The sequence below is a fragment of the Cognatazoarcus halotolerans genome, from assembly GCF_009800965.1.
Taxonomy (GTDB): Bacteria; Pseudomonadota; Gammaproteobacteria; order Burkholderiales; family Rhodocyclaceae; genus Cognatazoarcus; species Cognatazoarcus halotolerans.
This window is the reverse complement of record NZ_WUAF01000013.1, coordinates 57,672-115,342: the sequence shown is the minus strand read 5'-3', so window position 1 is coordinate 115,342 and position 57,671 is coordinate 57,672. Positions and strand designations below refer to the sequence as shown.

General features: G+C 62.3%; 50 protein-coding genes and 1 tRNA gene (2 of these 51 cut by a window edge). 37 read left to right on the top strand and 14 right to left on the bottom strand.

The annotated features are described in order from the left end of the window. The 5 genes from GQB03_RS16575 to GQB03_RS16555 form a co-directional block, all read left to right on the top strand. A protein-coding gene (locus GQB03_RS16575; RefSeq protein ID WP_159691815.1) for a 16S rRNA (uracil(1498)-N(3))-methyltransferase crosses the window boundary here: on the top strand, positions 1-93 show its end. Its footprint begins 636 nt before the window's first position; 93 of the gene's 729 nt are visible here — the last part of the coding sequence; its start codon lies beyond the left edge, outside the window; its stop codon occupies positions 91-93. Between the two features lie 80 nt (positions 94-173). Next, positions 174-1,658 carry a polyphosphate:AMP phosphotransferase gene (gene pap / locus GQB03_RS16570; protein ID WP_159691773.1) on the top strand — a complete coding sequence of 495 codons (1,485 nt, stop codon included), beginning with the start codon at positions 174-176 and terminating at the stop codon, positions 1,656-1,658. 59 nt (positions 1,659-1,717) lie between these two features. Further along, positions 1,718-3,067, top strand: a complete 1,350-nt coding sequence (gene argA / locus GQB03_RS16565; protein WP_159691771.1) for an amino-acid N-acetyltransferase — start codon at positions 1,718-1,720, stop codon at positions 3,065-3,067. Between the two features lie 11 nt (positions 3,068-3,078). Further along, entirely contained in the window at positions 3,079-4,620 is a 1,542-nt protein-coding gene (locus GQB03_RS16560; RefSeq protein WP_159691769.1) for a sensor domain-containing diguanylate cyclase, read from the top strand. 102 nt (positions 4,621-4,722) lie between these two features. Continuing rightward, positions 4,723-4,995: an oxidative damage protection protein gene (locus tag GQB03_RS16555; RefSeq protein WP_159691767.1), complete on the top strand. Its 273-nt coding sequence runs from the start codon at positions 4,723-4,725 to the stop codon at positions 4,993-4,995. Between the two features lie 79 nt (positions 4,996-5,074). On the opposite strand, the gene phoU is transcribed toward GQB03_RS16555, so the two are convergent. Further along, positions 5,075-5,773, bottom strand: coding sequence for a phosphate signaling complex protein PhoU (gene phoU, locus GQB03_RS16550; protein WP_159691765.1), 699 nt, complete (start codon positions 5,771-5,773; stop codon positions 5,075-5,077). A 70-nt stretch (positions 5,774-5,843) separates the two neighbouring features. Next, positions 5,844-6,512 carry a ribose-5-phosphate isomerase RpiA gene (rpiA, locus tag GQB03_RS16545; RefSeq protein WP_159691813.1) on the bottom strand — a complete coding sequence of 223 codons (669 nt, stop codon included), beginning with the start codon at positions 6,510-6,512 and terminating at the stop codon, positions 5,844-5,846. Positions 6,513-6,596: 84 nt separating this feature from the next. Between rpiA and GQB03_RS16540 the strand changes: the two genes are divergently transcribed. Together GQB03_RS16540 and GQB03_RS16535 are read left to right on the top strand one after the other, a co-directional pair. Continuing rightward, positions 6,597-7,076 carry a YidB family protein gene (locus GQB03_RS16540; RefSeq protein WP_235027102.1) on the top strand — a complete coding sequence of 160 codons (480 nt, stop codon included), beginning with the start codon at positions 6,597-6,599 and terminating at the stop codon, positions 7,074-7,076. Positions 7,077-7,221: 145 nt separating this feature from the next. Then, positions 7,222-7,644 (top strand): acyl-CoA thioesterase, encoded by a 423-nt coding sequence (locus GQB03_RS16535; RefSeq protein WP_159691763.1) that lies wholly within the window; start codon positions 7,222-7,224, stop codon positions 7,642-7,644. A 90-nt stretch (positions 7,645-7,734) separates the two neighbouring features. On the opposite strand, the gene lpdA is transcribed toward GQB03_RS16535, so the two are convergent. The 4 genes from lpdA to GQB03_RS16515 all read right to left on the bottom strand — a co-directional run bounded on the left by lpdA (position 7,735) and on the right by GQB03_RS16515 (position 15,680). Further along, positions 7,735-9,819, bottom strand: a complete 2,085-nt coding sequence (gene lpdA / locus GQB03_RS16530; RefSeq protein WP_159691761.1) for a dihydrolipoyl dehydrogenase — start codon at positions 9,817-9,819, stop codon at positions 7,735-7,737. A gap of 12 nt (positions 9,820-9,831) precedes the next feature. Continuing rightward, positions 9,832-11,475, bottom strand: coding sequence for a dihydrolipoyllysine-residue acetyltransferase (gene aceF, locus GQB03_RS16525; protein ID WP_159691759.1), 1,644 nt, complete (start codon positions 11,473-11,475; stop codon positions 9,832-9,834). Positions 11,476-11,495: 20 nt separating this feature from the next. Further along, positions 11,496-14,177: a pyruvate dehydrogenase (acetyl-transferring), homodimeric type gene (gene aceE / locus GQB03_RS16520; protein WP_235027101.1), complete on the bottom strand. Its 2,682-nt coding sequence runs from the start codon at positions 14,175-14,177 to the stop codon at positions 11,496-11,498. A gap of 444 nt (positions 14,178-14,621) precedes the next feature. Next, a complete protein-coding gene (locus GQB03_RS16515) occupies positions 14,622-15,680 on the bottom strand; it encodes an ABC transporter substrate-binding protein (protein WP_327516901.1) in 1,059 nt (352 codons plus the stop codon). A gap of 331 nt (positions 15,681-16,011) precedes the next feature. Between GQB03_RS16515 and GQB03_RS16510 the strand changes: the two genes are divergently transcribed. The 23 genes from GQB03_RS16510 (at position 16,012) to GQB03_RS16400 (ending at position 45,172) form a co-directional block, all read left to right on the top strand. Then, positions 16,012-18,729 carry a PAS domain-containing sensor histidine kinase gene (locus tag GQB03_RS16510; RefSeq protein WP_159691755.1) on the top strand — a complete coding sequence of 906 codons (2,718 nt, stop codon included), beginning with the start codon at positions 16,012-16,014 and terminating at the stop codon, positions 18,727-18,729. Further along, positions 18,704-19,339 carry a response regulator transcription factor gene (locus GQB03_RS16505; protein ID WP_159691753.1) on the top strand — a complete coding sequence of 212 codons (636 nt, stop codon included), beginning with the start codon at positions 18,704-18,706 and terminating at the stop codon, positions 19,337-19,339. Before GQB03_RS16510 ends, GQB03_RS16505 begins: the two co-directional genes overlap by 26 nt. Positions 19,340-19,409: 70 nt before the next feature. After that, complete coding sequence (locus tag GQB03_RS16500) at positions 19,410-21,155, top strand: potassium/proton antiporter (protein WP_159691751.1); 1,746 nt, start codon at positions 19,410-19,412, stop codon at positions 21,153-21,155. 109 nt (positions 21,156-21,264) lie between these two features. Beyond that, positions 21,265-22,140, top strand: coding sequence for a bifunctional methylenetetrahydrofolate dehydrogenase/methenyltetrahydrofolate cyclohydrolase FolD (gene folD / locus GQB03_RS16495; protein WP_159691749.1), 876 nt, complete (start codon positions 21,265-21,267; stop codon positions 22,138-22,140). A 67-nt stretch (positions 22,141-22,207) separates the two neighbouring features. Next, the gene (purE, locus tag GQB03_RS16490) at positions 22,208-22,729 is read left to right on the top strand and encodes a 5-(carboxyamino)imidazole ribonucleotide mutase (RefSeq protein ID WP_159691747.1); all 522 of its coding nucleotides are present in this window, start codon (positions 22,208-22,210) and stop codon (positions 22,727-22,729) included. Between the two features lie 121 nt (positions 22,730-22,850). After that, positions 22,851-24,026 carry a 5-(carboxyamino)imidazole ribonucleotide synthase gene (locus GQB03_RS16485; RefSeq protein WP_159691745.1) on the top strand — a complete coding sequence of 392 codons (1,176 nt, stop codon included), beginning with the start codon at positions 22,851-22,853 and terminating at the stop codon, positions 24,024-24,026. 4 nt (positions 24,027-24,030) lie between these two features. Then, positions 24,031-25,014: an L-threonylcarbamoyladenylate synthase gene (locus tag GQB03_RS16480; protein ID WP_159691743.1), complete on the top strand. Its 984-nt coding sequence runs from the start codon at positions 24,031-24,033 to the stop codon at positions 25,012-25,014. A 73-nt stretch (positions 25,015-25,087) separates the two neighbouring features. Beyond that, positions 25,088-25,163: transfer RNA gene (locus GQB03_RS16475), tRNA-Ala, on the top strand. A gap of 175 nt (positions 25,164-25,338) precedes the next feature. After that, the gene (locus GQB03_RS16470; RefSeq protein WP_159691741.1) at positions 25,339-26,574 is read left to right on the top strand and encodes a tyrosine-type recombinase/integrase; all 1,236 of its coding nucleotides are present in this window, start codon (positions 25,339-25,341) and stop codon (positions 26,572-26,574) included. A gap of 130 nt (positions 26,575-26,704) precedes the next feature. Further along, positions 26,705-27,475 (top strand): hypothetical protein, encoded by a 771-nt coding sequence (locus GQB03_RS16465; protein WP_159691739.1) that lies wholly within the window; start codon positions 26,705-26,707, stop codon positions 27,473-27,475. A 232-nt stretch (positions 27,476-27,707) separates the two neighbouring features. Beyond that, positions 27,708-27,920 carry a helix-turn-helix transcriptional regulator gene (locus tag GQB03_RS16460; protein ID WP_159691737.1) on the top strand — a complete coding sequence of 71 codons (213 nt, stop codon included), beginning with the start codon at positions 27,708-27,710 and terminating at the stop codon, positions 27,918-27,920. A gap of 10 nt (positions 27,921-27,930) precedes the next feature. After that, a complete protein-coding gene (locus GQB03_RS16455; RefSeq protein WP_159691735.1) occupies positions 27,931-28,356 on the top strand; it encodes a DNA primase in 426 nt (141 codons plus the stop codon). Further along, on the top strand, positions 28,349-29,650 hold the full coding sequence (locus GQB03_RS16450; RefSeq protein WP_159691733.1) for an AAA family ATPase: 1,302 nt from the start codon (positions 28,349-28,351) through the stop codon (positions 29,648-29,650). Before GQB03_RS16455 ends, GQB03_RS16450 begins: the two co-directional genes overlap by 8 nt. Beyond that, complete coding sequence (locus GQB03_RS16445) at positions 29,641-29,937, top strand: hypothetical protein (protein WP_159691731.1); 297 nt, start codon at positions 29,641-29,643, stop codon at positions 29,935-29,937. Before GQB03_RS16450 ends, GQB03_RS16445 begins: the two co-directional genes overlap by 10 nt. 19 nt (positions 29,938-29,956) lie before the next feature. Then, the gene (locus tag GQB03_RS16440) at positions 29,957-30,727 is read left to right on the top strand and encodes a hypothetical protein (RefSeq protein ID WP_159691729.1); all 771 of its coding nucleotides are present in this window, start codon (positions 29,957-29,959) and stop codon (positions 30,725-30,727) included. 180 nt (positions 30,728-30,907) lie between these two features. Continuing rightward, a complete protein-coding gene (locus tag GQB03_RS16435; RefSeq protein WP_159691727.1) occupies positions 30,908-34,441 on the top strand; it encodes a helicase-related protein in 3,534 nt (1,177 codons plus the stop codon). Next, the gene (locus GQB03_RS16430) at positions 34,432-35,862 is read left to right on the top strand and encodes an AAA family ATPase (RefSeq protein ID WP_159691725.1); all 1,431 of its coding nucleotides are present in this window, start codon (positions 34,432-34,434) and stop codon (positions 35,860-35,862) included. Before GQB03_RS16435 ends, GQB03_RS16430 begins: the two co-directional genes overlap by 10 nt. Before the next feature lie 2 nt (positions 35,863-35,864). After that, complete coding sequence (locus GQB03_RS16425) at positions 35,865-36,455, top strand: retron system putative HNH endonuclease (protein WP_159691723.1); 591 nt, start codon at positions 35,865-35,867, stop codon at positions 36,453-36,455. Positions 36,456-36,466: 11 nt separating this feature from the next. Then, a complete protein-coding gene (locus tag GQB03_RS16420; protein WP_159691721.1) occupies positions 36,467-39,364 on the top strand; it encodes a DUF1156 domain-containing protein in 2,898 nt (965 codons plus the stop codon). Between the two features lie 11 nt (positions 39,365-39,375). Then, complete coding sequence (locus GQB03_RS16415; RefSeq protein ID WP_159691719.1) at positions 39,376-40,416, top strand: AAA family ATPase; 1,041 nt, start codon at positions 39,376-39,378, stop codon at positions 40,414-40,416. Beyond that, a complete protein-coding gene (locus tag GQB03_RS16410) occupies positions 40,413-40,925 on the top strand; it encodes a hypothetical protein (protein WP_159691717.1) in 513 nt (170 codons plus the stop codon). The genes GQB03_RS16415 and GQB03_RS16410 overlap by 4 nt, the downstream gene beginning before the upstream one ends. Positions 40,926-41,086: 161 nt before the next feature. After that, complete coding sequence (locus GQB03_RS16405; RefSeq protein ID WP_159691715.1) at positions 41,087-43,918, top strand: ATP-binding protein; 2,832 nt, start codon at positions 41,087-41,089, stop codon at positions 43,916-43,918. Between the two features lie 150 nt (positions 43,919-44,068). After that, the gene (locus GQB03_RS16400; RefSeq protein ID WP_159691713.1) at positions 44,069-45,172 is read left to right on the top strand and encodes a hypothetical protein; all 1,104 of its coding nucleotides are present in this window, start codon (positions 44,069-44,071) and stop codon (positions 45,170-45,172) included. A 250-nt stretch (positions 45,173-45,422) separates the two neighbouring features. Here GQB03_RS16400 and GQB03_RS16395 read toward each other — a convergent pair whose 3' ends face one another. Beyond that, positions 45,423-46,370, bottom strand: a complete 948-nt coding sequence (locus tag GQB03_RS16395) for a LysR family transcriptional regulator (RefSeq protein WP_159691711.1) — start codon at positions 46,368-46,370, stop codon at positions 45,423-45,425. A 113-nt stretch (positions 46,371-46,483) separates the two neighbouring features. On the opposite strand from GQB03_RS16395, the gene GQB03_RS16390 reads away from it, so the two are divergent. The 5 genes from GQB03_RS16390 to GQB03_RS16370 all read left to right on the top strand — a co-directional run bounded on the left by GQB03_RS16390 (position 46,484) and on the right by GQB03_RS16370 (position 52,020). Then, positions 46,484-47,455 carry an aldo/keto reductase gene (locus GQB03_RS16390; RefSeq protein WP_159691709.1) on the top strand — a complete coding sequence of 324 codons (972 nt, stop codon included), beginning with the start codon at positions 46,484-46,486 and terminating at the stop codon, positions 47,453-47,455. Between the two features lie 4 nt (positions 47,456-47,459). After that, the gene (locus GQB03_RS16385; protein ID WP_159691807.1) at positions 47,460-48,356 is read left to right on the top strand and encodes a DMT family transporter; all 897 of its coding nucleotides are present in this window, start codon (positions 47,460-47,462) and stop codon (positions 48,354-48,356) included. Positions 48,357-48,393: 37 nt separating this feature from the next. Next, positions 48,394-49,632, top strand: coding sequence for a benzoate/H(+) symporter BenE family transporter (locus GQB03_RS16380; protein ID WP_159691707.1), 1,239 nt, complete (start codon positions 48,394-48,396; stop codon positions 49,630-49,632). 32 nt (positions 49,633-49,664) lie between these two features. After that, a complete protein-coding gene (locus tag GQB03_RS16375) occupies positions 49,665-50,600 on the top strand; it encodes an AEC family transporter (RefSeq protein WP_159691705.1) in 936 nt (311 codons plus the stop codon). Between the two features lie 211 nt (positions 50,601-50,811). Continuing rightward, positions 50,812-52,020, top strand: coding sequence for a hypothetical protein (locus tag GQB03_RS16370; RefSeq protein ID WP_159691703.1), 1,209 nt, complete (start codon positions 50,812-50,814; stop codon positions 52,018-52,020). A gap of 5 nt (positions 52,021-52,025) precedes the next feature. On the opposite strand, the gene GQB03_RS16365 is transcribed toward GQB03_RS16370, so the two are convergent. The 3 genes from GQB03_RS16365 to fdxA form a co-directional block, all read right to left on the bottom strand. Further along, positions 52,026-53,225 carry an NnrS family protein gene (locus GQB03_RS16365; protein ID WP_159691701.1) on the bottom strand — a complete coding sequence of 400 codons (1,200 nt, stop codon included), beginning with the start codon at positions 53,223-53,225 and terminating at the stop codon, positions 52,026-52,028. A 3-nt stretch (positions 53,226-53,228) separates the two neighbouring features. Beyond that, on the bottom strand, positions 53,229-53,468 hold the full coding sequence (locus GQB03_RS16360; RefSeq protein ID WP_159691699.1) for a hypothetical protein: 240 nt from the start codon (positions 53,466-53,468) through the stop codon (positions 53,229-53,231). Positions 53,469-53,546: 78 nt separating this feature from the next. Next, on the bottom strand, positions 53,547-53,870 hold the full coding sequence (gene fdxA, locus GQB03_RS16355) for a ferredoxin FdxA (RefSeq protein WP_159691697.1): 324 nt from the start codon (positions 53,868-53,870) through the stop codon (positions 53,547-53,549). A 220-nt stretch (positions 53,871-54,090) separates the two neighbouring features. Here fdxA and GQB03_RS16350 point away from each other — a divergent pair, with 220 nt between their 5' ends. Together GQB03_RS16350 and GQB03_RS16345 are read left to right on the top strand one after the other, a co-directional pair. After that, positions 54,091-54,540 (top strand): Rrf2 family transcriptional regulator, encoded by a 450-nt coding sequence (locus GQB03_RS16350; RefSeq protein WP_159691696.1) that lies wholly within the window; start codon positions 54,091-54,093, stop codon positions 54,538-54,540. 258 nt (positions 54,541-54,798) lie between these two features. Beyond that, complete coding sequence (locus GQB03_RS16345; protein WP_159691694.1) at positions 54,799-55,143, top strand: P-II family nitrogen regulator; 345 nt, start codon at positions 54,799-54,801, stop codon at positions 55,141-55,143. Between the two features lie 62 nt (positions 55,144-55,205). Here the strand turns inward: GQB03_RS16345 and GQB03_RS16340 are convergent, their stop codons facing one another. The 4 genes in view from GQB03_RS16340 to GQB03_RS16325 are tightly spaced (at most 53 nt apart) and all read right to left on the bottom strand, a layout consistent with a single transcriptional unit that may run on beyond the window. Continuing rightward, complete coding sequence (locus GQB03_RS16340) at positions 55,206-56,339, bottom strand: sodium ion-translocating decarboxylase subunit beta (RefSeq protein ID WP_159691692.1); 1,134 nt, start codon at positions 56,337-56,339, stop codon at positions 55,206-55,208. A 53-nt stretch (positions 56,340-56,392) separates the two neighbouring features. Then, positions 56,393-56,788, bottom strand: coding sequence for a biotin/lipoyl-containing protein (locus tag GQB03_RS16335; protein ID WP_159691690.1), 396 nt, complete (start codon positions 56,786-56,788; stop codon positions 56,393-56,395). Continuing rightward, positions 56,785-57,210 carry an OadG family transporter subunit gene (locus tag GQB03_RS16330; protein WP_159691688.1) on the bottom strand — a complete coding sequence of 142 codons (426 nt, stop codon included), beginning with the start codon at positions 57,208-57,210 and terminating at the stop codon, positions 56,785-56,787. Before GQB03_RS16330 ends, GQB03_RS16335 begins: the two co-directional genes overlap by 4 nt. Positions 57,211-57,229: 19 nt before the next feature. Further along, positions 57,230-57,671 carry the final stretch of an acyl-CoA carboxylase subunit beta gene (locus GQB03_RS16325; RefSeq protein ID WP_159691686.1) on the bottom strand. The gene runs 1,112 nt beyond the window's last position, so 442 of the gene's 1,554 nt are visible here — the last part of the coding sequence; the start codon falls outside the window, past its right edge; it ends in the stop codon at positions 57,230-57,232.

Genomic DNA, 57,671 nt, shown 5'->3' with positions numbered 1-57,671 from the left:
CGACCGGTGACGCTCGGGCCACGTATTCTTCGCACCGAAACGGCTGGGCTTGCGGCGCTGGCTGCCGCCCAGGCCGTATGGGGGGATTTCTAGGCAACCGTCACGGGTAGTGATGCAGAACAAGGAGTTGCACATGTGCCATCGCGTCGTGTCCTGGAACAAAGGACTCCCAAATGTTTGAGTCTGCCGAGCTGGGGCACGTCACCACCAAGGCAGAGTATGAGGTTCTGGTTCCTCAACTGCGGACGGCCTTGCTCGACGCCCAGTTCGATCTGCAGCAACTCAAGGAATTTGCCGTTGTATTGCTGGTGAATGGGGTCGATGGGGCGGGCAAGGGCGAGACCGTGAATCTGCTCAATGAGTGGATGGACCCTCGGCACATCGTCTCCCATGCGTTCGAGGCACCTACCGAGGAGGAGCGTGAGCGACCGTTCATGTGGCGCTTCTGGAGAGCGCTGCCTCCGAAGGGGAAGATCGGGATTCTGTTCGGGAACTGGTATACCGAGCCGCTTCGGAACCGCGTTTTCAAGAGGACAAAAAAGGCGGAGCTGGATCAACGGCTGGATGAAATCAATCGGTTCGAGACAATGCTCGTGCGAGAGGGCGTACTGCTGATCAAACTCTGGTTCCACCTGACGCGAGAGGCGCAGAAGCAGCGTCTGAAGTCGTTGGAGAAAAACCCTGAAACGCGGTGGCGGGTGACTGAGCGTGACTGGTTGTTCTTCGAGAACTACGACCGATTTCATAGTGTTGCGGAGCGCATGTTGCGTCACACCAGTACGGGTCACGCTCCCTGGATCATCGTGGATGGCGGCGATCAGCGATACCGTAGCCTGCTGGCCGCACGGACGCTCCTGGAGGCGATGCAGCGGCGGCTCAAGGCGGCCGAACAGAAGTGGCTCCCGCGTGCCACCGCAGCGCCGTTGCCGCCGGCAATCGACACCCGCAATCTGTTGAACAGCCTCCAACTGGACCGTCCTCTCGGCAAGGCCGACTACCAGGCGGCCCTGGCAGGTCTGCAGGGCCGCCTGGCGTTGTTGACGCGCTTGCCCGAGTTCGCGAGTCGCTCGGTTGTGCTGGTGTTTGAGGGTGTCGATGCCGCTGGCAAGGGAGGGGCGATCCGCAGGCTCACGGCTGCGCTGGATGCGCGGCAGTACCGTGTTGTGCCGGTTGCGGCGCCCAGTGAGGAGGAGTCGGCACAGCCATATCTTTGGCGATTCTGGCGCCAACTGCCGCGGCAGGGAAAACTGGTCATCTTTGACCGCTCCTGGTATGGGCGGGTGCTGGTCGAGCGGGTCGAGGGTTACTGTAGCGAGGCGGATTGGATGCGCGCCTTCGGTGAAATCAATGACTTTGAAGATCAATTGATCGAAGCGGGGGCAATAGTCCTGAAATTTTGGCTTTCCATCAGCAAGGAAGAGCAGTTGCGTCGGTTCAGGGAGCGCGAAGCCGAACCCCATAAACGCTACAAGATCACTCCCGAAGACTGGCGCAACCGCGAGCGTTGGGACGACTATGAACGAGCCGTGTGCGACATGATCGACCGCTCAAGTACCGAAAATGCACCCTGGACACTGGTCGAGGCAAACAACAAGTATTACGCCCGCATCAAGGTGCTGGAAACCGTGTGCGATCGAATCGAAGCCGCCCTGAAGTGATCCCGGCTAGAATCAACCTCAATCTGCGCTTTTCCGCGGCAACGACATATGGGTAATGCATGAGTCACTCTTCATCCGGAGTTCCCACGCTTGGCGACATCGACACCCAACCCTTCGTCGCCTGGGTTCGTGCTGCGGCGCCGTACATCCACGCCTTCCGCGGGAAAACCTTCGTGGTCGGTTTCGGTGGCGAGGTGGTTGCAGGTGAAATGGCTCAGAAGCTTGCCTACGATTGCAATCTGTTGGCTGCATTGGGGATTCGTCTTGTGCTGGTACACGGCGCCCGTCCCCAGATTGACGCCGAGATGCAGCGACGAGGACTTGTGTCGCGGTTTCACAATGGCTTGCGGGTCACCGATGTGGCGGCGCTCGAATGCGTGAAATCGGCCATGGCGGTGACACGGCTCGAAATCGAGGCTCTTCTTTCGCAAGGTTTGCCCAACACGCCGATGGCCGGTAGCTACATGCGCGTGACCGGGGGCAATTTCATTACCGCGAGACCGGTCGGTGTCGTCGATGGTGTCGACCTGCAATTTACCGGTGCGGTGCGCAAGATCATCGCTGACGAGATTGCCGCGGATCTGGATCAACAGAATGTCGTACTGATTTCGCCTCTCGGGGTCTCTCCTGCGGGAGAGATCTTCAACCTGCCGCTGGAGGAGGTTGCGGAGGCCGTTGCGATCGCCCTGAAGGCCGAGAAGCTGCTTTATCTCTGTGATGCCCCGGGTCTGCTCGACGACGACGGTCGCTTGATAGATTCCATCACGGCGGACGAGGCGGAGCAGATGTTGCGAGAAGGGCGAGGGCTGACCGAAGACCTCGATCTTTACCTCCCCTGCGCGATTCGTGCGGTACGCCGGGGTGTCGCACGGGTGCATCTCATCGATCGCGACAAGGATGGTGGTCTGTTGCTCGAGTTCTTTACCCATCAGGGCGTCGGTACGCTGGTGTCGCGCGACCCCTTGTTCCGGCTTCGCGAGGCCACCCACGAGGATGTGGCGGCGCTGGTATCGCTCATCAGCCCGCTGGAGGCGGACGGTACCCTGGTTCGTCGTGGCAGGGAGCTGCTGGAGCGGGAGATCGAGCGCTTTACGCTGGTCGAGCACGACGGCGTGCTGGTCGGCTGTGCCGCGCTGTATCCCTTTAGCGAGGAGAAGGCGGCAGAGCTCGCCTGTCTGGCTGTGCAGCCCGAGTTCCGGCGCTCGGGACTGGGCGAATTGTTGCTCAAGCGCATCGAGAAACGCGCCCGAGCGGCGGAGCTGGAGCGCCTGTTCGTGCTCACGACGCGCACTGCCCACTGGTTTCGGGAGCGGGATTTTGAAGAAACCGGACCAGATCAGTTGCCTGCGCTCAAGCGTGAGCTCTACAACCTTCAGCGCCGCTCCAAGGTATTGGTGAAAAGCCTGTGAGTTGATCGATCGTGTCAGTTCCGTTCAAGTCGCCTTCGACCCGGCCGAGCGGGTCTGCGCTGAAGATCCTGGCTGCTGCCGTGGCCGGTGGCGTGCTCATGTGGGGACTGGATCGGGGGGGGATCTTCTGGCTGCCGGGCGTGAGCGCCGGTGCGGGACTGGTATGGCTTCTTGCCCGCTCTTTCAAGACCGGTACGGCGGTGGAAGATTCGTTTGGCGGGGTGTCGATGCGGCAGATCGCCGAAAGTAGTTTCGGGATCGAGGCGCTGCTCGATGCAAGAGGAAAGCTCTGCTGGATCAGCCCCTCGGTCGAGCGGATCACGGGCTACAGCGCGTCAGAGTGTCTGGCTGCAGTGGATCCGATCGAGCTGTTGGTCCACGATTCTGATCGTGAGTTCGGTAAGGCCGAACGCATCAAGGCGCTTACCGGAGCAAACGGCTGCCTCGAGATTCGTTTAGGGCATCGGGAGCGCGGTGTCGTCTGGGTCGCGTGCAACTGGCACGCAATTCGTGACGACGAGGGCAGCCTGTTGGCGGTCAGGCTTTCGGCCGACGATATTCAGTCGCGCCGGGAAACCGAGCTCAAGCAACTCGAAGCTCTCGCCGACGCGCGGCGTGCAAGGGCACTCAGTGAGCATTACCTGGTTCGCTCGAAGGACGAGAGGCAGCGTCTTGCCGCGCTGCTGAACACCATTCGCCTGGGAATCGTCCTTTTCGACACAGACCGTCGGGTCCAGTACTTCAACCAGAGCTTTCTCTCGATGTGGGGATTTCCTGACGCCGAGAATCTGTTCGGTATCCGCGATACGGCACTGTTCGATCGTTGCGAGGCTTTGCTCGCGGATGTTCCGGCCTACCGGCAACACGTGTCGGAACTGTTGGCCGGGCCAGTGGAAGATACGCACTTTGAATTCGTGCTCAAGGATGGCCGGGTCATCACCGAGAGTTCTGCGCTGATCATGAGGGAGGGCCGTGACGAAGAGATCGGGCGCGTCTGGATCATGGAGGACGTCACCGAGGTCCGGACGAGTGCAAACCTGCTGATGAGTTTGGCCGAGCGGGATTCGCTTACGGGGCTGTATAACCGGCGTCGCTTCGACGAGGATATCGCGCGGGCGCTTGACGAAGCGGCACGGCGCAAACGGCAGGTAGGTCTGCTCGTTTTTGACCTCGACGGTTTCAAGCCGATCAACGATACCTACGGGCACCAGGCGGGTGATCATGTCCTCGTGACGCTGTCTGAGCGGGTTGGGCGCGTTGTTCGTCGTCACGAGATGTTCTTCCGTTTCGGTGGAGACGAGTTTGCAATACTGGTTCCCGACAGCGAACCCCCCTCGCTGGAAGAGCTCGCCCGCAGGGTGGTCGCGGTTGTCGCCGAGACCCGGTTCGAACTGGGAGGGCAGTCGATTGCGGTAACAGTGAGCGTTGGGCTCGCATGCTACCCACAGGATGCGGACCATGTGGCCGGACTCATGGCCGCCGCCGACGAGGCGATGTACCGTGCAAAGGGTGCCGGGCGAAATCGCTGGCTCGGTCAGGAACGTGCGGAATAACCAGGCCCGCTGTGCGGCAGCCCCACCTCGGCGCCGGTCCCATGTGGCCTTTTCGGCTAGAATCGGTGCGTTTGGATGACTTGGAAGAGAAAAGGAGTGGCAATGTCCCGCATGGTGAATTGCATCAAACTCGGCCGCGAGGCAGAGGGTCTCGATTTCCCACCGGTGCCGGGCGATCTCGGCAAGCGGATCTACGAAAATGTCTCCAAGGAGGCATGGCAGCAGTGGATCAAGCATCAGACGATGCTCATCAACGAAAACCGGCTCAACCTCATGGATATCCGTGCGCGCAAGTATCTTGCGGAGCAGATGGAAAAACACTTCTTTGAAGGTGGTGGAGACCAGATTGGAGGCTATGTGCCGCCGTCCGCCTGAAGCGATGCTGGCCAGGCGGGCTTGAAATGAAAGAGGGGGCGTTGAATCAACGCCCCCTCTTTCATTTCAAGCCGCCGCTTCAGCGGGCGACTTCGCGTTCGATCTCCTCAAGCCCGATATGCCGTACGTCGCGTCCCTTCACCATATACACGACGTATTCCGACATGTTCTTGGCGTGATCCCCGATTCGCTCAATGGCTTTTGCAATGAACAGAACCTCGAGGCCGCGGGAAATGGTGCGAGGATCTTCCATCATGAACGTGATCAGCTGGCGCATGATGCTCTTGAACTCGGTATCCACTTCCTTGTCCTGACGGACCACCTGAGCGGCGGCTGCAAGGTCGAGCCGCGCAAAGGCATCGAGAGATTTGCGAAGCATTTCCACGGCGAGGTTCGCAGCGTGGCGCATCTCGATGCGCGGTACGAACTGCGATTCGGCGCTATGCAGCGATTTTGCCATTTTGGCGATTTTCTTCGCCTCGTCGCCGATTCGTTCGAGATCGGTGATTGTCTTGATCACCGTCATGATCATGCGCAGGTCGACCGCGGCCGGTTGGCGTTTCGCAATGATCTGGGAGCAGGTTTCGTCCAGATCGACTTCAATCTGGTTGATCCGCTGATCATTGTCGATCACCTGATCGATCAGTACCAGATCGCCGCTCACGAGCCCCTCGACCGCCTTGACGATCTGCAGCTCGACCATGCCGCCCATCTGCAGCACACGCGTGCGGATGTTCTCAAGTTCCGCGTCAAATTGCTTCGAGGTATGTTCGTTCATCGCCGTCTCAGTAAACTTTGGGGCCAAGTTGGCCAAATCGGCAGCCTAGCACCGCCACGTGACGATTTTGTTACTGTGTTGCGCGGCTGTGACGCTCGACACCTCTCGTGGTGGCCAGGAGCAGGATATCAGCGCCACGGCGAGCGAACAGACCGTTTGTCACGACGCCGACGATCTGATTGAGACTGGTTTCGAGGCCAACCGGGTCGGTGATGGACAGCCCATGAACATCCAGGATCATATTGCCGTTGTCGGTTACGAAGCCCGTGCGGAGCACCGGTTTGCCGCCCAGTCGTGTGAGCTCCCGCGCAACCTGGGCCCGTGCCATCGGGATGACCTCGATCGGCAATGGAAAGCGTCCCATGGTCTTCACCAGTTTGCTCTCGTCACAGATGCAGATGAATCGTCCCGCCACTGCGGCGACGATCTTCTCCCGCGTCAGCGCGCCGCCTCCGCCCTTGATCATCGCGAGTGATGAATCGATCTCGTCTGCGCCGTCCACATAGACCGGCATTGCATTTACGTCATTGAGATCGAAGAGTCGGATGCCATGCCGGGCAAGCCGTTCGGCACTTGCCTCGGAGCTGGCTACCGCGCCGGCAATTCTGTCTTTCATCCGGGCCAGGCCATCGATGAAATGGTTGGCGGTCGAGCCCGTCCCAACGCCGACGATACTGCCTTCCTCTACATAGTCGAGAGCAGCTTGCGCTGCAGCCTGCTTGAGTTCGTCCTGTGTCATTTCGTTCGCCCATTCAATGGCCGGCATTCTATCTGAAGCGGCCGGTATGCAAATTAGCGTGACCATTTGCCCCGCAGGCTTGCGGTGCAGCGTCATGGCACCAATAATCGAAACTCTTCAATGAATCAACAGGGCTTCGAAATGGGACTTCTCGATGGATTGGCCGGGCAGGTGCTCGGGAGCATGTTGGGCGGCGGTCAGCAGCAGGCGGGGGGTAATCAGCTGATCGAAATCGTCCTCAATCTGATCAAGAACCAGCCGGGTGGGCTCGGCGGCCTGCTGCAGCAGTTTCAGAATGCGGGCCTGGGCGGTGCTGCGGCATCCTGGGTTGGTTCGGGTCCGAACGAGCCGGTCAGCGGGCAGGATATGAGCTCGGCACTGGGCGACGATTTCATCGGAAACATTTCGAACCAGCTGGGCGTCCAGAAGGAAGAGGCTGCGGGCAGTCTTGCGGCCATTCTGCCGCAACTGATCGATCAGCTCACACCGCAGGGTAACGTGCCTGATAGGGACGCCATGTCGGGCAGTCTGATCGATCTGGCCGGAAAACTGCTGCGCGGCTGAGTCCGTGCGATCGACAGGTGGGGCATAAGCCCCGGGGGTTCCCCCGGGGCTTTTCGTTTGAAGTGCATGCTTCAAGTCGCGCTGTGTTTAAATTGTTGCATCTGCACATAAGCGGACCCCTTCATTTCCGAGATTTACTTCCGTCATGGCCCGTATTCACGTCACCCTTCCCGAAAATCTGCCTTTCTCGACCGACATTGCCCTGTACCTCAGCCACATGAATTATGGCAATCACCTCGACAATGCCATGTTGCTGACCGTGGTATCCGAGGCTCGGGTGCGCTACCTCAAGTCCATGGGGTATTCCGAACTCGATGTCGAAGGAAAGGGAATCATCGTCACCGATGCTGCCGTGCAGTACAAATCCGAGGGGCACTACGGCGAAACGATGCGGGTTCAGATGGGTGTCGCCGAGCCTGGAAAATACGGCTGTGACTTCTACTGGCGTATGGCCGAGGCGGGCAGCGGGCGTGAGGTGGCCCGTGGCAAGACCGGGATCGTGTTCTTCGATTATTCGATCCGCAAGGTGGCTCAGATGCCCGACGGGTTCAGGTCCCGATTCGAATAGCACCGATGGGTGTCCCCATCGCCGCATCATGCTCCTGAGGAAAAACGGCGGCCCGCAGGCCGCCGTTCGTTCTGCGCCCCAGCGAAGCGCTTACTTCTTGCGCATCGGCGGCAGGTCGGTACAGCTGCCGTGGGCCACTTCGGCGGCCATGCCGACGGTCTCGCCGAGGGTCGGGTGTGGGTGAATGGTCTTGCCGATATCCACTGCGTCCGCGCCCATCTCGATGGCCAGGCACACCTCACCGATCATGTCACCGGCTGAGGGGCCGACGATGGTACCGCCGATCACCCGGTGCGTCTCGGCATCGAAGATCAGCTTGGTGAAGCCGTAGTCGGCGCCGTTGGCGATCGCCCGACCCGAGGCTGCCCACGGGAACTTGGCGGTCTCGACCTTCTTGCCTTCGGCCTTGGCCTGGGCTTCGGTGTAGCCCACCCAGGCGACTTCAGGATGGGTATAGGCCACGCCCGGGATCACCGTCGCGTCGAAGGCCGACTTCTGGCCTGCCGCCACCTCCGCCGCCACGTGCGCCTCATGCACCGCCTTGTGGGCGAGCATCGGCTGACCGACGATGTCGCCGATCGCGAAGATGTGCGGCACGTTGGTGCGCATCTGTGCATCGACCGGGATGAAGCCGCGCTCGCCGACGATCACGCCGGCCTTGTCGGCACCGATCTTGTTGCCGTTCGGGGCACGCCCGGCCGACTGCAGGATCATGTCGTAGCGCTGCGGCCCTTGCGGTGCCTTGTCGCCCTCGAAGGTGACGTAGAGCCCGTCCTCCTTCGCCTCGACCGCCACTGTTTTGGTCCTGAGCATGATGTTGTCGAAGCGCGACGCGTTCTGCTTCTCCCACACCTTGACCGCGTCGCGGTCCGGACCCTGCATCAGGCCGTCCATCATCTCGACCACGTCGATGCGTGCGCCCAGCGACGAATACACCGTGGCCATTTCCAGACCGATGATGCCACCGCCGATGACCAGCATTTTTTGCGGTACGAAGCGCAGCTCGAGCGCCCCGGTCGAATCGACGATGCGCGGATCCTTGGGGATGAAGGGCAGGTGCACCGCGGCCGAGCCGGCGGCGATGATGCACTGCTTGAAGCGGATCACCTTCTTGTCGCCGGTCTTGTCCTGGCCGTCGCCAGTGGTGCCCTCGACCTCGATGTGATTCGGGTCGAGGAAGTGGCCGTAGCCGCGCACGATCTCGACCTTGCGGGCCTTGGCCATACCGGACAGACCGCCGGTGAGCTTGCCGATCACGCCATCCTTGTGCTTGCGCAGCGCATCCACATCGACCGCCGGCTTGGCGAAGCTCACGCCGGTGGCGCCCATGTGCTCGGCCTCGTCCATCACCTGGGCCACGTGCAGCAAGGCCTTGGAGGGGATGCAGCCGACGTTCAGGCAGACGCCGCCGAGGGTGGGGTAACGCTCGACGATGACGGTCTTGAGGCCGAGGTCGGCGGCGCGGAATGCGGCCGAGTAGCCGCCCGGGCCGGCGCCGAGCACCAGCATGTCGCACTCGATGTCGGCCGAGCCGCCATGGCTTGCCGCGGTGGGCGCCGCGACTGCAGGCGCGCTCGGGGCAGCGGCCGCCGGAGCGGCAGCGGCTGCGGCGCCGGCTGCCTCGACCTTGAGCAGCACCGACCCTTCGGCCACCTTGTCGCCGATCGAGACCAGCACTTCCTTGACTACGCCTGCAGCCGATGAAGGCACGTCCATGGTGGCCTTGTCGGACTCGAGCGTGCAGATCGCGTCGTCGACCTTGATGGTGTCACCCGCTTTCACGAACAGCTCGATCACCGGCACCGAATCGAAGTCCCCGATGTCGGGGACCTTGACTTCGACTACGCCGCCACCGCCAGCAGCCGCGGGCGCCGCAGCCGGCGCTGGGGCCGGAGCGGGTGCCGCCGCGCTCGGGGCTGACGCTGCTGCCGCGGCCCCGGCTGTCTCGACGACGATCAGCACGCTGCCTTCCGCAACCTTGTCGCCCAGCGCAACCTTGATTTCCTTGACCACGCCGGCTGCGGAAGACGGCACGTCCATGGTGGCCTTGTCCGACTCCAGCGTACAGATCGCGTCATCGACGGCGATGGTGTCTCCGACCTTGACGAACAGCTCGATCACCGGCACCGAATCGAAATCCCCGATGTCCGGGACTTTGACTTCAACTTGACTCATGTCGCGGCCTCCTTAGAGCATGACCCGACGGAAGTCGGCCAGCAGTTGAGCGAGGTAGACGTTGAAGCGGGTCGCGAGTGCACCGTCGATCACGCGGTGGTCGGCGGTCAGCGACATCGGCAGGGTCAGGCGCGGCACGAACTGCTTGCCGTCCCATACCGGCTTCATCGCCGACTTGTTGACCCCGAGGATCGCCACTTCAGGCGCATTGACGATTGGCGCGAAGTAGGTGCCACCGATACCGCCGAGCGAGCTGATGGTGAAGCAGGCACCGGACATGTCGGCCGGCTTGAGCTTGCCATCACGGGCCAGCTTGGCCAGCGAACCGGTCTCGGCCGCGATGTCGAACACGCTCTTCTTGTCCGCGTCCTTCACCACCGGGACGACGAGGCCGTTGGGCGTGTCGGCGGCGAAGGCGATGTTGAAGTATTTCTTGTAGACCAGATTGTCGCCGTCCAGCGAGGTGTTGAACTCGGGGAATTCCTGCAGGGCCCGCACCGAAGCCTTGATGATGAAGGCGAGCATGGTGAGCTTCTTGCCGGACTTCTCGTTCTCCTTGTTCATGAGAACGCGGAAGGCCTCGAGGTCGGTGATGTCGGCGTCTTCGTGATAGGTCACCGCCGGAATCATTGCCCAGTTGCGCGAAAGGTTCTGGCCGGAGATCTTCTTGATGCGCGACAAAGGCTTGGATTCGATTTCGCCGAACTTGGAGAAATCGACTTTCGGCCACGGCAGCAGATCCAGCCCGCCACCGAGACTGCCGACCGCCGCGGCGGCAGGGGTCTTGCCCGGAACGACGCCGGACTGCATTGCACCCTTGACGAAGGCGGTGACGTCTTCCTTGAGAATGCGGTTTTTCGGACCGCTGGCCTTGACCTGCGCGAGATCCACTCCGAGTTCTCGGCCATAGGCACGGACCGAAGGGCTGGCGTGAACCTTGCCACCCAGCGTCACTGCCGACGGAGCCGCTGCTGCTGCAGGGGTAGGCGCCGGTGCCGCCTTGGCAGGGGCCGCGGCCGCCGTGGCGGGGGGCGCTGCAGCCGGAGCAGGGGCCGCAGCCGGTGCGGGGGCTGGCGCGGCGGCGCCGGCTGCCTCGACCTTAAGCAGCACCGACCCTTCGGCCACCTTGTCGCCGATCGAAACCAGCACTTCCTTGACTACGCCGGCAGCCGATGAAGGCACGTCCATGGTGGCCTTGTCGGATTCGAGCGTGCAGATCGCGTCATCGACCTTGATGGTGTCGCCGACCTTGACGAACAGCTCGATCACCGGGACTTCGTCGAAGTCGCCGATGTCCGGCACTTTCACTTCGACCGTACCGCCCGCTGCAGCAGGCGCCGCGGCCGGAGCCTGGGCTGCCGGAGCCGCGGGAGCTGGCGCTGCTGCTGCCGGTGCAGGCGCGGCTGCCGCGGCACCCGCTGCCTCGACCTTGATCAGCAGGCTGCCTTCGGCGACCTTGTCGCCGAGCGAGACCAGCACTTCCTTGACCACGCCGGCGGCCGATGAAGGCACGTCCATGGTGGCCTTGTCGGACTCGAGCGTGCAGATCGCGTCATCGACCTTGATGGTGTCGCCGACCTTGACGAACAGCTCGATCACCGGGACTTCGTCGAAATCGCCGATGTCCGGTACCTTAACTTCAATGAGTTGGCTCATTTTTGCAGTCTCCTCGGCGCTCAGACGGACATCGGGTTGGGCTTGCTCGGGTCAAGGTTGTACTTGACCAGCGCCGCGGCAACCTTGTCGCGCTCGATTGTTCCCTCGTCGGCCAGCGCCTTGAGGGCGGCCAGCGTGACCCAGTGGCGATCCACCTCGAAGAAATGGCGCAGCTTTTCGCGGGTGTCGGAGCGGCCGAAACCGTCGGTTCCGAGCGTGACGTAGCTGTTCTTCACGAAGGGGCGGATCTGCTCGGCGAAGAGCTTGACGTAGTCCGTGGCAGCGATGACCGGACCTTGCGCGTCCGCCAGCTTCTGTTCGACATGGGATTTCTTCGGCGCTTCGAGCGGATGCATCATGTTCCAGCGCGCTGCGTCCTGACCGTCGCGGGCCAGTTCGTTGAAGCTCGGGCAGCCCCACAGGTCGGCCTCGACACCCCAGTCGTTCTTGAGCAGTTCGGCCGCGGCGATGACCTCGTTGAAGATCGTGCCCGAGCCGAGCAGCTGGACGCGCGGACCTTTTCCGGCTGCGCCTTTCCTGAAGGCGTACATTCCCTTGATGATGTCGGCTTCGGCACCGGCAGGCATCTCCGGGTGCTCGTAGTTCTCGTTCATCACGGTGATGTAGTAGTACACGTCTTCCTGGTCGGCAAACATGCGGCGCATGCCGTCCTGGACCACCACTGCGACTTCGTACTGGAAGGTCGGGTCGTAGCTGATGCAGTTGGGAATCATGTTGGCGAGGATCAGGCTGTGACCGTCCTCGTGCTGCAGGCCTTCGCCGTTGAGCGTGGTGCGGCCGGCGGTACCGCCGATGAGGAAGCCGCGGGTACGCTGATCGGCAGCCGCCCAGCAAAGGTCCATGGTGCGCTGCAGGCCGAACATCGAATAGAAGATGTAGAAGGGCACCATCTGCACGCCGTGCACCGAATAGGCGGTGCCGGCGGCGATCCAGTCGGCCATTGCGCCGGCTTCATTGATGCCTTCCTGCAGCACCTGGCCGGTCTGGCTTTCCTTGTAGAACATGAGCTGGTCATGATCTTCGGGCACGTACTTCTGGCCTTCCTGGTTCCAGATGCCGTACTGGCGGAACATGCCCTCCATGCCGAAGGTGCGGGACTCGTCCGGCACGATCGGGACGATGTTCTTGCCGATCTGCTTGTCCTTGAGCAGGGTGTTCATGACCCGCACCATGGCCATCGTGGTGGACAGCTCGCGGCCTTCGCCGGATGCCTTCAGCAGTGCGGCAAAGGTGTCGAGGGCGGGCACGGCCAGGGGCTCGGCGGTGCGACGACGGCTCGGCAGGAAGCCACCGAGGGCCATGCGACGCTCGCGCATGTATTTGTATTCCGCGGAGTCTTCCGGGAACTTGAGGTAGGGCAGCTCGGCGAGCTGGTCGTCGGGTACCGGCAGACCGAAGCGGTCGCGGAAGCGGCGGATCGAGTCGAGATCGAGCTTCTTCTGCTGGTGCGAGATGTTCATCGCCTCGCCGGACTGGCCCATGCCGAATCCCTTGATGGTCTTGGCGAGGATCAGGGTCGGCTGGCCCTTGTGATTCACCGCGGCGTTGTAGGCGGAGAAGATCTTGAAGATATCGTGGCCGCCGCGGTTGAGGTTCCATACCTGGTCGTCGGTCCAGTCCGCAACCAGCGCCTTCAGTTCGGGCGTGTTGAAGAAATGCTCGCGAACATAGGCGCCGTCCTTGGCCTTGAAGGTCTGGTACTCGCCGTCGCACAGTTCCATCATGCGCGTCTTGAGGATGCCTTTCTTGTCACGCTCGAACAGCGTGTCCCACTGGGTGCCCCAGATCAGCTTGATGACGTTCCAGCCCGCGCCGCGGAATTCCGCTTCGAGTTCCTGGATGATCTTGCCGTTGCCGCGCACCGGGCCGTCGAGGCGCTGCAGGTTGCAGTTGATGACGAAAATCAGGTTGTCCAGCTTCTCGCGACCGGCCATGCCGATTGCGCCGAGCGATTCGACCTCGTCGGTCTCGCCGTCGCCGAGGAAGGCCCATACCTTGCGCTGCTCGGCCTTCTTGGCGTCGATCAAGCCGCGGCTGGCCAGGTATTTCATGAAGCGCGCCGAATAGATCGCGCACAGGGGCCCCAGGCCCATCGAGACGGTCGGGAACTGCCAGAAATCCGGCATCAGCCACGGGTGCGGGTAGGACGAAATACCCTTGCCGTCGGTTTCCAGACGGAAGTTGTTCATCTGCTCGTCGGTCAGCCGGCCGAGCATGTAGGCGCGGGAATAGACGCCTGGGACGGAGTGGCCCTGGAAGTAGATGAGATCGCCGCCGGTTTCGTGATCGATGCTTTTCCAGAAATGCGAAAAGCCTACGTCATAGAGGGCAGCGGAAGAGGCAAAGGAGGCAATGTGGCCGCCGACGTTGGTGTGCTTGTTGACCTTTACCACCATCGCCATGGCGTTCCAGCGAATGTAGGAATGGAGCTTGATCTCCATGTCCGCATCGCCCGGATAGTCCGGCTGCTGGTGCGCAGGGATGGTGTTGATGTATTGCGTGGTGGCCGAATAGGGGATGTTGATCCCTTCTTCACGCCCTTCCTCGATCAGCTTTTCGATCAGGAAGTGGGCGCGTTCGGGGCCCTCGTTGGCGATGACCCCCTCGAGGGCTTCGGTCCATTCCTTTGTCTCCTGCGCGTCCGTGTCGGCCTGCAGGAGCATGTTCTGAGGTGTTGCCATGCTCTCTCTCCTTGTTGTGATGCGGCGCTTGCTGTGCGGCCCGGGTCGGGCCGTTTTCTCGAATCAGGACTTCGTGTGAGTCAATGATAGACGGCGCAGCGGCGTTTTACAATACAAAAATACATTTCATAATACGAAATGTGCGTTTTCGCTCCTCGTTCAGGCGCATCGCGTGAGGGATCGGCTTGCAGGAATTCATGGCCCGAAGCTGAGCGGACGCGGGTGATTCGTTATGCATCGGATACGGCAGCACGCGCCTGGCAGGGACGAGGTCCGGCATGTCGCGGCGAAGCGCGTTGCCATGGGTGGAGGTGGCGCCGCAAGCGAGTACGGTTCGTGGCCACGCCCGGTGATGCCGGATCAGGGGGAAAAAAGACGGCCGGGGGAAAGGGAGGGATTGAGGGAGAGTGCCCCCGGCCGTTCATGGAAAGCAGGGCCGGCGGTTCACTTTCCGGCCACGCGGCGACGGTCTTCGTCGTATGCGAAAACGACCCGGCCATTGTGAACAATGCCGATGAAGGGCGTCTGCGTGCTTTTGATCGTTTCATGATCGCTGCGCGTGAAGGGTCTCACGTAGTTCATCACTACGCCTTCAACCGGGTTCTGGAGGCTTTCTAGCGCCTCTCGTATCTGATGCCCTTCCGTGTTGCCCGCCTGTCGGATGGCTGCAGCAAGCAACAGGGCGGAATCATACCCCTGCGCAGCGGCCGGCGGTACCGAAATTCTTTCCTTGCCGGTGGCAATTTGATAATCACGAATGAATTTGCTGAAAAGTGGAGAGACGGGCTCGGCTATGAAGCTCTGAGGCATCCGGGCGCCTTCCGCATTGGGGCCTGCGTTGTCGATGAAGTTCGACATCGCGAGGGTCCAGCTGCCGATCATCGGTACGCGCCAACGCAGCTTTGACATGCCGTTCGCGAGATGCGCCAGTTCGGGGCCGATGCCATAGGTGAGTATCACTTCGGCCCCTGCCTTTTGAGCGCGACGCAACTGCGGCATCATGTCGACATCACGGATGTTGAAGCGCTCGACCGCCACCGGTTTCATGCCGCGGCGCAGCAGTGCGCGCTCGAGATCCTCGCGACCGAGCTGGCCGTAGTTGGTCGAGTCGTGGAGGATCGCAATTTTCCGGAAACGGCTGCGCTCGACCGCTTCCTCGACGATCATCTCTGCCTGGATGGTGTCGTTGACCGAAACGCGGAAGACGTAATTGTCGGGATACTGCGGCGGCTGGAACTGCTTGGTGACAATCGAGCCCGTGGCCACCGATGTGATGACCGGAATGCGGGCCTGCTGGTAGAAGCGTTGGCTGGCGAGGGCCACGCCCGTGTTTACGATGCCCAGTCCGGCAACGATTCTTTCCTTGTTGATGAGGTCCTGAACGACCTGCGCCCCGCGTTCGTTCAGCCCTTCGTCATCGCGTTCGATCAACTGGACCGGGCGTCCGAGGAGGCCCCCCGATGCGTTGATCTCGGAAATCGCCAAGCGAATACCGTCGCGCATCGAGATCCCCATCGGCGCGGAACCACCCGTAAATGGGCCAGAGACACCGATGAGAATTGGCTCGATGGCGGCACAAAGGCTCGCCAGGCCGGACAGCAAAAATGCGGCAAGAATGCGCCTCACCCGTCCCCCCTTCTGTTTTTTCCTTAACGTTACTCACGCAGGATGCGCACTCGATATTGGAGAAAACCCGCACGGGCTGTGCCGGGATCGCGAATCGGAGCGGAAGGCGCCCGTGCGTTCCTGTTAGGGTAAGACCCGATGTCTGCGTTGGTGCGGGGCGACAACAATGGCTGTCCAGAGGCACCTCATCTCGGATACTGCCGCCCGCATGTCCCGCTCCGTCGTTCGCGAACTTCGCGAAGCCCGATCACCGAACTGGTACTGGAACATCCCTTATGTGGCGGTGGTGATCTTTGCCGTGGCGATGCTGGTGCTCGTGTGGGTGCTGCAGGTCCGCGAGAACGAAGTCGAACGCAACGCACTCGCCCGCGACGTGCAGTGGGCGGAACAGACGATGCGTCTGCACATGACAGCGACCGAGGAGTTCCTGATCAAGACGGCGCGCGACCTCGCGGCGGGAAATCTCGATGCCGACGCCTTCCAGGTCTCGGCCAATCAGCACATCGCCAACAACGCGGAACTGGTCAATATTGCCTGGGTCGGACCCGACGAAACGGTCCGCTGGACCGCGCCTTTCGACACGACAGACTGGCTGGTGGGCGATACCTTGAGCGCGTTGCAGACCACGCCGTTCTACCGCGCCAGGGAACTCGGCCGGCCGAGCTATGGTGCGGCCCAGATCAATCAGCGCGACATGGCGGTTCTCGAACTGTACGTGCCGGTCTTTCGCGGCGGGACGTTCATGGGGGCGATCGCAGGTGTGTATTCGATCGAACGGATGACCCGGTCGCTGATTCCCAACTGGTTCGGCGAGAAATACCGCATCAGCTTCTCGGGGCTGGATGGCCGGGAACTGTCGGCCAACTCGGGTGTGCACCGGCTCGACCAGTCACTGAGCTACTCGGTCGATCTCGATCCGCCCGGTAATGGACTGACCATGCGGGCCACTGCGTTCCGCACCGGTTCGGACGTGCCGCGCGCCCTGCCGATGGCCCTGATCGTGGGATTGTCCCTGCTGGTTCTCTGGAGCCTTTGGCTGCTCCGTGCACATATCCAGCGGAGGGTGCGTGTTGAGAAAGAGCGGGATCGTTTGTTCAACCTGTCCCTCGACATGCTCTGCATTCTGGGTCTGGATGGCAGCTTTCGCCGCTGCAATCCCGCATTCGAGCACATTCTCGGATTTCCGCCCGAGCAATTGCCCGGACGGGCGCTGCTCGATTTCGTACACAGTGGAGACATCATCACCACGGTCGAACAGCTTCGCAAGCTTTCGGAAGGCGAGCCGGTCAGTTTCGAGAGTCGCAGCCGGTGTGCGGACGGACGCTTCAAGTGGCTCACCTGGAGCATCAACCCGGTGCGAGAGGAAAAGCTCCTCTATGCGGTGGCGCACGACATTACCGGCCGCAAGGCAGCCGAGGACGCGCTGCTGACCGAGTACGCCTTTCGCAAATCGATGGAAGAGTCGCTCGTCACGGGCATGCGCGCGATTGATCTGACGGGGCGGATCACCTATGTCAACCCGGCCTTTTCCCGCATGGTCGGTTGGAGTCAGGAGGAACTGGTCGGCTCGGTACCGCCTTTCGCCTATTGGCCGGCGGAAGAAATGGAAACGTGCCATCGCAATCTCCAGCTGACGCTTGCGGGCAAGGCGCCGGCCTCCGGTTTCGAAATGCGGATTCGCCGCAAGAGCGGAGAGCGCATCGATATCCGGCTGTTCATCTCTCCGTTGATCGACAGTCTCGGCAAGCAGCTCGGCTGGATGGCCGCGATGAGCGACATCACCGAACCGAAACGGGTGCGTGCTGCGCTCGAGGCCTCACAGGAGCGTTTCGAGGCGGTACTCGATGGCCTCGACGCAGCCGTGTTCGTGGCCGACGCGCACACCGACGAGATCCTCTACGCCAACCACGCGTTCATGGTCATGCACGGCTTTGATGCGGTCGGCAGAACGGTCCGCGCGGTGTCGGTGGCGCAACCGGAGCGCGGTGATTACCTGGTCGATCCACGCAACCTGGGCCCGGCCGATCTGCCCCGGGAACTCTTCGACGGCGAGCTCCGTCATCCGCTCTCGGGGCGCTGGTACCACGTCCGCGAGCGCGCCACCCGCTGGGTCGACGGGCGTGCAGTGCGCATGGCGATCGCGACCGACATCACGGACCGCAAGCACATGGAGGACGCCGAGCGTCAACAGGAAGAGCGGCTCCAGCGCACGGCGCGACTCATCACCATGGGCGAGATGGCCTCGACGCTGGCGCATGAGCTCAACCAACCCTTGGGGGCGATCTCCAATTACGCGAGTGGCTGTGTCAAGCGACTGCAGGCCGGCGAATGGAAACAGCAGGAGTTGCTTGCCGCGATGCAGAAGGCCAGCTATCAGGCCGAGCGCGCAGGCAAGATCATCCGGCGCATCCGCGACTTCGTTCGCAAGAGTGAGCCGCGCAGGGCTGCAGTGCCGCTCGAGGACATCATCGAAGATGCGATCGGTTTTGCGGAGATCGATGCGCGGCGGGTCGGTGTCAGGGTGGTGGCCGAAATCGAACCCGGCATGCCGCGGGTTTTCGCGGATCGGATCATGATCGAGCAGGTGGTACTCAACCTCGTGCGCAATGGAATCGATGCGACCAGCGAGGGCGGCGACAATGCGGTCCCGTTGGTGGTCCGGGCCCGTGCCGGCCATGGGCGCATGGCCGAAGTGGCAGTGATCGATCGCGGCGGCGGCATCAGTGATCTGGACCGCGAGCGCTTGTTCACGCCATTTTTCACGACGAAGGCGGACGGTATGGGCATGGGGCTCAACATCTGCCGTTCGATCATCGAGTTTCACGAAGGTCGTCTGTGGGAGGAGCCGAACCCGGAGGGTGGTACCATCTTCAGCTTCACCCTGCCGATGGAGACCCAGCGTGAACAACTCGTCCAGCACGTCTGAACAACGCATCTACATTGTCGATGACGATGAGGCGCTGCGCGATTCGCTGGCCTGGCTGCTCGATTCCGCAGGCTACCTGACCCAGAGCTACGATTCGGCCGAAGCGTTTCTTGCGGATTACAACGACCAGCTTACCGGTTGTGCGCTGCTTGACGTGCGCATGCCCGGCATGAGCGGTCTTGAACTCTTCGACCGCCTCTGCGATCTGCACGCAACGCTGCCGGTGATCTTCATTACCGGACACGGTGACGTGCCGATGGCCGTGGCGGCGCTCAAGCGCGGTGCTGCCGATTTCATCGAAAAGCCGTTCAACGATGAAGACATGCTGACGCTGATTCGTCAGTGTCTGGCGGTCGAGAAGGAAGGGCGTGACCGGCGCCGTCAGGATGCCGAGGTGGCTCGACGGCTGGATCTGCTCACCCAGCGCGAGCACGAGGTGCTCGAACTCATCATCGCGGGCAAACTCAACAAGCAGATTGCCGATACGCTCGGTATCAGCATCAAGACCGTAGAGGTTCACCGCGCCCGCGTGATGGAGAAGATGGGGGTGAATTCGCTGGCGGAGCTCGTGCAGAATGTGGTCGGGCTCGAGCCCCAGGCGCCTCGCTGAAGTCATTGCAGGGGTGCCCGGTGCCCCGTGGTGCAGCACGCTGTTCATGACGAAATGGTAGATTCCGCGAATGAGCGCATTGAACGGACTCTTTCTCCTCGTCGGCTTGCTGCTGTTCGTCAGCGTGCTGGCCAGTACCGTGTCGGCGCGGCTCGGCCTGCCCCTGCTGTTGCTCTTCCTCGTGGTCGGGATGCTCGCTGGCGAGGACGGGCCGGGCGGTATCCGTTTCGATGACTTTGCGGCGGCGACCCTCATCGGTCACCTGGCGCTCGCGGTCATCCTGCTTGACGGTGGTCTGCGTACCCGTGTGGCCAGCTTTCGCGTTGCATTGTGGCCCGCCGCCGTACTGGCGAGTTGGGGGGTGGTGGCCACGGCGCTGGTGCTCGGAGTCTTCGCCACCTGGTTGATGGACATCGACTGGCGGCTGGGCATGCTGCTCGCCGCCATCGTCGGCTCAACGGATGCGGCGGCGGTCTTTGCTCTGTTGCGCAACAGCGGTGTGCGCCTCAACGAACGGGTCAAGGCGACGCTCGAGATCGAGTCCGGCGCCAACGACCCGATGGCGATCCTGTTGGTGACCATACTCGTGGAAATGCTCCTCACCCCCGAAAAGGCCGGGGTCGGTCGTTTCCTGCTCATGCTTGTCGCCCAGTTGGGTATCGGTGCGCTGTTGGGTTGGGCGGGGGGCTGGGTGCTGCGCCGCCTGCTGACGCGAATGCGGCTCGCGGAGGGGCTGTACGCACTACTGATCGTGTCCGGCGGCTTGATGATCTTTGCCACCGCCAACCTGCTGGGCGGCAGTGGATTCCTGGCAGTCTATCTGGCCGGGCTCATGGTCGGTAACCGTCGCTGCCATGCCACCGAGCATGTGCTGCGGGTCATGGACGGTCTGGCCTGGCTGGCCCAGGCCGGCATGTTCCTCGTGCTCGGTCTGCTCGTGACGCCTTCACATCTCGTCGAAACCCTGCCGCTGGCGCTCGTCATGGCGGTATTCCTGATGCTCGTCGCCCGACCGCTGGCGGTGTGGAGTGGCTTGCTGCCGTTCCGCTACCAAGCGCGGGAAGTCGCCTACATTTCGTGGGTCGGTCTGCGCGGTGCCGTGCCCATCGTGCTCGCCATCGTTCCGGTAACCATGGGTATCCCCGATTCGCGCCTGCTCTTCGACGTCGCCTTTGCAGTGGTCCTGGTGTCGCTGTTGATACAGGGTGCGACCGTGCCAGTGGCCGCGCGCTGGCTGGGCGTTGAGGTGCCCCCGTCGGACGAGCCGGTGGACCGGCGGGAGGTCTGGGTCGGAGACCGGGCGTCGCTTGACCTTCTCGAGTACCGGGTGGCTCACGGAGCACACGCGGAGGGGCGCCATCCTGACGATGTGGCGGCCGATGTGGGAGGAATCGATGTGCGTTGCGTGTCGCTGGTACGAGGTGGGCGGGTTCACCCGCTGGGGCTCGATACCCGCATGGCTGAAGGCGATTCCGTCTGGTTCGTCGCCAGCGATGCACATGCGGAGCGGCTGGCGCGTCTCTTCAGTGCCGGGGCAGGCCATGAGCTCTCGGCCCACTCCGGCTTCTTCGGCGAGTTCGTGGTCGACCCGGCCTGCCCGGCAAGTGCATTGGTGGCGAACTACGGCGTCGTGCTCGGGGAGGATGAGGCGGCTTTGCCCCTGCGCGCGCTGATCGGTGCTCGCCTTGGCCGCGCCCTGGTGGTTGGTGATCGCGTTACGCTCGGCGGCATCGTGCTCACGGTCCGTGAGATCGACGAGCGCGGCGTGGTTTCCCAGATTGGTCTCAAATGCCCGGTGGCGCGGCCGGCGCGCTGAGCGATCCTGGGGAACCGCCTCTTCGCCGCACGCAAAGCACTACGCGGGACTGCGAAATCGCGCTGTGCTCTGGTAAAATCGCGGGTTTTTCAGCACAGGGACTCGCTCCATGTCGGCCCGCATTCTTGATGGAAATGCACTGTCGGTACAAGTGCGCAGCCAGTTGGCCGACGCCGCGGCTGCGCTCTCCGCGCGCGGTGTCCAGCCCTGCCTGGCGGTCATTCTCGTTGGCGGCGATCCCGCCTCGGCGGTCTATGTGCGGAACAAGGTGGCTGCCTGCGAGAAGGCGGGCATCAAGTCACTCAAGTTCGAATATCCCCAGGACGTCGATCCGGCCCGTGTGTTCGAGCGTATTGCCGCGCTCAACGCGGATTCTTCGGTGCACGGAATTCTCGTCCAGTTGCCGCTGCCGCCGCAGTTCGATGAAAAGGCCGTGCTCGAGGCGATCAGCGTGGCGAAGGATGTCGATGGCTTTCATGCCGAGAACGTGGGGCGCCTGTCGCAAGGGCAGGAGGCGTTCTTTCCCTGCACACCCCATGGTGTCATGAAGATGCTGGAGGCTGCCGAAGTGCCGGTAAAGGGGGCCGATGCGGTGGTGATCGGTCGTTCCAACATCGTCGGCAAGCCGATGGCGGTGCTGCTCACCAATGCCGGCGCGACCGTCACCGTGTGCCATTCCCAAACCCGCGACCTCGCTGCCCATACGCGCCGTGCGGATATCGTCGTCGCTGCCGTGGGACGGCCCCGCTTCCTCAAGGCCGACATGGTCAAACCCGGAGCGGCGGTGATCGACGTGGGCATCAATCGCCTGCGGGACGGGGCCGAAGCGGGCAAGCTGTGTGGCGATGTCGACTTCGATGCGGTCAAGGAGGTTGCAGGTGCCATTTCGCCGGTGCCGGGCGGTGTCGGCCCGATGACCATCACCATGCTGCTGGCCAACACGGTGGAATCTGCCCGACGCGCCGCGGCGAAGGCCGGACTCTGAGTCGCGTGCGGCGTCGCATCATGCTGACGTCGATGCTTGTACCAATATCTCTGCGGACCTGATCGCAATGACCTCCATCTCACCTGATGCTTCCTGTCCCGCCCCCGTGGTCGGTGTGATCATGGGCTCGAATTCCGACTGGCCGACGATGCAGGCCGCGGCGAAGATTCTTGCCGAGTTTGGCGTCGCCTATGAGGCCAGGGTGGTCTCCGCCCATCGCACACCGGACTTGATGTTCGAGTATGCCGAAGCCGCGCGTTCGCGCGGGCTCAAGGCGATCATCGCAGGTGCCGGCGGGGCTGCTCATCTGCCCGGCATGGTGGCCGCGAAGACGACGCTGCCGGTGCTTGGCGTGCCGGTCCAGTCGCGCGCCCTGTCTGGCAAGGATTCGCTGTTGTCGATCGTGCAGATGCCAAAGGGGATACCGGTCGCAACCTTCGCGATCGGGGAGGCCGGTGCCGCAAATGCCGCCCTGTTCGCGGTGGCGCTGCTGGCCAACGAGGACGAGGAACTCGCCGGAAAGCTGATGGCATTCAGAGCGCGGCAGACCGAAGCGGTGCTGGCAATGGATCTGCCGCCACCGGCCTGAGCCGACGCAGCAATGTCGACCACCCGTACATACTGTCCGCCACTCATTCCCGGCAGAGCGATTGTGCGAGCGTGCCGGTGAGCCATCCTTTTCCCGGCGTTTCCGCCTTCTGAGGCCAGTCATGTCGTCTTCGCATTCTTCTTCCTCGATTCTCCCGCCCGCAACGCTGGGAATGCTCGGTGGTGGCCAGCTTGGCCGCTTCTTCGTTTCGGCTGCGCACGAAATGGGCTACAAGGTCTGCGTGCTCGATCCCGATCCGCACAGCCCGGCCGGTCTGATCGCCGATGAGCACCTGGTTGCCGCCTACGATGACTACGCCGCGCTCGACCGCATGGCCGGCAACTGTGCCGCGGTCACCACCGAGTTCGAGAACGTCCCCGCCGAAACGCTTGATTACCTCGCCAAGTTCCTGCCGGTGCGCCCGGGTGCGCGCGCCGTCGCGATCTGCCAGAACCGAATCGCCGAAAAAACCTTCCTGCGCGACAATGGCATGCCGCATGGTCCTTTTGCGGTGATTCGCTGCGACGATGACGTGGCCGAGGCCAATGCCGGGCTTTTTCCGGCAGTGCTCAAGGTCGCGCGCTTTGGCTACGACGGCAAGGGGCAGGCGCGGGTGGCAGACCGTGCCGAAGCGCTGCATGCGTTTCACCAGTTCAGGGGTGAGCCCTGCGTGCTCGAAAAGATGCTCTCGCTCGACTACGAGGTATCGGTGGTGCTCGCACGCGACGAGGGCGGCCGGGTCGCCTGTTTTGCCGCGGGGGAGAACAGCCACCGTCGCGGCATCCTCGACGTCACGATCGCCCCGGCCCGGGCATCTGCCTGCCAGCGCGATTCGGCCCAGGCAATCGCCGAGCGGATCGCTGAAAAGCTGGGCTACGTGGGCACCCTCGGCGTCGAGTTTTTCGTCTGCCGTGGCGAACTGTTCGTGAACGAAATGGCGCCGCGGCCGCACAACAGTGGTCACCACACCATCGACGCCAGCAGCACCTCGCAATACGAGCAGCAGGTGCGCGCGCTGTGCGGCTTGCCGCTCGGTGAGCCGCGCATGCACTCGGCCGCAGTAATGGTGAACCTGCTTGGCGAGCTCTGGTACGAAGGGGGCACAGCGCAAGGTGCCTATCGCGAGCCCGACTGGGCAGTGCTCCACGCATACCCCGGCCTGCACCTGCATCTCTACGCCAAGCACCATGCGCGGCCAGGCCGCAAGATGGGCCATTTCGTGGTGACCGGCAACGATCCCGACCAGGTGCTGGCAACGGCGCTGGCGGCACGCACCGCGATCGGCATCACGGACTGAGCCGATGCACGAAATCCAGCAGGCCGCCGAAAGGCTCCGCGCCGGCGAGCTCGTCGCCTTTCCGACCGAGACGGTCTACGGCCTCGGCGCCGACGCGCTCAACCCGGAAGCGGCTGCGAAGATCTTTGCCGCCAAGGGGCGGCCGGCAGATCATCCGCTGATCGTCCATCTACCGGATGCCGCGCAACTGCCGATCTGGGCGAGCAGCATCCCCAGGGAGGCCATCGCCCTGGCGCGGGCCTTCTGGCCGGGGCCCCTGACCCTGATCCTCAAGCGTAGCGAGGAGGTGCCGGACATCGTCACCGGTGGGCAGGATACCGTCGGCCTGCGTGTGCCGGGCCATCCGGTCGCGCTCGAACTGCTGCGCGCCTTCGGGTCGGGTGTCGCCGCACCGTCGGCAAACCGCTTCGGCCGCATCAGCCCGACCACCGCCGCCCATGTGCGCGAAGAACTGGGCGAACGGGTGAGCATGGTTCTCGACGGCGGCCCCTGCGAGGTCGGCATCGAGTCGACAATCCTCGACCTTTCCCGCGACACGCCGATGATCCTGCGCCCAGGTGCCATCACTGCCGACGATATCGCCGCCGTGATCGGACGTCAGCCGGGCCAGCATCCCGCTGCGGAGCAGGTCGATACCGCTGCCCCCCGTGTCTCCGGATCGCTTGCCGCGCACTATGCGCCGCGCACGCCGCTCGCGGTGCTGACGATCGATGACCTCGTCGCCACCTTGCAGCAGGGGCCATCAGACAACACCGTGGTGCTTGCCCGGCGCCCGCAACCACCGGGCGCCAGTTGCAGGCTGTGGCGTGAAGCTCCGGTAGATGCGGCCGGGTTTGCCCACGATCTTTACGCGGCGCTGCGCGATCTGGACCACCTCGGCGCAGCCCGGATCCTGGTAGAAGCACCGGAAGCCTCTCCATCCTGGCAGGCCGTTGCCGACCGATTGGGGCGTGCAGCAGTCGGCTCCGGCGAAGACGACGAAACCTGAAACGCCGTCGCTGGCAGGTTCGCGCATCGCCGGCTTCTCTTTGGCTGTCTGCATCGATATAATCGCTCACCTCGGGCCGATAGCTCAGCTGGGAGAGCGCTGCGTTCGCAATGCAGAGGTCGGGAGTTCGATCCTCCTTCGGTCCACCATGAATACTTCCGATGCAGTCCGAAAAAGCCCGGAAACCCTAATTAAAACAAGGGTTCCGGGCTTTTTTAGGTCCTGAGTAGTCCGATAAAGGCTATTGGAATCCGGTGGTAGGTGGGGGTAAAGTTGGGGGTATGGGGCAAAAGCCATTGCACCCCTTAGTTAGAGATACCCCCAATGCCACTGACCGACAGGCAGATCAAGACGATCAAGCCCGAGTCAAAGCAGCGAAAGTACGCCGACGAAAAAGGGCTGTTTCTGCTGGTGACGCCAAGCGGCGGCAAGCTGTGGAGGCTCAAGTACCGTATCGGCGGGAAGGAAAAGCTGCTGTCGCTGGGGGCGTACCCTGACGTTTCGCTCAAGGCGGCGCGTGATCGGCGGGACGAGGCGCGAAAACAGATTGCGGAGGGCACCGACCCGAGCGCAGCCAAGCAGGCGAGGAAGGCCGCAGTGAAAGCCGAACGTGTCGCTCAGGTAGAAACCTTCGAGGCGACGGCACGCGAGTGGTTTGAGCGTGAGCGTGCTGCGCTGTCCTGGGCGCCTGGGCACGCCGACAAGATCATTCAGCGGCTGGAAAAAGACGTGTTCCCCTGGCTGGGCAAAATGCCGGTCGCGGAGATCAAGCCGATGGACGTGCTGACCTGCTGCCAGCGCATTGTGGACAGGGGTGCAGCGGACACCGCTTACCGGGCCAAGCAGAACATCGGCCAAGCCATGCGCTACGCGGTGGCGACCGGGCGTGCCGAGCGTGACCCGACTGCCGATCTGCGCGGAGTCGTGAAAAAGCCCAAGGCCGAACACTTCGCTGCAATCACCAGTCCGGCAGAGGTGGGGGTGTTGCTGCGGACGATGGACGCCTTCAAGGGCACGCTGGTGGTGCAGTCCGCGCTGAGGCTGGCACCGCTGGTCTTTGTCCGTCCTGGCGAGCTACGCGGGGCGCAGTGGGCAGAGATCGACTTCGAGCGCGAAGAGTGGCGCATCCCTGCCGAGCGGATGAAGCGGCGGCGCGAACACATCGTTCCGCTATCTCAGCAGGCGCTGGCGATCCTCAAGGACCTACACCCGCTGACCGGGCACCGCCAGCATGTGTTCGTCGGGCGCGACCCGAAAAAGCCCATGAGCGAGGCCACCATCAACGCGGCATTGCGGCGCCTAGGCTACGACACCAGGACCGAGATTACCGGCCATGGATTCAGGGCGATGGCGCGCACCATTCTGCATGAAGAACTCGGCATAGACCGCGACGTGATCGAACATCAACTGGCACACCGCGTACCGGATGCGCTGGGCGAAGCCTACAACCGGACAAAGTTCCTGAAGGACCGCAAAGCCATGATGCAGAAGTGGGCGGACTATCTCGACCGACTGAAGGTTGGTGCGGACGTGATTGCGCTGCCAACCAGCGCGGCATGATCGCCTGACAAAGCAATGCCGCGCCTGGGCTGAGGCTGATCCCCGAGGCCGAAAACCGGATACCCTTGTCCGGCTGGCGCGGCACCTATCTTTAAGTACTGGCGAAAAGGGGCGCAATATGATTCGAACGTTGAGCGATGATGAAGTTGATGAACTGGCAATTGCAAATAGCGTGAGGTTCTCGGCTGAGTATTGGGAGACCATCAACCCGCTTTGGCGTCTTGCCAATCCATTGACAGTTCATCAGGCAGCGGCGCTGATCGCTGGATATGACCCGAACTGGGTCCGATTCAACTCCCTCCATGAGGCGTGGCTCGAGAATGAGCATGGGTGGCGCGAGAGCAACGGAGTCTCATGGGTCAAGACGGCTTTTGCCGCGCTGGTGAATGCGATAAACGCGGGTTCCCTAAAAGCCGTAATTCGGCGCGACGCACGGATGCAAGGATGGGACGAAAATCCGAATCATGGCGAGTCCCTACGCCCCCTCTCTGATGAAGGCGGCGGCATCCGAAATGGCTTTGAGCCTGCCGTAATTTATTGCGAGTCGCCAGACTGGGGGAAAACGACCGTCGCCGTTCCTGATCTGGTCGCATGGCTGGAGGCATCTAATGTCCGCACTGGTTTCTTCTTCCCTGCGGCTAACGAAGCGCCAGACTACCTTGACCCAAACAATCCGCGCTATGCGCCCAAATTGGCGGCGGCAGTGCGTGCGTGGCAAGCCGTAACCGATACAGGCGGTAAGACGCCGAAGCAGGCATTGGCAAAATGGCTGCGCGAACATGCGGCGGAGTTCGGCATGACCGACGACGAAGGGAAGCCCAACGAAACGGGCATCGAGGAAGCTGCGAAAATGGCGAACTGGCAACCGGGCGGCGGCGCACCAAAGACCCCCGGCGAGTAACCCACCCACCCTCAGCAATCAACCCACCCACCCAAAAAAGCCTTGTAAACACTGGCTTTCTCGACCTTGGCGCTCGCGGAGGGGAAACCTACCCCACCCACCATCCCAGTTTTTTTGGGGTAGGTTTTCTGAACCTACCCAGCTATTTCAGGCTGCGGCATTTCGCCTAGATTCGGCCATACCGAACGCAATGGAGCGTTTCGGACTTCCTTCGACATCCGAGGATCTGAAAATGGCCGCAATCGCAGAAGCACATCCCCGCATCATCAAGCGCCGTGAGGTGGAGGGCCGCACAGGGCTGCCGCGCTCCACGATGTACGACCGTATTAGGCGCGGTGATTTCCCTGCTCCGATCTCTCTCGGGGCGCGCTCGGTCGGTTGGCTCGAGCACGAGATCGACGCTTGGTTGGCTGATCGCGTCGCCATGGCGCGCAACCGCGCTTAAGGGGCATGCAATGAGTCCCCGCGATAGGTTTTTGAGTCTCGTCGAGCACAAGACCACTGGCCGCGACCACGGCATGTTCCGCGTTCCGACACGCCGTGACAAGACCATGTCCGGCACATGGCGAGAACTGGGTGATGGTCGTCTCCTGATCCACGACTTCGGCGGCGAGCCGACGCAGAACATTCTCGTCGCGATCGGCCTCAGCCTCGCGGACCTATTCCCCGAGCGCCTGGATGGGTGTCTGACGCGGGAGCGCCGTCCCTTCCCCGCGGTTGACGTGCTTCGCGCACTTGCTTTTGAGGCGCTGGTGATCCTCGCGGCAGCAGCATTGGTCCGCAGTTCCGACGCTCTGACTGCAGCTGACCACGCTCGTCTGGCTGTCGCAGTTGGTCGGATCCGGACGGGACTGTATCTCGCAGGAGTGTGCCATGGCTGAATACTCTGTGGGACAGGCACATCTCGATAAGGCGGCGGACGCGATCAAGGAGGGCCCAATTGGCCTCCGCGCCGTACATCTCATCAATGGCGCTGCAATCCGTCCGGCCCCGATAGATTGGCTGTGGGACGGCTGGCTCGCCGCCGGCAAGCTGCACATCCTCGCTGGCGCACCCGGCACGGGCAAGACTACCCTCGCGCTGGCGCTCGCCGCAGCGCTAACGACCCGGGGGTATTGGCCTGACGGGAGTCGCGTGCGCACCGTCGGCGATGTTCTGATCTGGTCTGGGGAAGACGACCCGACCGACACGCTCGCACCGCGTCTGTTAGCCTGCGGTGCGGACATGACGCGTATTCATTTCGTCGGAAGCGTCCGTGACGGCGGTGACCACCGCCCGTTCGATCCGGCGTCAGATATGCGTGATTTGCCGGATGCTGCGATGCGTGTCGGCAACGTTCGTCTGTTGATCTGCGATCCGGTCGTATCTGCGGTCACCGGCGACAGCCACAAGAACACCGAAGTACGCCGCGCTCTGCAGCCCTTGGTAGATCTGGGCCACGAGATAAACGCCGCGATCCTGGGCATCAGTCACTTTTCCAAGGGCAGTCAGGGTCGCGATCCGACCGAGCGCGTCGCCGGCTCGCTGGCCTTCGGCGCACTGGCTCGCGTCGTACTCGCCGCGGCCAAGGTACAGGACGGCGACAAGGAGAACGCGCCTCGTCGCATCCTGGCTCGCGCGAAATCCAACATCGGGCCTGATGATGGTGGCTATTACTACGATCTCGATCAGGTCGAACTGCACCAATTTCCTGGCGTTTGGGCGTCGCGAGTGGTGTGGGGTGAAAAGATTGAGGGCAGCGCTCGCGAGATTCTTGCCGCCGCCGATGCTGATCCCCCGCAAGGCGAAGGTCGTGCAGATGAGGACAATGAAGTGGCTGCGTGGTTGCGTGCGCTGCTGATCGACGAGTGTGAGATCACCAAGACCGACGCGATCAAGGCCGGCCGCGCTTGCGGCTTCACCGAAAGGACCATTCAGCGTGCGCGGAAGCGCATTGGCGCGGCAACCAAGATCAGCGGCTTCGGGAAGGAAAAAATTGCCGTCTGGTCCCTTCCCAATCGTGACACCCGGAGTAACTCGCATGCCGACTACAAAAACTGCGGCATGAATGGCACGAATGATGGCGACACTGCGATCGTGCCAGTCGTGCCACGTATGGTGGAGTTGGCGTGCGCTGACAACGATGGGGTGCCCGAGTCCAGCGAAGAGGCCGAGGAGGTAGAGGAATGGCTGTAAAGGACCTACTCGATCGAGCCGAAATGGACGGAGTGCGCTTCGTCCTGGAGGGTGCGCGTGTAGGGTTGCGTGGCGATCGAGACGCGATCAACGAATGGGCACCGCGCTTGCGCCAGCATCGCGCCGCAGTCCTCCGTGAGGTGCAGACGCGCCTCGCCGGCCTGCATCGCATCTGGATTATCCGCCCGCCGCTGCGAACAGCCTTCACGGTCGCCTGCCCACAGGGAGCGACCGAGGCGGAAATGAGTTTGGTTCGGTCTGGCGCCGACGTCGAGCCGCCGAAATAGCAACAGGAGACACAAAAAGATGAGCTCAACGGAGGAGCCGATGCGCTTAGAAGCCACAGACATTACAAGTTCTCCCCGCGAGGAAGGGCTCATTGAATTGGCCAACGATGCTGACGTGATGACCCCCGGGCGGAGGTTCGCCCAGCTATACACAAGCCCCGAGCTTGCAGCCTACCGCGTCCTGAGTGCGACCGACACGAAGGTTGGGCTTGATGAGGCTGTGGATGTGCCCACCATGATCGACCAACTGAGTGAGCAGGCAAGCGCGATCGGCAGTGGTGACCTTACCCGGGTGGAGGCGATGCTCATCGGGCAAGCCACTGCATTGCAGACCCTGTTCGCTCAGCTGTCGGAGCGAGCTTTCAGCGCCGAGTACATGCCGAGCCTTGAAACATTCCTCAAGCTTGCGCTGCGCGCGCAGTCGCAGTGCCGCGCTACGCTCGAGACCCTCGCCGCGATCAAGAGCCCACCCATGCTAATCGCGAAGCAAGCGAATCTGACTACTGGCCCGCAGCAAATCAACAACCACGGGACGATGCTTGGCGCTCGCGCGACAAAAAAATCCGGAAAACAGCGGAACGAACTATTGGAGAAGGGTGATGGCAAACGGTTGGACGCCGGAGCGGCGCGCACGACAAGCGGAGTTGATTCGCACATGGCAACCTTGGGAGCAGGCGTCGGGGCCGACCACGGCCCAGGGGAAGAGCACTTCCTCGCGCAATGCCTTCAAGGGGGGGCTGCGTCCGGAGCTGCGCGAGTTGGCACGGGCTCTTCGGGAACATCGGATTGAGCTGAGGCGAATTCGGGAGGAATAGCTCCCTGCGCAATCTTTGCCCACTCGGAGGCTTGACGCGCGGGCCAGAATCTTAGGGATTGACTTAGCATCGGGCCCCACCGTGGTTCATTGTTGCGATCGGTATAATCGCTGAGTCACTGCATCGCGCCCAACCACGCCATTTTTACCTCCTTCATGCTCAAGCTTGAACACATCACCCCAAACGCCGCGCTTGTAGGCATCGAGCTCGGTCAGATCGTCCGCGTGGTCGCCACGGAGCAGGTAGGCCCTGATGCACTCACGGTCATCTACAAGATGGCCGACGGCCGACTCTCTGAGCGCATGCTGTTTCGCAGTGACGAGCCCAACCTCTCGCTCGCTGAAGCCGGACGTCCATGGGCATTCGACGCCCCGGGCGAAGCCTTCAAACTCGCAGCCGAAGCATGGCGGATCAACCTGGCGCATCTGTTCGACCCGATGATGGCGGTGCACACCTCCAACGTCGAACCACTTCCGCACCAGATCACCGCAGTCTACGAATCCATGTTGCAGCGCCAGCCGCTGCGCTACGTGCTGGCGGATGACCCTGGTGCGGGCAAGACGATCATGGCGGGCCTCTTCATCCGCGAGCTCCTGATGCGCGCCGACGCCCGCCGCGTGCTCATCGTCGCCCCGGGTAGCCTTGTGGAGCAGTGGCAGGACGAGATGCGCGAGAAGTTCGGGCTGGAGTTCCGCATCTTTGGCCGCGACCTCGTCGAGAACAGCGCCAGCGGCAACCCGTTCGAGGACACCGACCTGCTGGTGGCCCGGGTCGATCAGCTCTCGCGCAACGACGACTTGCTACAGAAGCTGCAGCTCACGCGCTGGGATCTGGTGGTGGTCGATGAAGCGCACAAGCTCTCGGCCAACTACTTCGGCAACAAGATCAACAAGACCAAGCGCTTTCAGCTCGGCGAACTGCTCGGCAGCATCACCCGCCACTTCCTGCTGATGACCGCGACGCCGCACAACGGCAAGGAAGAGGATTTCCAGCTCTTCCTGTCGTTGCTCGACTCCGATCGCTTCTACGGCAAATTCCGTGACGGCGCGCACAAGGTGGATGTGTCTGACCTCATGCGTCGCATGGTCAAGGAAGAGATGCTGCGCTTCGACGGCAGCAAGCTCTTTCCTGAGCGCCGCGCCTACACGGTCAATTACCGTCTCTCGGATCTTGAGGCTGCGCTTTACGGCGCCGTCACCGACTACGTGAAGACCGAGATGAACCGCGCCGACCAGCTCGAAGACGGTGCCCGCCGCGGTACGGTCGGTTTCGCGCTCACTGCGCTGCAGCGCCGGCTTGCCTCCAGCCCGGAGGCCATTTACCAGTCGCTGCGTCGTCGTCGAGCCAAGCTGCAGCGCCGGGTCGAAGAAGAGAAGCTGCGCCAGCGCGGCGAAGTGCTCGCCAACAGCGTGTTCACCAACGGCGCCGGCGAAGACATCTGGGACGCCCCCGACAACCTCGCCCCGGAAGACTACGAGGAGTTCGAGGAATCGGTCGTCGATCAGGCCACCGCCGCCCGCACCATCGTCGAACTGCAGGCCGAGATCGTCATCCTCGAAGGGCTGGAAGAGCAGGCCCGCCAGGTGGTGCATTCCGGCCAGGACCGCAAGTGGGATGAACTCTCACGCCTGCTGCAGGACACGCCCGAGATGCACGACGCCGACGGCCGACAGCGCAAGCTCATCGTCTTCACCGAACACCGCGACACACTCAACTACCTCGCCGTGAAGATCCGCGGTGTGCTCGGCAGCGAAGAAGCGGTGGTGCTCATCCACGGCGGCGTCAAGCGCGAGGACAGGCGCAAGGTGCAGGAGCTCTTCCGCAACGACCCGGCGGTGCGCGTGCTTATTGCCACCGATGCGGCCGGCGAAGGCGTGAACCTGCAAAACGCCAACCTCATGGTCAATTACGACCTGCCCTGGAACCCCAACCGCATTGAGCAGCGCTTTGGCCGCATCCACCGTATCGGCCAGGCCGAGATCTGCCACCTGTGGAACATGGTCGCCAACGAGACCCGCGAAGGCGACGTCTTTCAGCGCCTGTTCGACAAGCTTGAAGTCGAGCGCAAGGCCCTGGGCGGGCGGGTGTTCGACATCCTGGGTGAAGTATTCGAGGAAAAAAGCCTGCGCGAGCTCCTCATCGAGGCCATCAAGTACGGAGAAGACCCTGCGCGCAAGGCCGAGCTCTTCCGCAAGATCGAGGGCGCCCTCGACACCGACCACCTGCAGAACATCATCCGCCGCAATGCGCTGTGCGAAGAGGTCATGGACCCGCAGCGCCTCTACGCAGTGAAGGAAGAGATGGAGAAGGCCGAAGCCCGCAAGCTGCAGCCCTACTTTATCCGCGCTTTTTTCAATCAGGCGTTCCAGTCGCTCGGGGGCGAAGTGCGACCGCGCGAAGCCGGCCGCGCCGAGATCACCAATGTCCCGGCCATCATCCGCGAGCGCGACCGCCAGATCGCCGGCCGCGACCGGCGTTACAACGAGCCGGTGCTGCGCCGCTACGAGCGCGTCTGCTTCGAGAAAGACCATGTTCGCGTGCCCGGTCGGGCGGAGGCCAAGATGGCAAGCCTCATCCATCCCGGCCATCCGCTGATGCAGGCCGTCACCGACATTGTGCTGGAACAGCATCGCAACAAGCTCAAGCAGGGCGCGGTGCTGATCGATCCGGCAGACCTCGGGCTCACTCCGCGGCTGATGTTCATCGTCGATCACGCCGTGAAGGAAGGCGCGGACCAGAACCGCATCGTCTCGCGCCGCATGCAGTTCGTGGAGATCGACCCTGCAGGCGAGGCCATCCATGCCGGCTGGGCGCCCCACCTCGACCTTGAACCCATCGCCGCCGACGACCTCGTCCGCATCCGCGACGTGCTCGACGCCCCTTGGGTCGCCACTGGTCAAGCTAATCAACTGGAGCAGCGGGCGCTCGCCCATGCCTCGATCCATCTGGTGCCCGAGCATTTCGAGGAAGTCCGCACCCGCCGCGTGCAGCAGGTCGACAAGACCCTCGCCGCGGTGCACGAACGGCTGGTGAAGGAGATCAACTACTGGCAGGACCGCTCGATCAAGCTCAAGGACGACGTCGCTGCAGGCAAGCAGCCGCGCCTCAACTACGACAACGCCCTGCGTACTCTGGACGAGCTCTCCGCCCGGCTGCAGACCCGCACCGCCGAGTTGCAGGCCATGCGCCATGTGATCTCCAGCACCCCCACGGTGGTCGGCGGCGCGTTGGTCATCCCGCAAGGCTTGTTGCTGCAGCGCCGTGGCGAACCGGGTTGGAGTGCAGATGCCGCAGCCCGTGCCCGCATCGAGGCCCTCGCCATGCAGGTGGTCATGGATGCCGAGCGCGCCCTCGGCCATGAGGTCATCGACGTGTCCGCGCAGAAGTGCGGCTGGGACGTCACCAGCCTGCCCGGTCCCATCGACGGCCGCCTGCCGCCCGCCCGCCACATCGAGGTCAAGGGGCGCGCCAAGGGCGCCACCACCATCACCGTCACCCGCAACGAGATCCTCTACGGGCTGAACCAGGTGGACAAGTTCATCATGGCGGTCGTGCTGGCTGACGGTGACAATGTAGAAGGCCCGTTCTACATTCGACGCCCCTTCACCCAGGAGCCGGATTGGGCCGTCACCAGCATCAATCTGGATCTCGACGAACTGCTTGGCAGGAGTACGGCCCCATGCGCTTGAACAAGCTCACGCTGAGCAACTTTCGATGCTTTGAACGCCTTGAATTGGATCTGCATCCGCGCCTTACGGTGCTCATTGGCGAAAACGGAGCAGGCAAGACCGCGGTCCTTGACGCGATCGCGGGAGCCCTATCACCCGTACTGACTTACCTGTCTTCAGCCAATCAAAGGCTGACTGGACGTGGCATTCAGGACGCAGACTTCCGCGTCGTTCAGTGGCCGCAGTTTGGTGCCAAAGCACGCTGGGGCATGGCGGACTTTACCCAGCTGCAAGTGGAAACCGTTGATGGGTTGGTTTGGGATGTTTGGCGCGCCTCGACAAAAGGCAAGAAACCCGAACATTCAATTGGTCAGACCGAGCTCAAGCACCGTCTGCAAGGCATTTCTGACAGCTATGCCTCGGATCTCCCCCGTCTGACACCCGTCATGGCCTACTACGGAGCAAGGCGCGGGTATATCGAGGTCCCGCAGCGCCTGCGGGCAGCCAAGGTGAACTATGGCTATCCAGCATCTGCGCTGTTTGGTGCACTGGATTCCATGAGCGACTTCCGTGAAATGCTGGCCTGGTTCGATCAGGAAGAGGCTGCCGAGCTCAGAGCCAACAAGGGCGTCGCCGGCGAAGATTTCACTGAGTCGCCGAATATCATCGCGGTTCGTACTGCCATCGAAGAAATGCTGGGGGGTGAGTACTCGAACCCGCATTTCAACCGAGACCACAAGTTTGTGCTGGAACGCAAAGCTGACGGGGCGCACCTCCTGGTAAACCAGCTCAGCCAGGGTTATCAAAGCATGCTCGCCCTTGCGATGGATTTTGCGCGACGGCTTTCAATTGCGAATCCGCAGCTTCAGTACGGCAGTGTCGATTTTCAGGCGCATTTTCTTGATCTGCTGGGTGAAGCAGATCAGCTTCATGTGCTCTCTGCATGTCTGGAGCCAGTCAATCCGTTTCAGCAGGCGCTCGCTATGGGTGCACCCGCGATCATGCTGGTCGATGAGATCGACCTCCATTTGCACCCAACCTGGCAACAGCGGGTTCTTAGCGACCTGATGCGCACGTTCCCGCTTACCCAGTTCATCGTCACCACCCACAGCCCGCAGGTGTTGACCACGGTCAGCCGCGACAACATCCGGATTCTCCAGTCCACGGAAACCGGCTTCGAAGCCAGCAAGCCGGATTTCAGCCCCCTAGCGCACGAGTCCGGCGATGCCCTAGCCAAGGTCATGGGTACACAACGTGAGCCAGAGCTACCCCTGCAGGACGACATCCGCCGCTACGAGCAGCTGGTGCGGACCGGGCAGGAAGACAGCGCTGACGCACAGCAACTGCGTGGCACGCTGGAAAACGCGGGCTATCAGTTCCACGACAGCGACTTGGCAACGTGGCGTTTTCTCGCGGCGCGTAAGTCGGGCAAGGCGGGCTGAGCATGGTTGAACTGCAACTCCGCACTACGCCAACCCCGGCGCTGACGGATTTTGTCGGAGCCCATCCCGCGCTGGCCGCCGTCGACTTCGACAGTCGAGCTTTCCAGCTGATCAAGTTAGCCGTCAAAGCCGATCTGAACGAGGATCAGGGCGGCCTGTGCGCCTATTGTGAAAAACCTCTGCAGCCGACCGAAGGCCAGATCGACCACATCCAGCCGAAGGCTGGCGCCAATGCGAGGCCGGACCTGTGCTTTGCCTACCGCAACTTCGCCCACAGCTGCATCAACCCGAAAACCTGCGGGCAGAAGAAGAAAAACGGCTTGCTGCCCATCGAGCCCGGCCCCGGCTGCAATGCCGAATGGGCACTGTCCACCGACGGCACCATCGAGCCGCTACCAGACCTGACCCGGCAACGCCGGCATGCTGCAACCCAGACCCGAGACATGCTGGGCCTGAACAAGGATTCTGATCTTGTAGATGAACGCAGGCGCTGGCTCGCCAGTGCCATTGCAATCCTTCAGCAGGCTCCCGCAGATTTCCCCGACTTTCTACAAAGCGCGCCGTATCGGCACATCCTGGCGACCGCTTTCTGACGCCCCGAGACATGACCCCCCTCAAGACCCCAAAAAAACTCATCGAAGTCGCCCTCCCGCTCGACGCCATCAACGTCGCTGCGGCGCGCGAGAAGTCGATCCGCCACGGCCACCCCAGCACGCTGCACCTGTGGTGGGCGCGCCGGCCGCTGGCCGCGGCGCGGGCGGTGATCTTTGCGCAGATGGTCAACGACCCCGGCTACGAGCGCCAGCTGGGGCGCGGGGTGAACAAGGAAAAGGCGGCCATCGAGCGTGAGCGCCTGTTCAAGATCATCGAAGACCTGGTGCAGTGGGAGAACACCAACAACGAGGAGGTGCTCGCCCGCGCCCGCGAGGAGATCTGGAAGAGCTGGCGCGAGACCTGCGCGCTCAACAAGGGTCATCCGCAGGCGGCCGAGCTCTTCAATCCGGACACGCTGCCCGCCTTCCACGACCCCTTTGCGGGCGGGGGCGCGCTGCCGCTGGAGGCCCAGCGCTTGGGGCTGGAGAGCTACGCCAGCGACCTCAACCCGGTGGCGGTGACCATCAACAAGGCGATGATCGAGATCCCGCCGCGCTTTGCTGGCCCGATTTCAGCCATCGGGCCGGTGGGGCCGCGCATTCCCGGCGACAAGCAGGGCAAGCTCACCGAGGACTGGTCGGGTGCCAAGGGACTGGCCGAGGACGTGCGCCGCTACGGCGCCTGGATGCGGGCGGAAGCGGAAAAGCGCATCGGCCACCTGTACCCGAAGATCGAAGTCACCGCAGAGATGGTCTCATCTGCCACCACTCAGCGCCCGGACCTGAAGCCGCTGCTCGGACAGAAGCTCACCGTGATCGCTTGGCTGTGGGCGCGCACGGTGAAAAGCCCCAACCCCGCCTTCAGCCATGCCGAGGTGCCGCTGGCCTCGACCTTCGTGCTGTCGAGCAAGGCGGGCAAGGAGGCGTATGTGGAGCCGGTGGTCGAGGGGGATGGCTACCGCTTTACGGTGAAGGTGGGGACGCCGCCGGAAAGTGCGAAGGACGGCACCAAGCTCGGGCGCGGCGCGAACTTCCAATGCCTGCTGTCTGATACGCCGATCGAGCCGAAGCACATCTACGCAGAGGCCAATGCCGGGCGGATGGGCGCGCGGCTGATGGCAGTTGTGGCCGAGGGTGTGCGTGGTCGTGTTTATCTGTCGCCCACGTCCGAGCAGGAAGCGATTGCGCGCGACGCACAGCCTGAATGGAAGCCTGAAGTGGCGATGCCGGAGAATCCGCGCTGGTTCTCGCCACCGCTTTACGGGCTGAAGACCTACGGCGACCTCTTCACCCCCCGCCAACTGGTGGCGCTGACCACCTTTTCCGATCTGGTACAGGAGGCTATCGAAAAGTGCCGGCAGGACGCGTTGGCCGCAGGATTAGCCGACGACGGCACCGGTCTGGATGCCGGCGGCAGCGGCGCGACGTCGTATGCGCAGGCGGTCGGGGTGTATTTGGGACTAGCGATCAGCCGTACGACAAATACCGTTAATGCTCTTGCTGTTTGGTCTCAAAGCAGAGAGCAGAGCGTTAATCTTTTCAGCCGACAAGCAATTCCCATGGCTTGGGATTTTCCAGAAGTAAACCCGTTTGCGGGAGCCGCGGGAGATTTCGCGGCCACCACTGCCTCAATGGCGAAGGTCGTCAGTGATTGTTCGGAAACGCCCGCGCATGTCTCGCAGTTCGACGCTCAAGCGCAATCAATCACTCAGGGAAAGGTTGTATCTACAGACCCCCCGTACTACGACAACATTGGCTATGCGGATCTGTCCGACTTCTTCTATGTCTGGTTGCGCAGAAGTCTGAAGCCGATCTTCCCTGACCTGTACGCCACGCTCGCCGTGCCCAAGGCCGCGGAACTGGTTGCCACACCCTACCGTCACGGCGGCAAGGAAAAGGCTGAAGCCTTTTTTCTTGAGGGCATGACTCACGCCATTCACAACTTGGCTGAACAGGCGCATCCGGCCTTTCCGGTGACGATTTACTACGCTTTCAAACAATCCGAGACCAAAGGAGATGCGGGTACATCAAGCACTGGTTGGGAGACCTTTCTGGACGCCGTTCTTCATGCAGGATTCGGAATCGTCGGTACTTGGCCCATGCGTACTGAACGGCCAACTGGTGTCAAAGTCGCCACGAACGCACTCGCCTCCAGCATCATCCTCGTCTGCCGCAAACGCGATGCCGATGCCGCCACCGTCAGCCGCCGCGAGTTCATCCGCGAACTCAACGCGGTGCTGCCCGAGGCGCTGATGGACATGACCCGCGGCGGCATCAACAGCCCGGTGGCGCCGGTGGATCTGTCCCAGGCCATCATCGGCCCCGGCACGGCGATCTTCAGCCAGTACGCGGCGGTGCTGGAAGCCGACGGCAAGCCGATGAGCGTGCGCACCGCGCTGCAGCTCATCAACCGCTTCCTTGCCGAGGACGACTTCGACCACGACACCCAGTTCTGCCTGCACTGGTTCGAGGGCCAGGGCTGGGCCACCGGCAAGTACGGCGAGGCCGACGTGCTCGCCCGTGCCAAGGGCACCAGCGTGTCCGGTCTGACGGAGGCTGGCGTGGTCGAATCCGGCAAGGGCGACCTGCGCTTGCTGAAGTGGGCCGAGATGCCGCGCGACTGGAACCCTGAAACCGACACCCGCGTGCCGGTGTGGGAAGCCCTGCACCAGATGATCCGCGCCCTGAACCAGGACGGCGAAACCGCCGCCGGCGCGCTGCTCGCCCGCATGCCCGCCCGCGCCGAGCCCATCCGCGCGCTCGCCTACCGCCTCTACACCCTGTGCGAGCGCAAAGGCTGGGCCGAAGACGCCCGCGCCTACAACGAGCTGATCACGGCGTGGAGCGGCGTGGAGCGGGGGGCGAGCGAGGCGGGGCATGTGGGGTCGCAGGGTAGTCTGGATATTTGAGGAGGCTTCGGATGATCAAGACACTGGAAGTCCAGAATTTCACCGCACTCCCCGACGCGACATGGGAGTTTGCGTCTGGGCTGAACGTCATCGTCGGTGAGAACGGTTTTGGGAAAACCCACGTCCTGAAGCTTCTGTATGCGTTGCTCAAGGTTCCATCGGATGCCAAGGATCACAGCGCGGCACAACTTGAGCGGGCTTATGCCGAGAAGCTTGTTGGCGTCTTCAGGCCCGAGAGTCTGGGCCGACTCGTCAAGCGGCGGCAGGGGCGTGGGCGGTGTGGATTCAGCGTCCGAATGTCCGACACGCAACTGAGCGTGGCAGCCGGCTTTGCCTCCAACGCAAAGTCCCAGGTGGAATTGAAGAAGCGTCCGACCAAAGGGCTTGAGCGCTCGCCGGCCTATTTACCAACTCGGGAACTCGTCACGCTGTGCCCGTGGTTCGTACCCCTTTACGACAATTATCACTTGGAGTTTGAGGAGACTTGGCGGGATACCGTCTCCTTGCTGGGCAACCCGTCGCTGAAGGGACCGCGTGAGAAGCGGGCGGCTGAGTTGCTGGCTCCGCTTGAGGCAGCCATGGGTGGCAAGGTGCAGGTAGACGCGGCCAGCGGGCGCTTCTACCTGCAACTGCCGGGCGAAGGCCGGATGGAAATGCCCTTGGTTGCAGAGGGCCTGCGCAAGATTGCGATGCTCGCGCGCCTGATCAGCACCGGCACGCTGCTGGAACAGGGCTACTTGTTCTGGGATGAGCCGGAGACCAACCTTAACCCGAAGCTCATCAAGGTCGTGGCGGCCAGCATCGTCGCCGTCGCCACCAGCGGGGTGCAAGTCTTCGTCGCCAGCCATTCGCTGTTCCTGCTGCGGGAGCTGGAGATGCTGCTCGGCGACAAGCGGTACCAGAAGCTGCCCAGGCGTTGGTTTGCGCTGGCGGCCCAGGACGGCGAAGTCGTGTTGGAGCAAAGCGATCAGGTCGAGGACATCCAGACCCTGGTGATGCTCGAGGAAGAACTCGCCCAGTCCGATCGTTTCATGGACTGGGAGGAGGCGTGAGTACGATCATTTCGGAAGGCGCGTTAACTTTCACGTTCGAGGCCGACGCGAAGGCTGGCAAGTACGACGACTGGTCTTTCTATCGCAACCAGTTTCAGCAGGGCTGCTTCAAGGACAACAAGGCTGTCGATCTATTGTGCGAGTTGAATCGCAGCGCATGGCTGATCGAGGTGAAGGATTATCGGGTGCATCCCCGCACCAAAGTTGTGGATCTGGCCGATGAGGTGGCTATCAAGGTTAGAGACACGCTGGCGGGTTTGGTGGCCGCCAGTGTCGGCGCCAACGACCCGGTTGAGCGCGCCTTCGCTCGCAGGATGGTAAGGGCGCAACGTATGCGGGTGGTTTGTCACATTGAGCAGCCGGCCAGAGCGAGTCGGCTACGCCCCCGCGTGATTGAGCCGGACAAACTCAAGCTGAAGCTGCGCACACTGCTCAAGGCCATCGATGTGCATCCCATCGTGGGCGATCGGGCAAGTATGGATGGCACTTTGCCGTGGGAAGTGGCCTGAACTGGTGAGATGGGACGCCGAAGTGAATTGTATCGACGTTGTCGCGACAATCTGCCCGACATGACGCTGCTGCGCGAGCAATTTACCGTTCGGTGCAACGCGCGCGAAAAGGCCGCATTGGGTGCGGTGCCACCCGTGTCCGAGCCTGATGGAGAAGAACAATGAGTCTCAAACCGTGGCGTGAGATCGCCGTTCCACATGAAGACGTGCTCAAGGGCACCTTTCAGCAGGCCGAGTTCGCGGCCGACCTGTCGCGCGTGCATCTGGGCACGGCGACCGCCGAGTATCAGGAACCGTCGCTGTTCTTCCGGCGTACTTTCATCACCGAAGGCATGCGCCTGCTGCTGGATTCCGTAGTCCGGCGCTTGACCGGGCGCGGTGGCGATCCGGTGATCCAGTTGCAGACCGCCTTCGGTGGCGGCAAGACCCATACCATGCTGGCGGTGTATCACCTGGCCAAGGGCGAGGTGTCGGCCTCGAATATGTCCGGGATCCCGCCGATCCTGAATGCGGCCGGGGTGGTTGAGATGCCTCGGGCGCGCATCGCGGTGCTCGACGGCATCCGCCTGTCGCCCAACCAGCCGATACAGCGCGACGGGCTGTCCGTGCGCACGCTCTGGGGCGAGCTCGCTTGGCAACTCGGTGGCGCCGAAGGCTACGCCATGGTGCGCGAGGCAGACGAGTCCGGCACCTCACCGGGCAAGGGCGTGTTGGCCGATTTGCTCGGCCGCTGCGCGCCGTGCGTGATCCTGATCGACGAGCTGGTGGCCTACATCCGCCAGTTCGACGAAGGCAAGACACTGTCGGGCGGCTCCTTCGACTCGAATCTGAGCTTCGTGCAGGCGCTGACAGAGGCGCTCAAGGCCGTCCCTACGGCCGTGCTGCTGGCTTCGCTGCCCGAATCCGACAAGGAAGCTGGCAGCGAGCGCGGAATGAAGGCTCTGGCGGCCCTGTCGCATTACTTTGGCCGCGTACAGGCCTTATGGAAGCCGGTGTCGTCCGAAGAAGCATTCGAGATCGTGCGCCGTCGCCTGTTCTCGTCCATCAACGACAAGCTCGGCGCCGAGGCAGTGTGCCGCGCATTTTCCGACTACTACATCGCCAACGCTGCCGACCTGCCGCACGAAACTCAGGAGGCGCGCTACTTCGAGCGTCTGATGCACGCCTACCCGATCCACCCCGAGGTCTTCGTGCGCCTCTACGAGGACTGGTCCTCGCTCGACAACTTCCAGCGCACCCGCGGCGTGCTGAAGCTGATGGCAAAGATCATTCACCGGCTTTGGAAGGACAACAACGCTGACCTGCTGATCACCCCGGGTAGCCTGCCGCTATACGATGCGGATACGCGCAATGAATCGATTTACTACCTCCCCCAGGGCTGGGATCCCGTGCTCGAGCGCGATATCGATGGCGAGCGAGCGGAAACAACCGACCTGGAAAGCGTAGATACCCGCCTGGGCAGCGTTCAGGCGTGCCGGCGTACCGCGCGGACAATCTTCCTCGGCAGCGCGCCTTCGACCGCCAACCAGATGGTGCGCGGCATCGAGCTGGAGCGGGTGCTGCTGGGCTGTGTGCAGCCCGGGCAACAGATCGGGGTATTCAAGGACGCGCTTCGTCGCCTGAACGACCGACTGCATTACCTGAACGCAGGCAACAACCGGTTCTGGTTCGACACTCGTCCCAATTTGCGACGGGAAATGGAAGATCGCAAGCGCCGCTTCCAGGACAAGGATGATGTGATCCCGGCGGTACGGGATCGAGTGCAGCGCACCTTGGCGCAGGGCGTGTTTGGCGGCGTACATGTGTTTACGGCCAGCGCCGACATTCCCGACGACTGGGCCCTACGATTGGTGGTGCTGCCTCCGACGGCCGGGTACAGCCGAAGCGGGGATCAGTCTGCACTTCGCCACGCTACCGAGATCCTGAAGCATCGCGGCGAGCAGCCGCGTTTCAAGCAGAACCGTCTGATCTTTCTTGCGCCCGATGCGGACACCGTGAGCCGGCTGAAAGATCAAGTGCGTTCCGTGCTTGCCTGGCAGTCGATCGTGGCCGACATCAAGGACCTCAAGCTCAACCTCGATCAGTATCAAGCGCGGCAGGCCAGCCGCAGTCTCGATGACGCCAACGAGGCGCTCCGCGGCATGGTGCGCGAGGCCTACCGCTGGGTGCTGGCTCCCGCACAATTCGCGGAACGGGGTAAAGGCTTGACCGAGCTGCAGTGGGAGCCGTTTCAAATCAATTCCGGCGCGCCGAACCTCACGCAGGAAATCGAGCGGGTGTTGCGGGAGAACGAGTTGCTGATCACGGAGTGGGCGCCCATCCATCTCCACACTGTGCTGAAGAACTGGTTCTGGCGCGAGAGCACTGCCGAAGCCAACGCTTTGAACGTCTGGCAGCAGACTTGTCAGCAGTTGTACCTGCCGCGCCTGCGCGACGACGACGTATTCCGTAGCACGTTGGCTGCGGGTGCCGAAGGGCGGGATTTCTTCGGCTTCGCACAAGGGAAGGAGGGTGAGCGCTACCTGGGTTTCGGTTTCGGCAAGCGCACCACCCCGATCCTGGATGCATCCTTGGTCCTCATCGAGCCTGCTACGGCATGCGCCTATGCAGAAGCGGAGAAACGCGCTCGCGAGGCGGCTCAGAGTTCTTCTTCGGGCAGTGGCAGCCAAGCTTATCCACCTGAAGTCATAGGAAATACTCCCGGAGCAGAAGACTCTGCCCGAGGAGGTGCTGCCTTCGTTCCGCCCGCATCTGCTGCTTCACCAAGCATGCATTTCTTCGGGACGATCGACCTCGACCCCGTTCTGGCCAAGAAGCAGTTTGCAGATATCATCGACGAAGTCGTGCTCAATTTCACTGCCAGGCCGGGTGTGAAGGTGCGAGTCTCCTTTGAAATTGAAGCTGAGAGCCCGGCAGGATTCGATGACGCTCTACAACGAGTCGTCCGCGAGAATTGCGGCGTACTGAAGTTCAAGAATGCGGAGTTCGATTGAGCACATCCCAAGACATTTTCTGAGAATGGATGCAAGGGTACGCGCGTCTCATCAATGACTTTCTCGATCAGCCTCGAGATGACTTGGCAAGCGAGCGCCTTTCGCTGCGTCAAGCATTCGCCGCGATCACCACATCAGTTTGAGGTGTAGATGTTTGCTGAGCTTGGTTTGAACGTGGTTCGTTCCATCCCTCTCGAACAGGTGCTTGGCCTCGCGTCCGGCAACCTGAGTCTCCACGGGGGAGTGATCAGAGATGCCGCAGGCCGCATCGTGGCCCATTTGGCGATGCCTGCCTCGACAGGACTGCTTGGTGGCTTGCCGGGACTTGGCACCATCGGTTCAATCGTCAACGGAATTCAGCTTCAAGCTCTAAGCTCAAACGTTTCTGCTGTCAAAGCCGCTACGGAACAGATTCTCAACTATTCCGTGGCAACGACTGCACTGTCAGGCTTGGGCCTGGTAACGTCGGTGACCGGATTCGCGTTCCTCGCGTCCCGTCTGTCGCGTATCGACCAGCGCCTTGGCGCACTCGAGAAGCAGACAAAAGCCATCAAGCAGTTCCTGCATTCGTCTCAGCGGGCACAGTTGATGGCAGCAGTCGATCACCTTCGGCTATCGCAACACGCGACAGACAACGAAACGAGACGGCACTTGCTCCTTCAGAGCAAGCAGTTGTTCGCGACACTTGCGCATCACTACAAGCTTCAACTCGGTGAGATTGACGATATCGGCGAACTGAGCGCAACTGAAGATTGTTACGTCCTTGCCTGCCTGGGCAGTGTCATGGCAACGAGCGATCTCGGCATGATGGATGCGGCTCGCGATGAAATGCTTGGTCATTACGCCGATTGGCGCGTGATCGCTCGAAAGCACTGTGGAAAGCTTGTGCTCAAGGATGATCCTGCGCGCTTGCTCGACGCCCGCTATGTCCAGTCTGTACCAGCTGGTAATTTGATCAAATTTCTAGACTTTACCAACGATTCCAGTCGTGGCGTCCGCTGGTTTGATGACCTCAGGATGACGCTAGACAAGACCACACTGGTGCGCAGCGCTCTCAGCGTCATCGAACCATCCGTCATCGAGTATGCAAACAAACTGTTGGTAAAGGACAAAATGCTGCAGGGCTTCAATGCCCACATGGGGTTCCTGTCCGAGAAGAAGCTTTCGCTATCGTACTTCGCCAGAAGGGTGGAGGAGACCCGCGAGCGGGAGGGCGCTCAGTATTTGGTGCTTCAGCACGCCGCTGCCGCGTAGTTGTGCGGCGGCCCGTCAAATCGATGGGCGACGATAGCCATGCTGTCACCGATGGTGGCTGGGGGTATCTTTGGGGGTATGTAAAGGCAGGTTTGATGGAGGAGTCTTTTAAAATATGGGTTTTCTGAAACAGTTCGATAGCCCTTCGGACCAGAGATGCCCAAGAGAACAGCACGTTACGCAACAAAGCGTAACGTGCTGTTTTGTTTTTCAGAGCAGATTTTCCGACAGCGACGTCGTGCCGGCGTGGTCACCGCTGCCCGGAAGGTGGTCGGATCTGTTTCGGCTCGGGGCCTTCATTCCGGGCCTGATCGGCGAACAGTTCCGCGAGCCAGTCGATGAACACGCGCACCCGTGCGGATAACTGGCGCTTCGTTGGATAGAGTGCGTTGAGCGGGAGGGCGGGAGGGCGATATTGCCGGAGTATTTCCTCGAACTCGCCGCTCGCGAGTTGCTTGGTGACATGGTAGCGAGGGACCTGGATGATGCCGAAACCCGCTGCGCAGGCTGCGACGTACGCATCGCCGTTGTTGACCGACAAGGTGGCGGCCGGGTTGCGGGTCTCGACCCTGCCGCCGATCGCGAAGGCGAGCGGGATGGATTTGCCGGTCGAGGCCGAGACGTAGTCGACGACGGAATGCGTGTCGAGATCGTCCAGATCCTTCGGCCGGCCGTGGCGGTCAAGGTAGTCAGCGCTGGCGCAGGTGACCTGGTCGAGCAGGGCAAGGCGGCGAGCGACCAGCGACACATCGCCCAATTCGCCGATCCGCAGCACGCAGTCGACCCCTTCGCGGACCAGATCGATCTGGCGGTCTCCGACGCTGATTTCGAGCCGGATGCGTGGATAATCCCGGCAAAACGCGGGTAGAGCGGGAATCAATACCAGGCGACAAAGAGAGCCCGAAAGATCGATACGAATCCGTCCCTGCGGATGGCGTGCGGATTGGGAGAATTCGGCTTCCGCTTCGTCGATTTCGGCGAGGATCGCGACGCAGCGCTCGTAATAGCTCGCGCCGTCCACGGTGGTCGTGACCTGCCGGGTCGTGCGCGCCAGCAGGCGTACGCCGAGATGAGCCTCGAGCTGTTTGATGATCTGTGTCGCCGAGGCCCGTGGCAGACCCAGTTGCCCGGCGGCTCGTGTGAAGCTTCCGAGTTCGACGATGCGAGTGAAAAGGCGCATGGCCTGGAGGCGGTCCATGAGTTTTATTATTTCTTTGTTACGAATAGTGTTGTTCCATGGCGAGTGTTTATCTTACTTGATCAAACAATAATAATTCTGCTACTGCGAGATGATCGATTGAGGTAGTGGGCATGGAGTACGTACAGTTTGGCTCGAGCGGGTTGAAGGTATCCCGGTTGGCTCTCGGATGTATGACCTACGGTTCGCCGGATTGGCGTCCCTGGGTGCTCGACGAAGCGGCCAGCCGGCCTTTTATCCGCGAGGCGCTCGATCTCGGAATCAATTTCTTCGATACCGCGGACATGTATTCGCGTGGTGTTGGCGAGGAGGTCGTCGGACGGGCTCTTCGGGATTTCGCACGGCGTGAGGATGTGGTCATCGCTACAAAGGTGTTTTATCCGATGAGCGAGCGCCCCAATGACCGCGGCCTGTCGCGCAAGCACATCCTTGCAAGTATCGATGGCTCCTTGCAGCGTCTCGGCACCGATTACGTCGATCTTTACATCATTCACCGTTTCGACCCCGAGACGCCGGTCGATGAAACCCTCGAGGCACTCGATGCCGTGGTGCGCGCGGGCAAGGCTCGGTATATCGGTGCATCGTCGATGTTTGCGTGGCAGTTCATGATGATGCTTGCGCGCCAGCGCGAACTTGGCTTGAGCCGCTTCGTGTCGATGCAGAATCACTACAACCTGTTGTACCGAGAGGAAGAGCGCGAGATGCTGCCGCTATGCCGTCACGAGGGTATCGCGGTGACGCCGTGGTCTCCGCTGGCTCGCGGCCGGCTTGCGGGCTCGCAGCAGAACCACACCACGCGCGCCGAAACAGATGGTTTTGCGCAGCAGTGGTACGACCAGGCGCGTGTCGACGATGCCATCGTCGCCGCCGTCGGTGAGGTCGCACGGCAACGCGGTGTGCCCCCGGCTCAGGTCGCGATCGCCTGGGTGGCGGGGCGGCAGGGGATTACCGCGCCGATCATCGGTGCATCCAAGGCGCATCACCTGGGCGATGCCGTTGCGGGGCTCGAGTTGCAACTCAGCGCCGACGAAGTCGCGATGATCGAGGCGCCATACAGATCACGCCCCGTGGCCGGACATGATTGAACGGGTGAAGCGCTTTCGTCCGAATCCATATCTGCTGCTGGTGCTGACCTCCTTGTTCTGGGCCGGAAACATGGTCATGAGTCGCGGGTTGCGCGCAGATCTTCCTCCGGTCGGTCTCGCCTTCTGGCGCTGGGTCGTTGCACTCATGTGCGTGCTGCCGTTTGCCTTGCCCCACTTGAAAGGACAGTGGCCGGTATTGCGTGCGGCCTGGCGACCGGTGATCTTTCTCGGCATTTTCGGCGTTGGTTGCTACAACACCTTTTCGTACGTTGCGGTGCAGTACACGACGGCGACCAGCGCCACGCTGCTCAATTCATTCGTGCCGGTGGCGACGAGTGTGCTGGCGTTCCTGTCACTCCGCCGGCGACTTTCTCGCCCTGAAGCGATTGGCGGCCTCGTTTCGCTGGTCGGGGTGGTGATGCTGATCAGTCACGGTAGCCTCGATGTGTTGTTGGGGCTCGGCCTCAATGTCGGTGATGTATGGATGCTCGTGGCGGTTCTGGCGTGGAGCATCTATACAGTGGGCTTGCACTGGCGGCCGCAGGGCGTGCATCCGATGTTGTTGCTTGCCGCCTTTATCGTCGTCGGCCTTGGGGTGATGGCGCCGATGTACGTCTGGGAGCTGTCGACCGGCGCGTCGATCAACGTCCATGCCGGTTCGCTGGCTGGAATCCTGTACGCCGGAGTGGTTGCGGCCTTCCTTGGTTTCGTCTGTTTCAATGCCGGCGTCGCAGCCGTCGGGCCTGCGGTCGGCTCTCTCTTCATCCATCTGCAGCCGATCTTCGCATCGGTCCTGTCGGCGGTTCTGCTCGCCGAGCAGCCGCAGTGGTACCACTACGCCGGAATGGTGCTGGTCCTGGGTGGAATCTTCGTGACCACGCGCCGTCCGAGCACGGCCTGATCGGGTCTTCGTACCCTCTGTTTCGCAAGGAACTCGGATGTTTTCACAACTCGAACGCCCAACCCTGCCGCGCCCGGGACTGAACCGGATCTTTGGCGACCTTGGATTCACCTATGTCGCTAATGGCCTGATCGGTTTCATCTTTTCCGCAACCGGGCCGGTGGCCATCATCCTGTCGGTCGGTACCGGAGGCGGTCTGTCGGAGGCCGAACTGGCCTCGTGGCTGTTCGGCGTATTCTTCATAAACGGGTTGATCACCATCGCGATGAGCTGGTGGTACAAGACGCCGCTTGGCTTTGCATGGACCATTCCGGGAACCGTGCTGGTGGGCCCGGCACTGCAGCATCTGAGTTTTGCCGAGGTGATTGGTGCGTTCTACGCAACCAGTCTGCTCATTCTGGTCATGGGTGCGAGCGGGTGGGTCAAACGCTTGATGCAGTCGTTGCCGATGCCAATCGTGATGGGGATGGTGGCCGGTGTCTTTCTTCGTTTCGGACTGGATCTGGTAAGGGCTCTGCATAGCGATCCGATGATTTCGGCACCGATGGTCGTTGCCTTCTTGCTGCTGTCGGCCAGTCCGGCCTTCGGCAAACGACTGCCGCCGGTGATCGGTGCGTTGCTCGTCGGTGCCCTCGTCATTGCCGTACTGGGGCGCGTCAATACCGCGGCGCTCGGCAGTTTTGCCTTCGCGTCTCCGGTTTTCCAGGCTCCGGTATGGACAGCCGGCGCCCTTATCGAGCTCGTCGTACCGCTCGCCATAACGGTGCTGGTGGTGCAGAACGGGCAGGGTGTTGCCGTGCTGAAGGGGGCAGGACACGAGCCGCCAGTCAATACGATCGCCTTCGTGTCGGGGATCGGCGCCGCGTTCAGCGCGACGGTGGGCGCAGTCAGCACTTGCCTTACCGGCCCGACCAATGCGCTGCTGACATCGTCCGGCGAGCATGGCCGTCAATATAGCGCTGCCCTGGTTTTCGGCATATTCGGTGTGCTCTTCGGACTCATGGCGCCGACCTTCACCAACCTGATGCTTGCCGCGCCCAAGGAATACATCATGGTTCTTGGCGGACTCGCGATGTTGCGTGTGCTGCAGGGTGCCTTCATATCCTCGTTCGGTAGCGGCAAATTCACCCTTGGGGCCCTGATCAGTCTGGTCGTGACGGTAGCCGATCTCGGGATTCTCAACATCGGTGCCGCCTTCTGGGGTCTGGTTGCCGGATTTGTGGTTTCCTGGCTGATGGAGCGACAAGACTTCGTGGCGCTCGCGAATCGCGCCTGACGCTACCCGGATTCATTGCCGGAGCGCCTGACGTGCTGACCATTCTCGGGGTTACCGGGCCGATCTTCATATTGATTGCCGTCGGTTTTGCCGCCGTGCGGGGCGGTGCCCTTGTCCAATCCGAGATCCGCGCGCTCGGTGTCTTCGTGATCAACTTCGCCCTTCCCGCGTTGCTGTTCAAGGCCATGGCGCAGCGTTCGCCCGGCCAGCTGCTCGATGTCGATCTACTGGTTGTCTATGCTGCAGGTTCGCTTGCCGTCGTCGCGGGGGTGCTCGCGGTTACCTGCCTGATCGGCAAACGCAGCCTTCAGGACGGTACGGTTCTGGCAATGGGCATGTCGGTGTCGAACAGCGCGTTTATCGGTTTCCCGATCGCCCAGCAGCTGATCGGCGCAAAGGCGAGTGCGTCACTCGCGCTCTACGCTGTGGTGGAGACCCTGATCATGCTCCCGCTGTTGATGACGCTGGCGGAGCTGGGGGGCAAATCGGGTCGGCACTGGGTACTGGTTCTGGGTGGCATCGCGGGGCGCCTGCTCAAGAATCCGATGTTCGTGGCAATACTTGCGGGTGTCGCGTTCGCCGCCTTCGCTATTCAGTTGCCGCTACCCCTGGCCCGCGCGGTCGACATGCTCTCGGGGGCGTCGGCGCCGGTCGCTCTCTTTTATATCGGGTGCATTCTGGCCGGTCTGAGTCTCAAGGGGATGGCGGGCGACATCGGCAGCATCGTCGCGGGCAAGCTGATTCTGCATCCGCTGGCGATATTCTGTGTTTTCCTGTTGTTGCCTTTCGACGATTCCGGGCTGAGAAACGCGGCGATCATCAATGCCGGCATGCCGATGATGAGCATCTACCCGATTCTCGGCCAACGGTATGGCAAGGAAGGTGTTTGCGCTGCGGCACTGGTCGCGACGACGGTGACGTCGTTCTTTACGATCAGTTTCCTCTTGTGGCTGACCGGAGTCGGCTAAGGCGTGGCTTTGAGCCCGGCTGTTTACGGGACCGGCCGGGCAGCCTCGAAGAGATGCGCGCGCCCGCATGGGCTTCCGCGTTGCGATATTTGTCACGGAGAGCTGCCGAAGCTGGCTGCTTCGCGCCGGTTACGTGCGCTTGGTCGGCGGGAGGGCTTGCCCTGCGTGATATAGAGATGTCCATGAAATCACCTTCTATCGGGGAGCATGGATGCCGGCAGGTTTCAGTATCACGTTCAGTGGCGAATTTCTCGAGGGCTTCGATCCCGCCTTGGTAAAGGTGCGCTTCGGTGAGCGTTTCGGTGTCATCGGACCGCAACTCGATAAGGTGTTTTCGGCAAGGCGAGTGTTTCTCAAGAAGGGGCTGGGTGAAGGGCAGGCGTCCTTGCTCCGACGCGAACTTCACGCGCTCGGCCTGAGGGTGGACCTGCGGGACGCCAGCGGAGCCGTCGTGATCTTGCCGGACGACCCACCCGAAGAGGCGGTGCCTGCCAGTGCTGCGGGGCCGGCCGATCCGACGTTCCGGATCCTCTATTCGGGGGTATTGTTGCCCGGTTTCGTACGAGCGCGCGTGATGGCCGATGCCGGCCGGCGTCTGAAGCTGGGTGAGCGTCAGCTTCAGACCGTCTTTTCGGGCAGGGAGATCGGGCTCAAGCAAGGTTTGAACGTCGTCGAAGTCCGTCGCTACCTCGAAGTACTGCGGGATCTGGGCATGGCCGTGCGCTGCGATCCGCCGTTGCCCCGTGCGCGGCAGATCGCTCCGGCCGGCCCGATCCACGATGGCACGGTCGTGGACGCGGTGGCCGAGGACGATCTGGCAAGAACGGTGATGTGGTCCGATCCGGTCGTGCAGGAGCGGTTCATGGATTCCGAGGACGACCGGCTGATCGCCGCCCTGAGGGCGGAGTTCGACGCACCCAAGGAAGACCTGCCCGCAGTCCGCCAGGCTGCGCCTGTGATCGAGCCAACGGGGGACCGCGGATTCGGAGAACCGCATCTCGCGCAGACCATTCTCAACCCGGACGCATTGCGTGCTTTTTTCGAACCGGAGCCCGACCATCCTGCCGCCGACGAAGCGAGTACGTCGCCTGTGCCAGAGCCCGCGGTCACGGTGATGCCGCCGGAGCCGCCGCCCTCCCTAGCGGTGGCGGAGCCCGATCATGATGTGGCCATGCCGGAGCGCATTCAGCTGGGCGCCGGGCGCGGGGAACAACTGAATGGCCCGGTGGTCGGTGTGGCGGAGGCGATCGGAGTGCCGCCCGAGCCTGACGGGGTGATGCCGCCGCCGGCTACGCCCTCCGGCGGGAGTGTTGCGGTAGAGGGACGGACGAAGCCCTCGGCCATCGATCATACGACCGCCATTCTGCTGGGCGTGATTGCTGCGCTGGCGGTGATTCTCGTGATGGTTCTCATGACTTGATCCGTTCAGCCTGGCAGGCCGTCGGCACGAGTGCTGACCAGCCAGCGGCCATAGCGCAGGACGAAGAGCACCAAGGCTGCCGCGAAGGCAAACCCGGCAAGCGTCACGAGTTCGGGCGACGCTCCCGGCAGTGCGGCCATGACGCGCAAGACGGTGGCCAGCAACATCAGGGCGTAGGCGGGAAGCTGATCGGACGGCAGTTCGAGACGCCTGCCAGTGTGGCCAAGCGCCGTGCGCGTCATCATGCCGAGGGTGAGCGTTCCGATTCCGCCGACGGCAATGATGTGAGTCGCGGCCTGAATCAACCATGGGTGCTGGGGCAACGCGAGTGCCGCGCCGGTCACGCCGAGGCCGAGCGCGGTGAGACTGTAGCCGACGTACAGGATCCACAGCAGGGGCTGACGGAGCAGCCCGGAGTGGCTGTTGCGCCATAGCAAGCAAAGGTTGAGCAGCATGCCGCCAATGCCGACGGGTAGCGCAATGGGTGACGCGATGCCGAGAACAAGCATCGCCGCCATCAGCAATGGTGCGGCGATCGCCGCGAGCCCCATCCGGCGGGGATGGGTGACCTGCGGGCGGCCAAGCGCGCGATGGGTGAAGAACGGAATCACCCGCAGGCCGATGACCCCGATGAAACCGGCGACCATCAGAAGACCTGCCTGGAGAACCCTTAACGGGTCGATGGCCACTCTGGCGCTCGAGGCGAGAAGAAAGAGACCGTCAGTGAGCGCAAAGGCGAGCAGCAGGATAACCAGTCCATAGTTGCGGCGATTGCGGCTACGCACGACCGGTACCGCGAGTGCTACGGCCGAAAGAAGCAGGAAGCCGGCCGACAGTGTGCCGGTGATGATCGGCGTACCGGTCTCGACGGCCGCGGCGATCCGGGCGGACGACCACACCGCCACCAGAACGGCCAGCGGGGTACCGGAAAGCGTCCGGTGGCCAGTCCAGGTAGCGGAAGCCGTTAGCAAAAAGCCGACCACCGCGGCGCCCGCATAGCCCCAGATCATCTCGTGCCCGTGCCACAGGATCCCAGGTAGCGCGGAGCTGCCCGCGAAACCAAGCACCCAGGCGAGGGTCGAGATCGCGCCGAACAGTGCGGCCGCCAGATAGAGCGGCCGAAAAGCCATGGCGGTAAAGGCTGCCCATCCGGGTTGCGCGAGCGGGAGGCGAACACGGGGCTCGTCGATTCGCAGGACTGTCATGGCTCATCCCGCCGAGAAATTGCCAAGCGTGTGGTGGGAGGCGAGGCGAACCACGTAGCCGATCTTGAACAGGGCAGCCGATATCGGGAGCAAAAGGTGAGCGGCGATCTGCACGCCAAAGCCGATTCGGTCTGCGAGCGGGTACGCCAGCATGGTGGTGACGATCATGGCCAGCGCGGCGACGACCATGGTGATTCGGCTGATCGCGAGGATCTTGCGGGCCTTTGGGCGAGGGTCGGTCATTTTCCTGTTTCTCCGTTGGGGGGCGGGTTCTCGGGCGGCCCCGCGCGACATCGTTGCGGGACCATGTGCTTCGTGCAGCTACTCTTCGAGCAGATGCCGCTTTGGCGTTACCGTGGCCCATTCATCGGCATCGGGCGGGGCATCGGTGGTCTCGATGATCCTCGGCCAGACGGCGGCGAGGCGCGCGTTCAGGGAGAGGTATTCCTGCTGCTCCGCCGACAGATCGTCCTCGGGCAGGATGGCGTCGACCGGGCATTCGGCGATGCAGAGGGTGCAGTCGATGCATTCCTGAGGATCGATCACCAGCATGTTGGGGCCCGCCCGGAAAGCGTCGACCGGGCAGACGTCGACACAGTCGGTGTATTTGCAGCGGATGCAGGCTTCGGTGACGACGTGGGTCATGGCCGAAACGCCTTGTTCGCCTGCGCCGGATCCATGCGGGCCTGAAAGCCGCTTTTGGCGGTTGGGGGGGGCTGGTGGAGGGCTGTGATCATGTCTTCAGCTCATTGCAGGGTGTGTTCAATAAGATGCATTGTAAAAGCATCTTTAAAAGAGTCAACAAAAATGAATCTTTTTGCCTCATGCTCGGCGACTGCTAGGATGGGCGCCATGGAGGGCATCGATGAACATCACCCAGCACACCGATTACGCTTTGCGCGTGCTGATCTATCTGGGGGCCTGCCCGGAGCGCAGGGTCACCATCAAGGAGATCTCCGAGCGATTCGATATTTCCCGCAGCCATCTCATGAAGATCGTGAACCGTCTAGTGACCGACGGCTTTGTAGAAGGCCTGCGGGGAAAGGGCGGGGGCATTCGCCTGAAGCGATCACCTGCCGAAATCTGTGTGGGCGACGTGATACGCCGCATGGAGCCTGGTTTCGATCTGGTCGATTGCTTTCAGGACGAATCGGCCTGCCTGCTCTCCGCGGGCTGTCGGCTGAAGAAGGCATTGCGCGACGCGCTGGAAGCGTTCCTCGCGTCGCTGGATGCGGTGATGCTGGCCGACCTGCTCGTCAACCCGCCGCGCCTGCGCGAGCAGTTGTCGATACCGTTGGTGCTGCAGGTGCGCTGAAGCGGTTATCGGGGTGCTCGTCTTCCTTTACCGATATGGTTCGGTTCGCCTCACAGCGCCCGGTCCGGTGCGCGGCGGGCGTCTGTTGCCCTCATTGAGTGCGTAACCGGCGCCGTGCCGGCCGCCGGGCTGCAATCGGCGTCCAAATCTCCGGGCATGGAACATGCTTGATTTTTTCCCGGACTTTTTGACGGATTGATTCGCCGCGGTAACCTTCATCTGCGTCGGGCCGTCCAACAAGAGCAGGAGGAGGTTCCCGTGAAATGGATTATCGCAATCATCAAGCCCCACAAGCTCGACGACGTTCGATCCGCGCTTGCGCAGTCCGGGGTGCAGGGCATTACGGTCACCGAGGTCAAGGGCTTCGGCCGTCAGAAAGGCCACGTCGAGACCTATCGCGGCGCGGAGTACGAGGTCGATTACGTCTCCAAGCTGAAGCTGGAAATTGCCGTGGGATCCGAACAGCTGGACGACGTTCTCGCGATCCTGGAGCAGTCGGCAAGCACCGGCACGATCGGAGACGGAAAGATCTTCACCATCGGTCTTGGCGAGAGCATCCGTATCCGGACCGGTGAAGGCGGCCTCAGCGCGATCCAGGGGTAGCGGCCGGCAGGTTCAGGTGGCCCCGGTCTTGCCGTCCGTCCCGCGGTGGGCGGCGATCTTGCCTATCCGGTGTTGAGCCGAGCGATAAAGTAGCCTGCAACGATGGCGGTGCCGATCACACCCGCAACGTTTGGTCCCATCGCATGCATCAGCAGGAAATTACCCGGATCGGCACGTTGACCTTCGATCTGGCTCACTCGCGCGGCCATCGGCACTGCCGAAACGCCGGCCGAGCCGATCAATGGATTGATCTTTTCTTTCGAGAACAGATTCATCAGCTTGGCCATCAATACGCCCGAGGCAGTGGAGATCGCGAAGGCGACGATGCCGAGGGCGAGAATCTTCAGGGTTTCCACCTGAAGGAAGCGGGCACCGGTCATGGTGATGCCCACCGAGGTACCGAGCAGGATCGTCACGATGTTGATGATCTCGTTCTGGGCTGCCTTGCTGAGCCGTTCGGTGACGCCGCATTCACGCAGGAAATTGCCGAGCATCAGCATTCCGATCAAGGCTGAGGCTGCCGGCACCAGAAGGATCACGAGCACCGTGACGATCAGCGCAAACGCCAGCTTTTCCGCCCGGGAAACCTGCCGTAGCGATTGCATCCGGATGGCGCGTTCCTGCCTTGTCGTCAGGGCGCGCATGATTGGTGGCTGAATGAGTGGCACCAGCGCCATGTACGAATAAGCCGCTACGGCAATCGGTGCCAACAATTCCGGCGCGAGTTTGTTGGCGAGAAAGATGGAGGTGGGGCCATCCGCACCGCCGATGATGCCGATGGCCGCGGCCTGATGGGTCGAGAAGCCGAGCAGCGTGGCGCCGATGAAAGTGGCGAACACGCCAAACTGTGCGGCCGCGCCAAGCAGGAACGTGCGTGGATTGGCGATTACCGGGCCGAAATCGGTCAGCGCGCCAACCCCGAGGAAGATGATCGGCGGAAAGAGCTCGAGATGAACGCCCTGTGCGATGTAGTAGAAGAGGCCGCCCGGGACGTCTCCCATCGGTGCATTGACCATCCCCTCGGTCGGGAGGTTTGCGAGCAGCGCCCCGAATGCGATCGGCACCAGCAGCAAAGGCTCGAAGTTCCTGGCGACCGCGAGATACAGCAATATGCAGCTTACCGCCCACATGATCACCATTTGCACTGTAAGTTGCCCGAAGGCGGTGAGCGAGATGAATTCGTTCAGCATGCCCATCGGGCGATCCCCTGCTCGACGGCACGGCGGTGTTGGCGGATGGAGTCCATCTTTTAGCTTATCGACAGCAGCGGCTGCCCTTCGGACACGGTACTGCCGGTCGCGACCCTGATCGTGTCGATCGTGCCGGCACGCGGCGCAAACACGTAGGTATTCATCTTCATCGCTTCGAGTACCAAGAGCTGCTGCCCTTCGGCCACCTGCTGCCCCGCCTGGACGTCGATCGCGACTACCGTTGCCGCCAGCGGACTGGCGATATCGCCAGCCTTGCCCGGTGCGGACGGCGTCGCGGCGGGGCGGCTCAAGTCACGCCGAGATGGGGCGTTCGGGGATGGCGCCTGTGCCCGCGGCGGGAATTGCTCCGCGCTTGCCGGCGCCGATGCGGGCTCGAGCTCTTCGACGCTGACTTCGTACGGTGTCCCATCGACGGTGATTCGGAATGTCCTCATTGCGTCCTCTTGTGATCCGCTCCGTGCGTCAGCGCGGGGTCGGGAAGATCGTGGTCGGTGTGTGGCGGGCCGGGCATCGCCCAGTCCCAGCGCACGCGATTGCCGTGCGACGAGGCGTGGTCGCTGCGGCCTTCGTGCGACCAGCCGGCCGCTAGATGGCCCGGCGCCCGCACGGTGACAACGCGTCCACGGCCATCGGTTACGACGGCGACCGCGGCAGCTATGGCCGCTACATGCGTCGACGGTATGGTGGGCATGGCCGACCTTTGATCCGGGGGTGGGGCCGCGGTTCGCATCGCATGTCGGGTGGTCGTCGCAAAGACCCGTCCGATCGCGGCGCTGACCATCCACAGCAGTGCGAGTGTGGCCAGCACGAGTGCGAAACCGGAGAGAACGAAGCCGAGGGCGTCGACGAGGATCATGACGGATCTTCCGGCATGGCTAGAGGGGAATGTTTCCGTGCTTCTTGTGCGGACGCGCTTCCCGCTTGGACAACAGTGAGCGCAGCGCCAGCGATATCGCCGCCCGGGTGCGGCGAGGCAGTATCACGTCGTGGACGAACATGTGTGCAGCGGACTGATATGGCGAGGCGAATCTGGCACGGTATTCCTCGATCAGTTCGCGACGGCGCCCGGTCTTGTCGTCGGCCTCTTCGATCTCCTTTCGGTAAAGGATATTGACCGCGCCTTCGGCGCCCATGACTGCAATCTCGGCGGTCGGCCAGGCCAGGACCAGATCGGCGCCCATGTCGCGCGAGCACATCGCCAGGAAAGCGCCGCCGTATGCCTTCCGCATGATTACCGTGATCTTCGGAACGGTCGATGCGCCATAGGCGAATAGCATCTTGGCGCCGTGACGGATGATGCCCTGTTTTTCCTGCGCA

What these genes read in the sequence shown, in the direction of transcription:
- pap (WP_159691773.1), top strand. Translation starts at nt 174, where the DNA reads ATGTTTGAGTCTGCCGAGCTGGGGCACGTCACCACCAAGGCAGAGTAT.
- argA (WP_159691771.1), top strand. Translation starts at nt 1,718, where the DNA reads ATGAGTCACTCTTCATCCGGAGTTCCCACGCTTGGCGACATCGACACC.
- GQB03_RS16555 (WP_159691767.1), top strand. Translation starts at nt 4,723, where the DNA reads ATGTCCCGCATGGTGAATTGCATCAAACTCGGCCGCGAGGCAGAGGGT.
- phoU (WP_159691765.1), bottom strand. Translation starts at nt 5,773, where the DNA reads ATGAACGAACATACCTCGAAGCAATTTGACGCGGAACTTGAGAACATC.
- rpiA (WP_159691813.1), bottom strand. Translation starts at nt 6,512, where the DNA reads ATGACACAGGACGAACTCAAGCAGGCTGCAGCGCAAGCTGCTCTCGAC.
- GQB03_RS16535 (WP_159691763.1), top strand. Translation starts at nt 7,222, where the DNA reads ATGGCCCGTATTCACGTCACCCTTCCCGAAAATCTGCCTTTCTCGACC.
- lpdA (WP_159691761.1), bottom strand. Translation starts at nt 9,819, where the DNA reads ATGAGTCAAGTTGAAGTCAAAGTCCCGGACATCGGGGATTTCGATTCG.
- aceF (WP_159691759.1), bottom strand. Translation starts at nt 11,475, where the DNA reads ATGAGCCAACTCATTGAAGTTAAGGTACCGGACATCGGCGATTTCGAC.
- aceE (WP_235027101.1), bottom strand. Translation starts at nt 14,177, where the DNA reads ATGGCAACACCTCAGAACATGCTCCTGCAGGCCGACACGGACGCGCAG.
- GQB03_RS16515 (WP_327516901.1), bottom strand. Translation starts at nt 15,680, where the DNA reads ATGCGCGACGGTATTCGCTTGGCGATTTCCGAGATCAACGCATCGGGG.
- GQB03_RS16510 (WP_159691755.1), top strand. Translation starts at nt 16,012, where the DNA reads ATGTCCCGCTCCGTCGTTCGCGAACTTCGCGAAGCCCGATCACCGAAC.
- GQB03_RS16500 (WP_159691751.1), top strand. Translation starts at nt 19,410, where the DNA reads ATGAGCGCATTGAACGGACTCTTTCTCCTCGTCGGCTTGCTGCTGTTC.
- folD (WP_159691749.1), top strand. Translation starts at nt 21,265, where the DNA reads ATGTCGGCCCGCATTCTTGATGGAAATGCACTGTCGGTACAAGTGCGC.
- purE (WP_159691747.1), top strand. Translation starts at nt 22,208, where the DNA reads ATGACCTCCATCTCACCTGATGCTTCCTGTCCCGCCCCCGTGGTCGGT.
- GQB03_RS16485 (WP_159691745.1), top strand. Translation starts at nt 22,851, where the DNA reads ATGTCGTCTTCGCATTCTTCTTCCTCGATTCTCCCGCCCGCAACGCTG.
- GQB03_RS16480 (WP_159691743.1), top strand. Translation starts at nt 24,031, where the DNA reads ATGCACGAAATCCAGCAGGCCGCCGAAAGGCTCCGCGCCGGCGAGCTC.
- GQB03_RS16470 (WP_159691741.1), top strand. Translation starts at nt 25,339, where the DNA reads ATGCCACTGACCGACAGGCAGATCAAGACGATCAAGCCCGAGTCAAAG.
- GQB03_RS16460 (WP_159691737.1), top strand. Translation starts at nt 27,708, where the DNA reads ATGGCCGCAATCGCAGAAGCACATCCCCGCATCATCAAGCGCCGTGAG.
- GQB03_RS16455 (WP_159691735.1), top strand. Translation starts at nt 27,931, where the DNA reads ATGAGTCCCCGCGATAGGTTTTTGAGTCTCGTCGAGCACAAGACCACT.
- GQB03_RS16450 (WP_159691733.1), top strand. Translation starts at nt 28,349, where the DNA reads ATGGCTGAATACTCTGTGGGACAGGCACATCTCGATAAGGCGGCGGAC.
- GQB03_RS16445 (WP_159691731.1), top strand. Translation starts at nt 29,641, where the DNA reads ATGGCTGTAAAGGACCTACTCGATCGAGCCGAAATGGACGGAGTGCGC.
- GQB03_RS16440 (WP_159691729.1), top strand. Translation starts at nt 29,957, where the DNA reads ATGAGCTCAACGGAGGAGCCGATGCGCTTAGAAGCCACAGACATTACA.
- GQB03_RS16435 (WP_159691727.1), top strand. Translation starts at nt 30,908, where the DNA reads ATGCTCAAGCTTGAACACATCACCCCAAACGCCGCGCTTGTAGGCATC.
- GQB03_RS16430 (WP_159691725.1), top strand. Translation starts at nt 34,432, where the DNA reads ATGCGCTTGAACAAGCTCACGCTGAGCAACTTTCGATGCTTTGAACGC.
- GQB03_RS16425 (WP_159691723.1), top strand. Translation starts at nt 35,865, where the DNA reads ATGGTTGAACTGCAACTCCGCACTACGCCAACCCCGGCGCTGACGGAT.
- GQB03_RS16420 (WP_159691721.1), top strand. Translation starts at nt 36,467, where the DNA reads ATGACCCCCCTCAAGACCCCAAAAAAACTCATCGAAGTCGCCCTCCCG.
- GQB03_RS16415 (WP_159691719.1), top strand. Translation starts at nt 39,376, where the DNA reads ATGATCAAGACACTGGAAGTCCAGAATTTCACCGCACTCCCCGACGCG.
- GQB03_RS16405 (WP_159691715.1), top strand. Translation starts at nt 41,087, where the DNA reads ATGAGTCTCAAACCGTGGCGTGAGATCGCCGTTCCACATGAAGACGTG.
- GQB03_RS16400 (WP_159691713.1), top strand. Translation starts at nt 44,069, where the DNA reads ATGTTTGCTGAGCTTGGTTTGAACGTGGTTCGTTCCATCCCTCTCGAA.
- GQB03_RS16395 (WP_159691711.1), bottom strand. Translation starts at nt 46,370, where the DNA reads ATGGACCGCCTCCAGGCCATGCGCCTTTTCACTCGCATCGTCGAACTC.
- GQB03_RS16390 (WP_159691709.1), top strand. Translation starts at nt 46,484, where the DNA reads ATGGAGTACGTACAGTTTGGCTCGAGCGGGTTGAAGGTATCCCGGTTG.
- GQB03_RS16380 (WP_159691707.1), top strand. Translation starts at nt 48,394, where the DNA reads ATGTTTTCACAACTCGAACGCCCAACCCTGCCGCGCCCGGGACTGAAC.
- GQB03_RS16370 (WP_159691703.1), top strand. Translation starts at nt 50,812, where the DNA reads ATGCCGGCAGGTTTCAGTATCACGTTCAGTGGCGAATTTCTCGAGGGC.
- GQB03_RS16365 (WP_159691701.1), bottom strand. Translation starts at nt 53,225, where the DNA reads ATGACAGTCCTGCGAATCGACGAGCCCCGTGTTCGCCTCCCGCTCGCG.
- GQB03_RS16360 (WP_159691699.1), bottom strand. Translation starts at nt 53,468, where the DNA reads ATGACCGACCCTCGCCCAAAGGCCCGCAAGATCCTCGCGATCAGCCGA.
- fdxA (WP_159691697.1), bottom strand. Translation starts at nt 53,870, where the DNA reads ATGACCCACGTCGTCACCGAAGCCTGCATCCGCTGCAAATACACCGAC.
- GQB03_RS16350 (WP_159691696.1), top strand. Translation starts at nt 54,091, where the DNA reads ATGAACATCACCCAGCACACCGATTACGCTTTGCGCGTGCTGATCTAT.
- GQB03_RS16340 (WP_159691692.1), bottom strand. Translation starts at nt 56,339, where the DNA reads ATGGGCATGCTGAACGAATTCATCTCGCTCACCGCCTTCGGGCAACTT.
- GQB03_RS16335 (WP_159691690.1), bottom strand. Translation starts at nt 56,788, where the DNA reads ATGAGGACATTCCGAATCACCGTCGATGGGACACCGTACGAAGTCAGC.
- GQB03_RS16330 (WP_159691688.1), bottom strand. Translation starts at nt 57,210, where the DNA reads ATGATCCTCGTCGACGCCCTCGGCTTCGTTCTCTCCGGTTTCGCACTC.